This is a genomic window from Variovorax sp. WDL1 (genome assembly GCF_001541225.1).
Lineage (GTDB): Bacteria > Pseudomonadota > Gammaproteobacteria > Burkholderiales > Burkholderiaceae_C > Variovorax.
In genome coordinates this window covers 59,750-110,634 of sequence record NZ_LMTS01000026.1, presented here as the reverse complement: position 1 = coordinate 110,634, position 50,885 = coordinate 59,750, and the positions used below count along the sequence as shown (strand labels likewise).

At 62.7% G+C, this 50,885-nt stretch carries 58 protein-coding genes and 1 CRISPR repeat array (1 of these 59 cut by a window edge); of the genes, 19 read left to right on the top strand and 39 right to left on the bottom strand.

Going from position 1 to position 50,885, the window contains the following annotated elements; genetic code table 11:
• The coding region (locus tag APY03_RS42325; RefSeq protein WP_198161210.1) for an RNA-guided endonuclease InsQ/TnpB family protein at positions 1-509 on the top strand (509 nt) is incomplete at its 5' end.
• Here APY03_RS42325 and APY03_RS04165 read toward each other — a convergent pair.
• Complete coding sequence (locus APY03_RS04165) at positions 506-1,147, bottom strand: hypothetical protein (RefSeq protein WP_068674195.1); 642 nt, start codon at positions 1,145-1,147, stop codon at positions 506-508. The genes APY03_RS42325 and APY03_RS04165 overlap by 4 nt on opposite strands.
• Before the next feature lie 941 nt (positions 1,148-2,088).
• Here APY03_RS04165 and APY03_RS04160 point away from each other — a divergent pair.
• The gene (locus APY03_RS04160; protein WP_068674193.1) at positions 2,089-3,504 is read left to right on the top strand and encodes a DUF6035 family protein; all 1,416 of its coding nucleotides are present in this window, start codon (positions 2,089-2,091) and stop codon (positions 3,502-3,504) included.
• Between the two features lie 405 nt (positions 3,505-3,909).
• Here APY03_RS04160 and APY03_RS04150 read toward each other — a convergent pair whose 3' ends face one another.
• From APY03_RS04150 to APY03_RS04135, 5 genes are all read right to left on the bottom strand, one after another.
• Positions 3,910-4,320 carry a hypothetical protein gene (locus APY03_RS04150; RefSeq protein WP_068674188.1) on the bottom strand — a complete coding sequence of 137 codons (411 nt, stop codon included), beginning with the start codon at positions 4,318-4,320 and terminating at the stop codon, positions 3,910-3,912.
• Positions 4,321-4,411: 91 nt separating this feature from the next.
• The gene (locus APY03_RS04145; RefSeq protein WP_068674186.1) at positions 4,412-5,185 is read right to left on the bottom strand and encodes a hypothetical protein; all 774 of its coding nucleotides are present in this window, start codon (positions 5,183-5,185) and stop codon (positions 4,412-4,414) included.
• Positions 5,186-5,528: 343 nt separating this feature from the next.
• Positions 5,529-5,702: a hypothetical protein gene (locus APY03_RS41185; protein ID WP_157103371.1), complete on the bottom strand. Its 174-nt coding sequence runs from the start codon at positions 5,700-5,702 to the stop codon at positions 5,529-5,531.
• A 12-nt stretch (positions 5,703-5,714) separates the two neighbouring features.
• A complete protein-coding gene (locus APY03_RS04140; protein WP_146039543.1) occupies positions 5,715-6,602 on the bottom strand; it encodes a hypothetical protein in 888 nt (295 codons plus the stop codon).
• 171 nt (positions 6,603-6,773) lie between these two features.
• Positions 6,774-7,136, bottom strand: coding sequence for a hypothetical protein (locus APY03_RS04135; RefSeq protein WP_068674182.1), 363 nt, complete (start codon positions 7,134-7,136; stop codon positions 6,774-6,776).
• 216 nt (positions 7,137-7,352) lie between these two features.
• On the opposite strand from APY03_RS04135, the gene APY03_RS04130 reads away from it, so the two are divergent.
• Entirely contained in the window at positions 7,353-7,742 is a 390-nt protein-coding gene (locus tag APY03_RS04130) for a hypothetical protein (protein WP_068674180.1), read from the top strand.
• A 79-nt stretch (positions 7,743-7,821) separates the two neighbouring features.
• Here the strand turns inward: APY03_RS04130 and APY03_RS04125 are convergent, their stop codons facing one another.
• Complete coding sequence (locus tag APY03_RS04125; protein ID WP_068674178.1) at positions 7,822-8,127, bottom strand: hypothetical protein; 306 nt, start codon at positions 8,125-8,127, stop codon at positions 7,822-7,824.
• 75 nt (positions 8,128-8,202) lie between these two features.
• The gene (locus APY03_RS04120; RefSeq protein WP_146039544.1) at positions 8,203-8,754 is read right to left on the bottom strand and encodes a hypothetical protein; all 552 of its coding nucleotides are present in this window, start codon (positions 8,752-8,754) and stop codon (positions 8,203-8,205) included.
• 391 nt (positions 8,755-9,145) lie between these two features.
• Here APY03_RS04120 and APY03_RS04115 point away from each other — a divergent pair, with 391 nt between their 5' ends.
• Entirely contained in the window at positions 9,146-9,544 is a 399-nt protein-coding gene (locus APY03_RS04115; RefSeq protein WP_146039545.1) for a hypothetical protein, read from the top strand.
• A 239-nt stretch (positions 9,545-9,783) separates the two neighbouring features.
• On the opposite strand, the gene APY03_RS04110 is transcribed toward APY03_RS04115, so the two are convergent.
• Complete coding sequence (locus tag APY03_RS04110) at positions 9,784-10,167, bottom strand: hypothetical protein (protein ID WP_068674172.1); 384 nt, start codon at positions 10,165-10,167, stop codon at positions 9,784-9,786.
• 162 nt (positions 10,168-10,329) lie between these two features.
• Positions 10,330-10,542 carry a hypothetical protein gene (locus APY03_RS04105; protein ID WP_068674170.1) on the bottom strand — a complete coding sequence of 71 codons (213 nt, stop codon included), beginning with the start codon at positions 10,540-10,542 and terminating at the stop codon, positions 10,330-10,332.
• 150 nt (positions 10,543-10,692) lie between these two features.
• On the opposite strand from APY03_RS04105, the gene APY03_RS04100 reads away from it, so the two are divergent.
• Positions 10,693-11,415, top strand: a complete 723-nt coding sequence (locus APY03_RS04100; RefSeq protein ID WP_068674167.1) for an alpha/beta fold hydrolase — start codon at positions 10,693-10,695, stop codon at positions 11,413-11,415.
• A gap of 289 nt (positions 11,416-11,704) precedes the next feature.
• On the top strand, positions 11,705-12,547 hold the full coding sequence (locus APY03_RS04095) for a hypothetical protein (RefSeq protein WP_232324148.1): 843 nt from the start codon (positions 11,705-11,707) through the stop codon (positions 12,545-12,547).
• 110 nt (positions 12,548-12,657) lie between these two features.
• On the opposite strand, the gene APY03_RS04090 is transcribed toward APY03_RS04095, so the two are convergent.
• Both APY03_RS04090 and APY03_RS04085 read right to left on the bottom strand, forming a co-directional pair.
• A complete protein-coding gene (locus APY03_RS04090; RefSeq protein ID WP_068674163.1) occupies positions 12,658-12,990 on the bottom strand; it encodes a hypothetical protein in 333 nt (110 codons plus the stop codon).
• 282 nt (positions 12,991-13,272) lie between these two features.
• Entirely contained in the window at positions 13,273-13,644 is a 372-nt protein-coding gene (locus APY03_RS04085; RefSeq protein WP_068674161.1) for a hypothetical protein, read from the bottom strand.
• A 100-nt stretch (positions 13,645-13,744) separates the two neighbouring features.
• Between APY03_RS04085 and APY03_RS04080 the strand changes: the two genes are divergently transcribed.
• Entirely contained in the window at positions 13,745-13,948 is a 204-nt protein-coding gene (locus APY03_RS04080; protein ID WP_068674159.1) for a hypothetical protein, read from the top strand.
• A 98-nt stretch (positions 13,949-14,046) separates the two neighbouring features.
• On the opposite strand, the gene APY03_RS04075 is transcribed toward APY03_RS04080, so the two are convergent.
• From APY03_RS04075 to APY03_RS04055, 5 genes are all read right to left on the bottom strand, one after another.
• Positions 14,047-14,919 carry a hypothetical protein gene (locus APY03_RS04075; protein WP_068674157.1) on the bottom strand — a complete coding sequence of 291 codons (873 nt, stop codon included), beginning with the start codon at positions 14,917-14,919 and terminating at the stop codon, positions 14,047-14,049.
• Positions 14,920-15,124: 205 nt separating this feature from the next.
• Positions 15,125-15,739 (bottom strand): hypothetical protein, encoded by a 615-nt coding sequence (locus APY03_RS04070; RefSeq protein ID WP_068674155.1) that lies wholly within the window; start codon positions 15,737-15,739, stop codon positions 15,125-15,127.
• 199 nt (positions 15,740-15,938) lie between these two features.
• A complete protein-coding gene (locus tag APY03_RS04065) occupies positions 15,939-16,433 on the bottom strand; it encodes a hypothetical protein (RefSeq protein ID WP_068674153.1) in 495 nt (164 codons plus the stop codon).
• A 52-nt stretch (positions 16,434-16,485) separates the two neighbouring features.
• Positions 16,486-17,073, bottom strand: a complete 588-nt coding sequence (locus tag APY03_RS04060) for a hypothetical protein (RefSeq protein WP_146039547.1) — start codon at positions 17,071-17,073, stop codon at positions 16,486-16,488.
• A 190-nt stretch (positions 17,074-17,263) separates the two neighbouring features.
• Positions 17,264-17,908, bottom strand: coding sequence for a hypothetical protein (locus tag APY03_RS04055; RefSeq protein WP_068674149.1), 645 nt, complete (start codon positions 17,906-17,908; stop codon positions 17,264-17,266).
• 93 nt (positions 17,909-18,001) lie between these two features.
• Between APY03_RS04055 and APY03_RS04050 the strand changes: the two genes are divergently transcribed.
• Complete coding sequence (locus APY03_RS04050) at positions 18,002-18,454, top strand: hypothetical protein (protein ID WP_068674147.1); 453 nt, start codon at positions 18,002-18,004, stop codon at positions 18,452-18,454.
• A gap of 169 nt (positions 18,455-18,623) precedes the next feature.
• Complete coding sequence (locus APY03_RS04045) at positions 18,624-19,433, top strand: hypothetical protein (RefSeq protein ID WP_146039548.1); 810 nt, start codon at positions 18,624-18,626, stop codon at positions 19,431-19,433.
• Positions 19,434-19,754: 321 nt separating this feature from the next.
• On the opposite strand, the gene APY03_RS04040 is transcribed toward APY03_RS04045, so the two are convergent.
• Positions 19,755-21,203 (bottom strand): hypothetical protein, encoded by a 1,449-nt coding sequence (locus tag APY03_RS04040; RefSeq protein ID WP_068674143.1) that lies wholly within the window; start codon positions 21,201-21,203, stop codon positions 19,755-19,757.
• A gap of 879 nt (positions 21,204-22,082) precedes the next feature.
• Positions 22,083-22,508: a hypothetical protein gene (locus APY03_RS04025; protein ID WP_068674137.1), complete on the bottom strand. Its 426-nt coding sequence runs from the start codon at positions 22,506-22,508 to the stop codon at positions 22,083-22,085.
• 421 nt (positions 22,509-22,929) lie between these two features.
• Between APY03_RS04025 and APY03_RS04020 the strand changes: the two genes are divergently transcribed.
• The 4 genes from APY03_RS04020 (at position 22,930) to APY03_RS45580 (ending at position 26,083) form a co-directional block, all read left to right on the top strand.
• On the top strand, positions 22,930-23,508 hold the full coding sequence (locus tag APY03_RS04020; RefSeq protein ID WP_146039549.1) for a hypothetical protein: 579 nt from the start codon (positions 22,930-22,932) through the stop codon (positions 23,506-23,508).
• A 286-nt stretch (positions 23,509-23,794) separates the two neighbouring features.
• Complete coding sequence (locus APY03_RS04015; RefSeq protein WP_232324147.1) at positions 23,795-24,562, top strand: glycoside hydrolase family 75 protein; 768 nt, start codon at positions 23,795-23,797, stop codon at positions 24,560-24,562.
• 228 nt (positions 24,563-24,790) lie between these two features.
• On the top strand, positions 24,791-25,477 hold the full coding sequence (locus APY03_RS04010) for a glyoxalase superfamily protein (RefSeq protein ID WP_068674132.1): 687 nt from the start codon (positions 24,791-24,793) through the stop codon (positions 25,475-25,477).
• A gap of 333 nt (positions 25,478-25,810) precedes the next feature.
• Entirely contained in the window at positions 25,811-26,083 is a 273-nt protein-coding gene (locus APY03_RS45580) for an AbrB/MazE/SpoVT family DNA-binding domain-containing protein (protein WP_068674131.1), read from the top strand.
• Between the two features lie 17 nt (positions 26,084-26,100).
• Here the strand turns inward: APY03_RS45580 and APY03_RS04000 are convergent, their stop codons facing one another.
• Entirely contained in the window at positions 26,101-26,850 is a 750-nt protein-coding gene (locus APY03_RS04000) for an SOS response-associated peptidase family protein (protein WP_068674129.1), read from the bottom strand.
• Between the two features lie 255 nt (positions 26,851-27,105).
• On the opposite strand from APY03_RS04000, the gene APY03_RS03995 reads away from it, so the two are divergent.
• Positions 27,106-27,576 (top strand): hypothetical protein, encoded by a 471-nt coding sequence (locus APY03_RS03995; RefSeq protein ID WP_068674127.1) that lies wholly within the window; start codon positions 27,106-27,108, stop codon positions 27,574-27,576.
• Positions 27,577-27,670: 94 nt separating this feature from the next.
• Positions 27,671-28,390, top strand: coding sequence for a hypothetical protein (locus APY03_RS03990; protein WP_068674125.1), 720 nt, complete (start codon positions 27,671-27,673; stop codon positions 28,388-28,390).
• Positions 28,391-28,509: 119 nt separating this feature from the next.
• Here APY03_RS03990 and APY03_RS03985 read toward each other — a convergent pair whose 3' ends face one another.
• The 5 genes from APY03_RS03985 to APY03_RS03965 all read right to left on the bottom strand — a co-directional run bounded on the left by APY03_RS03985 (position 28,510) and on the right by APY03_RS03965 (position 30,875).
• Positions 28,510-28,848, bottom strand: coding sequence for a helix-turn-helix domain-containing protein (locus APY03_RS03985; RefSeq protein ID WP_068674123.1), 339 nt, complete (start codon positions 28,846-28,848; stop codon positions 28,510-28,512).
• Positions 28,849-28,986: 138 nt separating this feature from the next.
• On the bottom strand, positions 28,987-29,742 hold the full coding sequence (locus tag APY03_RS43205) for a hypothetical protein (protein WP_232324146.1): 756 nt from the start codon (positions 29,740-29,742) through the stop codon (positions 28,987-28,989).
• A gap of 46 nt (positions 29,743-29,788) precedes the next feature.
• A complete protein-coding gene (locus APY03_RS03975; RefSeq protein ID WP_068674118.1) occupies positions 29,789-30,016 on the bottom strand; it encodes a hypothetical protein in 228 nt (75 codons plus the stop codon).
• Between the two features lie 11 nt (positions 30,017-30,027).
• Complete coding sequence (locus APY03_RS43200; RefSeq protein ID WP_068674116.1) at positions 30,028-30,207, bottom strand: hypothetical protein; 180 nt, start codon at positions 30,205-30,207, stop codon at positions 30,028-30,030.
• 11 nt (positions 30,208-30,218) lie between these two features.
• Positions 30,219-30,875, bottom strand: a complete 657-nt coding sequence (locus tag APY03_RS03965) for a hypothetical protein (protein WP_068674114.1) — start codon at positions 30,873-30,875, stop codon at positions 30,219-30,221.
• Between the two features lie 633 nt (positions 30,876-31,508).
• Between APY03_RS03965 and APY03_RS03960 the strand changes: the two genes are divergently transcribed.
• Complete coding sequence (locus tag APY03_RS03960) at positions 31,509-32,726, top strand: dephospho-CoA kinase (protein ID WP_068674112.1); 1,218 nt, start codon at positions 31,509-31,511, stop codon at positions 32,724-32,726.
• Positions 32,723-33,241, top strand: coding sequence for a pantetheine-phosphate adenylyltransferase (gene coaD, locus APY03_RS03955; RefSeq protein WP_068674111.1), 519 nt, complete (start codon positions 32,723-32,725; stop codon positions 33,239-33,241). Before APY03_RS03960 ends, coaD begins: the two co-directional genes overlap by 4 nt.
• Positions 33,242-33,263: 22 nt before the next feature.
• On the opposite strand, the gene APY03_RS03950 is transcribed toward coaD, so the two are convergent.
• Complete coding sequence (locus APY03_RS03950; protein ID WP_232324145.1) at positions 33,264-33,512, bottom strand: hypothetical protein; 249 nt, start codon at positions 33,510-33,512, stop codon at positions 33,264-33,266.
• A 199-nt stretch (positions 33,513-33,711) separates the two neighbouring features.
• Between APY03_RS03950 and APY03_RS03945 the strand changes: the two genes are divergently transcribed.
• Positions 33,712-34,719, top strand: coding sequence for a hypothetical protein (locus APY03_RS03945; protein WP_068674107.1), 1,008 nt, complete (start codon positions 33,712-33,714; stop codon positions 34,717-34,719).
• A gap of 74 nt (positions 34,720-34,793) precedes the next feature.
• Here APY03_RS03945 and APY03_RS03940 read toward each other — a convergent pair whose 3' ends face one another.
• The 12 genes from APY03_RS03940 to APY03_RS03885 all read right to left on the bottom strand — a co-directional run bounded on the left by APY03_RS03940 (position 34,794) and on the right by APY03_RS03885 (position 49,426).
• On the bottom strand, positions 34,794-35,888 hold the full coding sequence (locus APY03_RS03940) for a hypothetical protein (protein ID WP_232324144.1): 1,095 nt from the start codon (positions 35,886-35,888) through the stop codon (positions 34,794-34,796).
• 65 nt (positions 35,889-35,953) lie between these two features.
• Entirely contained in the window at positions 35,954-36,574 is a 621-nt protein-coding gene (locus tag APY03_RS03935; protein WP_146039553.1) for a hypothetical protein, read from the bottom strand.
• Between the two features lie 160 nt (positions 36,575-36,734).
• Entirely contained in the window at positions 36,735-37,208 is a 474-nt protein-coding gene (locus APY03_RS03930) for a DUF6884 domain-containing protein (RefSeq protein WP_332105935.1), read from the bottom strand.
• On the bottom strand, positions 37,205-38,302 hold the full coding sequence (gene dbpB, locus APY03_RS03925) for a DGQHR domain-containing protein DpdB (RefSeq protein ID WP_162570915.1): 1,098 nt from the start codon (positions 38,300-38,302) through the stop codon (positions 37,205-37,207). Before dbpB ends, APY03_RS03930 begins: the two co-directional genes overlap by 4 nt.
• A gap of 551 nt (positions 38,303-38,853) precedes the next feature.
• Positions 38,854-39,507: a type I-E CRISPR-associated protein Cas6/Cse3/CasE gene (cas6e, locus tag APY03_RS03920; RefSeq protein WP_146039555.1), complete on the bottom strand. Its 654-nt coding sequence runs from the start codon at positions 39,505-39,507 to the stop codon at positions 38,854-38,856.
• Between the two features lie 5 nt (positions 39,508-39,512).
• A complete protein-coding gene (cas5e, locus tag APY03_RS03915) occupies positions 39,513-40,190 on the bottom strand; it encodes a type I-E CRISPR-associated protein Cas5/CasD (RefSeq protein ID WP_083944147.1) in 678 nt (225 codons plus the stop codon).
• Positions 40,191-40,199: 9 nt separating this feature from the next.
• On the bottom strand, positions 40,200-41,369 hold the full coding sequence (gene cas7e / locus APY03_RS03910) for a type I-E CRISPR-associated protein Cas7/Cse4/CasC (protein ID WP_068674097.1): 1,170 nt from the start codon (positions 41,367-41,369) through the stop codon (positions 40,200-40,202).
• A 54-nt stretch (positions 41,370-41,423) separates the two neighbouring features.
• On the bottom strand, positions 41,424-41,912 hold the full coding sequence (casB, locus tag APY03_RS03905) for a type I-E CRISPR-associated protein Cse2/CasB (RefSeq protein WP_068674095.1): 489 nt from the start codon (positions 41,910-41,912) through the stop codon (positions 41,424-41,426).
• Positions 41,909-43,480 (bottom strand): type I-E CRISPR-associated protein Cse1/CasA, encoded by a 1,572-nt coding sequence (gene casA / locus APY03_RS03900; protein WP_068674093.1) that lies wholly within the window; start codon positions 43,478-43,480, stop codon positions 41,909-41,911. Before casA ends, casB begins: the two co-directional genes overlap by 4 nt.
• A 260-nt stretch (positions 43,481-43,740) precedes the next feature.
• Positions 43,741-44,623: a CRISPR direct-repeat array (repeat unit 29 nt; unit sequence CGAGCTATCCCCGCTTGCGCGGGGGAGAC).
• 33 nt (positions 44,624-44,656) lie between these two features.
• Positions 44,657-45,019, bottom strand: coding sequence for a type I-E CRISPR-associated endoribonuclease Cas2e (cas2e, locus tag APY03_RS03895; RefSeq protein WP_083944166.1), 363 nt, complete (start codon positions 45,017-45,019; stop codon positions 44,657-44,659).
• A gap of 223 nt (positions 45,020-45,242) precedes the next feature.
• Positions 45,243-45,839 (bottom strand): CRISPR-associated endonuclease Cas1, encoded by a 597-nt coding sequence (locus APY03_RS03890; RefSeq protein WP_068674089.1) that lies wholly within the window; start codon positions 45,837-45,839, stop codon positions 45,243-45,245.
• Positions 45,840-46,852: 1,013 nt separating this feature from the next.
• Positions 46,853-49,426, bottom strand: coding sequence for a CRISPR-associated helicase/endonuclease Cas3 (locus APY03_RS03885; protein ID WP_083944146.1), 2,574 nt, complete (start codon positions 49,424-49,426; stop codon positions 46,853-46,855).
• Positions 49,427-49,581: 155 nt separating this feature from the next.
• Between APY03_RS03885 and APY03_RS45575 the strand changes: the two genes are divergently transcribed.
• Entirely contained in the window at positions 49,582-49,881 is a 300-nt protein-coding gene (locus tag APY03_RS45575) for a helix-turn-helix domain-containing protein (RefSeq protein ID WP_083944145.1), read from the top strand.
• 387 nt (positions 49,882-50,268) lie between these two features.
• On the opposite strand, the gene APY03_RS03880 is transcribed toward APY03_RS45575, so the two are convergent.
• A protein-coding gene (locus tag APY03_RS03880; RefSeq protein WP_068674084.1) for an error-prone DNA polymerase crosses the window boundary here: on the bottom strand, positions 50,269-50,885 show its final stretch. Its footprint extends 2,482 nt past the window's final position; only the last 617 of its 3,099 coding nucleotides appear in the window; its start codon lies off the right edge, out of view; it ends in the stop codon at positions 50,269-50,271.

The window sequence follows — 50,885 nt, the reverse complement described above, 5'->3', positions numbered from 1 at the left end:
CCAAGGTCGCCAATCGCAGGAAGGATTTCCTGCACAAGCTGTCCACCGTTCAGGCATACAGCCATGCGGCGGTCTTCGTCGGCAACGTCAATGCCGCTTCCCTCGCGAAGACCCGAATGGCGAAATCGGTGCTCGACGCGGGCTGGAGCAGCTACCGAACCATGCTCAAGTACAAGTGCGATGACGCAAGTGCTTGGTTCGCGGAGGTCGACGAATCCTTCTCCACTCAGGAGTGCAACGTCTGCGGCACGCGAGCCGGCCCCAAGGGTCGAGCTGGGCTCGCCGTACGGCAATGGACCTGTCCGTGTTGCGGCACGTCCCACGACCGCGATGTGAACGCGGCGCGCAACATCCTTGCGCGTGGGCTGGTGTGGTTGGAGAACACGTTTTCCGCTGCGGATTCGCGCTCGACGAAGAGTGCGGCCGCAGTGAATAAGGTACCAGGCCCTTCAGGGCTGGGTGCCGCGGCCGGGCATGGCCGTCCAGCAGTGGGAATCCCCGTCCTTTAGGGCGGGGAGGATGTCAATGAGCGGTGCCGGTGGCCTCGACAGTCGGGCTTGACAGGAAGTCCGGCAAGCACCTCTGCGCCACCCGCGGTTGGCGCTCGAACGCCCTTGCTCACATGGCGTGCGAGCAATTCTTCGATTTGCAGCAGTCGCATGAGCGGGCATTGGAGCTCCGACGACTGCCGGCTTGCGTACTCTCTCAATTCCCGCATTGCTGAGTAGAACGCGTCGTTCACCACGCACTCCAACTCGACCTGCCTAGCTTCGAAAATCTGCCTCTTTACTTCGGTCAAGTGTCCTAACTGGTTGTATCGGGGGTCCCCTTGGCTGTCCTTGACAATTGGGCTCCAGAGCATGAAGTGGTGCTCGTACTCCCCCAGGTACTTCCGAGCGTAAGCGATGTCGCGGGAGAACTTCTCAACGAGCTTGTTGACATTGTTTGGTCGCTTGTCCTTGACATACTGGAGGCCAGTCGTGAGGTGAACAGCAACCTCGCACACGTACACCTTTCGCTCCTTGAGATTGATGCCCACGACGTCAATCTCACCCTGCACGTCGACCGTGTACAAGTTCGTCTGGATGAAATCGCACTTTCTGATGTACCGAAGGTACGAGGAAACCAGCTGCTCGCCAACGTTCATGATGCCCCTCTTGTTTTGGTGATTATCCACACGGCGCCCGCAAAACCCATTCGGGGCGGGCCTCCGAGGGCCGTGCCGGGCGCATCGCCTTGCGCGCCGAAAGGTGCCGAATGACCAGGTCGTCAGCTGCGCTCTCCCGCGCGACCGGTCTCCGCTGCTGCACTACCAGGTAGCGGCGCAACAGCAGTGCGATGGCGGGGCTGAGGCCACGACGCCATCGGCGCCTGGCATGAAATCGCCAGCAAGCGGCCCATTCGGTCCCGATTCCATCGCGCTTGCCCGCCAGGAGGCGCAGGGTATACCTTGGGAATTCCCGAGGGACGTTGGAAATGTTTTTCAGGAAACGTGGTGGGGTGTTGTCGCTACACGTGGAAAGAACCACTTTCCCGAAGGACGCCAATGCACCGACCAAGGTTCGGCAGACATTTCACGGCCGACTGGCCGTATGACCCGCATGATGGAGTAGGGCTGGAGTTCGTCGGCGCTCCGACTGCCCGCAAGGCCTTCCTCGACGTGCTCCGCGCCGCCGGTTGCAGCTCACCCGCGGCATGCCGCATTCTCCAACTGCTCGAGGAGGGCGGCACAAAGCGCACAACTGTACGTTCGACGCTCAGATTCGACCGCATCGGCGACCGGCTCGCCGCCCTCGGCGTAGCGATGACAGTCATCCCGCCAGCCAAGCCGACAGACCCGCCTGTTGCAACGTGCCCCTGATTCCCACGCCCCGCCCTCGTCGAGCGGGGCTTTCTTTTGCCTATGGCATCCCCGCCCGCCGTGCCGGGAGGGCAGTGCTCGTTGCCCTCTACTACGACTCAAGACGAAGGCGCAAGTCCTCAGCTTGCCGCGCGCCGGCGCTCAAGCTCGCCTCGTAAGAAACACTCCGGTGGCCGCGGCCGCTCTGCGCGTAGACTTTTCCTGTCGCCAAAATTGGGAAGCAGCAGATGTCGTTCGCAGTTCGCAAGCCGAAGATTGCCGAGGTCCTGGACATGGTGTCGGGCCGCGTTCTCTCAGCCAATCAGGCGATTGGCGCTGACTACGACGCAGCCGTCGTTCTTCGCAGCACGCTCAAGGAGCGTCAGTTCGAAGGTCGCCCGCTGTACGCCTGCCCCCCCTGTGGGGTAGGGGTCCAGCTCAATTGCATGGACAAGCAGAAGCAGTTCTACTTTCGGCATGTGCACGAGCTTGGGGGCTGCCCCATCGACACCGGCGCTCACCTTACGCGTGACGAAATAGACGCCATCCGCTACAACGGTGCCAAGGAAAGTGAGCTGCATCACCAGATGAAGCAGTGGATAGCGCAGTGCACCGAAGTCGACCCGGCATTCACGAACACTGAGGTTGAGTCGTCCTGGAAGGGAAAGCTCACGGGGGAGATGCGTCGCCCTGACGTTCGAGCGGAGCACAAAGGCATGCGCGTTGCGTTTGAGGTCCAGTTGTCATCAACCTACCTGGACGTCATCGTCGGGCGCCGGTTGTTCTACCGTAAGGAAGGCGCGCTGCTTGTCTGGGTGTTCGCAAACTTCGACGAAGGCATCCGCAAGATGACCCAAGACGACATCTACTTCAACAACAATCAGAACGCCCTAGTCGTTACTGCCGAAACAGTCGAAGCGTCTAAAAAGCATGGCAAGTTCATGCTCGATTGCGTCTGGCGGTATCCGCTTTCCGCGACCGACAGCTCCGCCGTCTCCGACCTCCAGCGCAAGCTCGTGAGCTTCGACGAGTTGACGCTCGACCTCGCCTCGCAGACGGCCTTCTACTTCGACTTCGAGGGCGCGCGGGAGAAGCTGCGCGCGGCCGAGCGTGCAGCAGGGCCCAACCCCTATTTCGCACCGGTCGAACAACCGTGGTGGTACGACACCGATGAGGCTGAGGCCCTTCGTGAGCGCTTCCGAGACACGTGGCTGCGCGCTATAGGGGACGGAAAAGTGCCAGGCGAGGAGTGGGAAGAACTCGGGTTTCGCTTCGAGGAGGCGGACCTGAAACTGCCGGCGTACCCGCATCTGCTGCCAGAGACCGTCCTCAAGGTTCTCTACTCCTTCCAGGCGGGGCGTCCGGTCGGCTACAAGTTCAGCAGCCTCATCCAGGTCCTGCACGAGACGCTCCCTCGCAGTGACCGCACGCGTGTCATGCCGTACCTCGAGTACGTGGGGAAGGCGCTACGCGTCTACGGCCTGGTGCCTCAACTGCGCAAAGCTCGGAACTACGCCGCCTGGGAAACCAAGGCCGCTGAACACCGCGCCCGCGAGGCAGAGCGCATCGTGGACCCCAAGCCAGAGCTGGCCACGGTCCGGCTCATCGAGTTCCTGTTCCCAAGGCTCGCCGGCGCAACCGCCAAGCTTGCCGCGTCGCTCTAGGCCACGGGCCTGAAGGAGGCCGAGGGGTCGCTCAGACCATCGAGCTCGTCTTCCTTGACCGCAAGTCCGTCCGCAGCCAGCTTTTCCAAGGCCCTGCCGGCCTGGAGCGGGCTCACCCTTGCGGCCTTGGCGATGCCGTAGCCGTCTATTGGCCCAGCCGCCCTACGCAGAGCCTCCAAAACGGCTTCCCGCGTGCTCTCACCATCACGAACCCCTGGTTTTGCTGCCAAATGCGCCCCTCCGGCTTAGCTGTCGGTCGCGTCAGCTTAGCGGCGTCCGGCGCGCTTGAACACCAACCAAAGGGCGCGTTGTGGGCCTCGACCAACGCACCTGGGCTCATTTTCGGAGGCGGCTGCCCACTCCGACTACTTTCGTACTCAGGCGCAAACGGATGAACCAACGAACCTAGGCCGCAGCGAGCGCAGCAGTCTCGGACTCTGCCTCCAGGAACTCGTCGAAGCTGACGGTCGGCGGCTCTTTGAGGCCGCGGTACTCGGCCAACGCGCGCAGCTCCTCTTCGATGAGAGGAGGGAAGGGAATCCGGAAAGCCCGCTGCGGGTTGAGCAATGCCTTGAAGCATTCGCGAATCAGCTTTTCACTGTTCCAGCGCAGGGACAACGTGTTCGCGATGCGCGGGAACCGCACTTGGATGTGGCGCGGTCGTACGCCGAATGGCAAGCTTTGAAGCCAAGCCTGGGCGGCCAGGTTGAGCGCGTTGTCCTCGGGGGCCGGGACGCCGCCAGCAGGGTTCCGGTCAATTTTTGAAACTATGGGCTGACGGTCTAGGCGGCCTGTTTCAGGGCCTTTGGCGTTCATCGCAAATCCTTCTAGGCGCGCGGTAGGGGAGGGCACGATTTTAGCCGGGGCATACGCGCCGGAGCCTGCTGCCGGAGCCAAACAAAGCCGTTCAGGCGTCGACTTCTGCACGCTCCGCGCCGGCAAGGCGCAGGCCCAGCACATCCAGCGCAAGGGCCGCCTCTTGCGGCGAGTAGGCCGCTCCGGGTGTTGCCTTGGCCTTGTGCCAGGCCCACATCCGGTTGGCCTGGGAGAAGGTCGGCTCGAACACGAAGTGCAGCACGTAGTGGGCCGGGTAGCTGTTGGCCCTCGAGAAGCATTGCACCCGGGGCTCGCCACCGCCTTGCGGGTGGAAGTGGACGCGCGGGTTGCGCTTCAGCACTTCCAGGTCGAGCTCCAGGTCAAAGAACTCGGTTGTCATCATGGAGGCGGGGTCACCGAACCTGACGCCCGTCTGGATGACCTCGCCGGCGAGCGTGAAGAGCATTTTGGCGTCCGGGTCGACCACGCACAGGTGGTCCGCGTCGCACTCACCCTGCGTGACGCTCGTGAACGGCGTGAGTGCACGATGCAGCTCGCAGTCACCCAGGGCTTCGAACCCTTCGCGACCTGCTGCAGCCTGCTTGTCGGCATCCAGGAAGAACACGTTCTCCATGGCTACAAGGGCTGCGCCATGTTCCAGGTGAGCGCGGATGTCCTCTAGCCGTGCGACGCCTTCGGCAGCGCTCTTGGCAGGGATGTGCGGGGCCAGCCCCGCAGACAACTGAGGCACGCCGGCGCAGTTGAACTCGTCGCGGAACGCGAAGAAGCCGGGGGCCACCCGGCAGTATTGCAGCGTGCGATGGGAGTCGAGCGTTTGGACTTGCGTCAGGGTTTGGATTTCCATGGTGGCCTCAAGGGGAGTCGGCCACCGTCTATCGACCCTCTTTAGCCACGCCTCGCCCTAAAGCACTTCGCTTCCCAACCATGCGCAAAAGAGGGGAGGTCACCGGTGGGGAGGGCGCCGCCGGGAATTACTCAAGATTATCTGAAATCTGATAATTGGCCGAAGCCCCCTGGTGCGCCGTCCAGGATGCGAAGCACCTCGTCGAGGGAGCGGCCCACGTTCAGGTCGCGGAACGCCCAGCATGTCCTCGGCGGACACTCCCATATTTTCTGGGTTCCGGCCTGAGAAATGAAAGACCGCACCGAGCGTGAGCTGGTGCGGTCTTGGAATGACGCTGCGACGGCTAGCGTCGCGCTTGTCGAGCGAACTTCGCTTCGTTCTTCAACGCTTTTGCAAGGCGACGGTTGGTGGTCTTGTCGAGCACTCCGCCTTCATCTCGCCTAGCGGTCACTACTTCCGCGATGAAGCGACGGCGCCCTGCACCTCGAATTGCCTTGTCCCGTGCGGTCAAGCTCATCGCTGCAGTTCCTCAGTCGTATACGCCGGCGTACGTGTCGAATCGCGCCGCTCCTGCCTTGCGCAGTCCGAGCAGGTCAAGGACAAAGATTGCCTCGTGCTCTTCGCCGGCCGCGCGCTTCGTGTCGCGCGCGAGGTGCCAGTCCCGAATCCGCACCGCCTCTTCGACCGTCGGCTCGAAGATGAACTCCAAGCATTGCGTCCGGCCGTCTTCAGCGTTGTACGACGGAATGTTCTGAAGCTTGCGACCGGACCGGTCGGTCTCGAAGTGCACCCGAGGATTGGCCTCAAGCAGGTGCAGCGCGAGCTCGAGGTCGTAGGACCGGTTGTCCATCATGCCAACGATGTAGTCGAAGTGAATCCCCATCGGTCGCGGGAGACCGTCCATTGTGAACACCTGGTGGCTCCCCATTTCGATGCGCACGAGGTGCCTGGAGTTGGCGTCGCCCGACACAAAGCACGAGTAGGGCTTCGTGAGCCGCGCCGTCTTCTGCAGTGCTTCCAGCATGCCGGAGAAGCCCTTCACCGCGCCTGCTCGCAGGACTTCATCGTCCACAAAGCAGGCTGAAGAAAAATCCTTGAGCGGTGCACCGGTGTTGAGATGGTCAAGCAGGTTCGCCTCGCGCGCGAAGCCTTCCGTAGTGGTGTTGAACTCAAAGCCTGCCTTGAACGACGGGTCCGCCGGCGGCTGGGCCGCGCAGATGCGATGGTCCTTGTAGACCACGATGCCGTGGGCAACATCGCGGTAGTTCACCTCGCGACGGGCCTGAAGCACCTGGGTCTTGAAAACCGTTTGGGTTTGAGTAGCCATTTGTTCCTCTGAGGGTTGTTGTCCTGCGTTGTCTAGGGAAACGACAACGGCCAGGCCGCTGCCAAATGCCGGCCGCGGGTTAACAGGCATTTCTATGCCCCTTATCCCGCCTTTTAACCGCTAGCAGCCACTCTTGTGCCGGTTAAGGCCGGCCCGCACCGGCTGGCGCCGGGCGCCAGGCCGAGCCCGTCGGCATCGAGAGGGGCGCTGCGGCCCGACCAAGAAAAAAGCGCCAGATGAGCTGGCGCTTTTCGGGAATGGTCAAAACTTATAAGGTTCGTCCGTTCGCAGGACATCGGAGAAGTCGTCCTTTGCTCGGGCGGCATCGTTCGTGTGGGTCCAGTAGCGCTGGTAGGCCTCATCCAACAACTCGCGGCGTTCCTCGTCGAGAACGTTAAACGGGAACACGTCCGAAGGGCTGTACCTGCCTGCGAGCACTAAGCGGTGACCGAACTCGGTCGGCTTGGCAGTCTCGAGGCCCGAGTAGATGTCGTTGATGCTCTCCAAAGCTTTCGGGTTGTAGTAGAAGAACGGCTTCGGCGAAAACAGCTCCGAACAGCCGATGGCGTCCTCTGCGGGAGAGAGCGTGAAGCCGGCGTCGATGAGTTGCTGAACAGTCCGCATGGCGGTTTCCTTTGGTGGTTGTCCTTTGGGTAAATCTTGTAGTCACCGCGTCCGGACCAGGTGACCGACGCTAGTGCCTAGCTGTTCGACTCCACGCGAGAAAGTCACCTGTTGTGCGCGGCGCGCACAGGCATCGGGAATCACTGGTTTTTGCGTGATACAAGAGCATCTGGACATTTTTCCAAGCGCCGCCCTGCTTACAAGGACTTTGGACGTATGAAAAGAATGATGGCCTATCGGGCCGTGGCCGTCGCCGTGCTCGGTGCAGCGCTTTCGATATCCGCAACCGCAGAGGTCTTGGCTAGCGAGTACCAGGCGGCGATGCAATCGGCTCGAGACAAGCCAGCGATGCTGCTCTACATATCTGGTGTTGGAACCGGCTTTGGCTGGGCAAACGAGACAAACACCTACAACAAGGTGCGACCGCTGTACTGCCAGCCAGAGACGCTATCGATGAACGCACAGAATTTCACGCAAATTCTCGACGCGCGCTTGGCAAAGGTTACAGCGGAGAATCGCGCAATCGGCAAATCGACGGATATGACGAAATTGCACGCCGAGTTTGAGCTACTCCGCGGTCTTGAACAAACGTTTCCATGCCAATAGCGCAGTCCCGGCAGCCAGCGCAAAGAGAAGCCCCCAAAGAACAGGTTCTTTAGGGGCGAGAATCAGCTCGGGCTAAGGGCTAGAGCATGTCGTGCAGGCGGCGCGCGTCGCGCAGCTGACGGATGAGCTCGAGCACGACCTGCGGCTGTGCAGCGGCGATGTAAGCGACGTCGGCATCCCGGGTCGAGTACTGCGTCTCGTCCTCACCGAGCACCTCGATGTCGTAGCCGTGACGCGGGTTCTCGCGCGGTGCCGAGACAAAGCTCAGAAGTCCCGGGGAGCTGCGGACCTTCCAGGGCCCTTTGGTGGCAGCGTTGGCTAGGTTCTCGAGAGCTTCGAGGTCGAGTGGGGCGCCGGCGCCGCGGCAGGGGTTGGTATCAGGCATGGTGTTTCCTTCGTTAAGCGAGTGCTGCGCGGAGCAGCGGCCTGCCTTCTGTAGCAACCGGACCGGCCACGCTGCTTAACGCGCCTTCTGGAGAGGGATGGGCCGCCCGGCCTGGTCGAACCGCTCCGGGAACAGCACCTGCAGCTTGTAGCCAGGCTTCACGACCTGGAACCGGTCATCGAGCTCCAGGAAGAATTCCTTGACGTCACGGCGCGAGACGTGGCCATCCGTCGGACCGGCGAAGCACAGCTGCGCTGCCGACAAATCCGAGCCCGGGCGCCACATGATGCGAAAGGCGTCCAGAAGCATCTGCTTGGGAACAAGGAAGCAGTCGAAGCGCAGCACGCAACCGACGCGGGCCTGATGCGCGGCCTCGAGCCAGGCCGCTGCGGCGTCTCGATGAGCCGCCTCATCTCCGGCATCGTGCAGTCGTCGGGCCTCACGAAGTAGTTTTTCGAGCCCTTCAGGGCTGGTATCGGGCGCCCGCTCGTTCAAGGCTTCCACCTGGCTGCGCAGCTCCGCTTTAAGGGCAGCTGGCGCGATGCCGGCCGCATGGTAGCGGCGCACGAGCGCCTCGAGTTCCCGGGAGATTCGGCTTTGAGCTTCTTCGGATAGGGCGGGGGACACGGTTGTCTTTCGGAGGCTGAAACCCCCGTGTAGCAACGGCCGTATAAAAGGTTGCGTCCAGCGTAACCAGGGGTCCGCTTGGTCGCAGCCTCGGCGGAGCTGTGTGGTTTTCTCGCCAGAACTACACGTGGCATTGCTCCGACTTTCCGAGGGGACCATGCCATACCTTGTCGACATTGATTGCTCCTATCAGCGCCGAGACCCCTGGGAGGGGTTCCGGACGGCACACGATTTCGCCCTGCTCGACGCCTTCCGAAAAGGCGCAACGCTGCATTTGGCGCTGCATGAATCCCCATGGCGCTGGTTTCTCCGGCCTGAGCAGGGGGATGAGGTCCTGGTGTGGAGCGGAGCACCTCAGGGCCCAAAGGGGCAGCCCGAACTCCGTCCCACCATGCCTCTACTGTTGAAGGAGCTCGCCCAGCCGGTGGCGGCATCGGAGGGAGAGCTGGTTGGTATCGAGCTCGGAGGCTGGCGCTTTGATGCTGAGGGATTTGCCCGGCGCGAGCGGGAGTGGTCGGAGGTGGTCGCCTGGCGCGAGGCGCGCAGGCAGAACCCCACGCTGTACAACCCTGAGCTCGGGCGCCTGAGTGCGGCCGCGTTGGCGACGCTGCGGCTGCTGAAGACTGGTCAGGTCGTGTACCCGTACCCCGAACTGGAAGCGCCGCTCCTGGAGCTGGATGCGCAGGGGCTGCTGAACATGCCCAGCGGCGCAGCGTTCAGCCTGGTTCCGCCGGCGCGCCGTCTGCAGGTGCCCCGCGGACCGACGCTCAAGCTCAACTTCGCGGGCTGACGCGACCGCGCCAAGAGATGGCGGGAGCCGCCGGCTTCGCGACCCCTAGGCCCTGGCTAGCAGCAGCCGTCTCCTCGGTGCCTATACGAGAAGAAAAACTTCCCTTCGAGCGCGCTGTTCAGTTGGCGCTGCGCCCAGGGCGAAAAGACCGTCCCGAGGCGGTCTTTTCTTATCCGTTCGGCCAGCACATGTGCGGTGATTGGTGGGGCGGGCCCGAGCCCGCGAGTAGGGAGCGGCCGCTAGCCGCTGGTCGAAAGTAACGCGCGCGCCTTGGCCAAGCGCGCCGGCAATTCGCGGTACCAGGGACTCTGCCGGACGTCAGCTTGCTCCAAAGAAGAAGTTTCTTGGTAGTACTGCTCAATCGCGCCTGCGTACCGCTCGCACATCTCGACCTCTTCTTTGTAGCGCTTGGCTTTGCGCAAGAGAATCGCCACCCGCTCGAAGTAGAACGGGGCGGCGACCACGCCATGGTCTGCCATGTTGCGCAGTTCAGCTTCGCAACATTGCAGCATCAGCGGGAGGTTCTGCGCACTGTCGCGTGCCAGGGTCCAGGTGGGTTTGCCGCCAACCGTGGCGGTGCTGGGTGCCCATGTCGTAGAAGGCTTGTCGGACGCCCGGCTCATCACACGGGCCTATCGCCGCCGCGGCAGCATGTTGGAAGCGCCAGAAGTTTCATGTCCGCATTTTCGCGCATGACGGTCACCGGAGCTGCCGCCAAGCTGGACCGTAGAGCACGGACGCGCCCCGAACGACTGTTGCGCCGGTAACCGGCGGTCAGCGACCCGCTACTTTTTGGGGGCCATCACGCCCATGGCCAGCTGTGTATTCAGGGAGGCTATTTGCTGCACAAGCCCCCATTGCCGCGTCATCAGCTCCAAAAACTCAGGGTTGGGCGGCATCGCCTTGGCCGAAAGCGCGAGCTGCGACATCGCTTGGGCGATGTCCTGCTGCTCCGCATAGATTTTCTTCGCGGCTTCCGAGTATTCGTCCAGCGTCATGCCATATCTCCTGGTCGTGGTGCGAAATCTTAGCGTTCCTGGGAGGCGAGGTCGAGCGCCACCGGAGCCGAGCGGGGGCACTCGCTACAGGAAGAAGACCTCTTGTTCAACCTCAGGCGCCAGCACCCGCAGGCGCATCCAAGGACTCCCATGACCCACACCCTCCAGTGCAGGTTCGCGCACACAGCGCTTGCCAAAGGTGCGACCACGCTTTCCGACACGCTTCTCGTCTTCCTGCCGGGCGCGTTCCTCCCGCCGGAGGAGTTCGAACGCCAAGGCATCATCGCTGCTGTCAAGGAGCGGAACCTCGCGGTCGATGCCCTCCTGGTGGACGCCAACGTCGCGTTCTACTACGACCAGAGCTTCGTCGAGAGGCTGCATCTGGACGTCATCCGGCCGCAGCGCGAGGCAGGCTACAAGTCCATCTGGCTCGTCGGTGTCTCCATCGGAGGCTTTGGCGCGCTGATTCATGAACTGGCCTACCCGGGCGCGGTCGACGGCATCGTCACGATTGCCCCGTACCTCGGCCGGCGCCCTATCGCCGCGGCAATCCAAGCCGCCGGTGGCCTGCGGAGCTGGCAAGTGCCCGAAGGGCCTCCACCTGACCAGGAAGTCGACCGCAAGCTGTGGCCATTGCTCAAGCGGTACACCCAAGCAGACGCTTCCAGCGGCCTGCCTCCGGTGTATCTCGGCTACGGCTTGGACGACCGCTTTGCAAGCAACCATCGGGTGCTCGCGGACGCGCTGCCGGAAGGCCGTGTGTTCACGACACCAGGGGGCCATGCCTGGCCGCAATGGTCGCAGCTCTGGCGCGAGGTGCTCGAGGTGCTGCCCCTGCCCATGGCTGAAAAGGCTGCGGCCGCTACGGTTTAGGCCTTACTCTCAAGCTTGTCCTCATTTGATTGGCCCCCGGAAACGGTGGGCCAATTTTTTGTATGCGGACAATCGGCGGAGTACGTGTCGCGGCGCTGAACGGGGAGCTACTGCCTTGCAACCGCCGAGTTCTCGGCTCAAAATTACTCGTTACACGCGTCGCAATCGACGGAGGTGTGCCATGGATTCATGCCGAAGCAGAGGGCCACTGGCGTGCACGCTCGTTTTGGCACTTCTGCCCCTCCCGTCTCTCGCAGACGTTGGTGGCCGTTCCGAGGCTGATGACACGGTGAAGCTCTACCGTGTTATCGAGCGCACGGCTATGCCGCAGGGGCCCATTCGCAGCTTTCATTCACAGTCCGTGTGCGAGTACGCGGGTCAACCTTTGCCCGGACCCAACCAAGCGCTTAGAGCGACCACGATAGCGGCGGTCGGGGATGACGAAGAGTACTTGTCCGTCGAAAGCTATGCGAAGTGCGCGCTGAAGGACCAACAGCCCTACTGCTTCTCCGTAATCCATCCGGGCGTTTGGACCTGGACCGAAGTTAGCATCTTGGACATCGCAGAGCGGCGCGAAGTGGTCCGCAGTGCCAGGTTTCCTGAGAATGTCTTCGAGCCTGTGCTAACCGCCCTGGAGGCATTAGTGCTCGAGAACATCGAGCGCCGCCTGCAGCAGCAACCAACGTTGCATACCGATGCGGGCCTGACAATACTGTATACGAGTGACGACCGCCGATTTGCGCGGAGGCAATGGCTGGCGCTCGAGAGGACTTTTGCTTTGCGCTGGGCGGGGCATCTAAATTCGCTTCCTCCCGGAGAGCAACGCGAGCTTCCTATCTATGCATTTCATTACGGCTGCCTAGCTGCGGGGGGTTCAGATTACCAGGTTACCTCGGACCCGCCGGGCGCAAGCATTCGCCTCATCAGTGACTTTGATTGGCAGGTCTGCAGGGCGCGGAACGCCGACCCTTGGAACCCTGACAAATGTGCAGGCTGGAGTATCCTCGTCCAGCCTTCCGCGCTATTGATAGGCACATACCGCTATCACGCTACTTGGCCCAGTGGAAAGGAGTCTCGGAACGTCTTCAAAGTGGAGTACATGAAGCACGAGGCCGGCATCACCCTTCGTTAGCTAATGCAGGGTGCTGGGTTGGCCTCTAAGAAAATCAGATGCAGAAGGGGCCGACCGGCGCAAGTGCGCGGGTCGGCCCCTGGCTGCGGTGCGAGCTATGCCGCTGCCGATTACTTCGACGCGATGTTCGTATGGTTGAAGGTCGAGACGACCTTACTGTTCACACGCGAGCTGGGCTTCACATTCTGGTCCGGAGCGTGAGCGGCGGCCACGGCCTGGGCGCGCACGGCTTCCTTGCTGGCAACCGATGCGACGGTCAGCACGCCGCGGCCGGGCTCGGCAGCCAGGTCGATGGACTTGGCTTCAACGACGGCTTCGATGTTCACTTCAGCGCGGTTCTTGCTCGAGGCGGACACATGCACGCCGTCGTAGGTTTCGGCGTGGACGCCCAGCGAAAGACCGAAGGCGGCGATAGCGGCGAGGGCGAGGAGAGACTTCTTCATGAGGGATTCCGGTAGGTGGATAGGTTTTAGGAAAGGTCCGTTTGTATAGGTCTGCAAATCTTATAGGTACTTACCCGGGGATTTAGTAGCCCTATAATCGAAACAGTGCGTCTCCGTGGTAGCTACAATGCACCTGACGGCGCCGTTGCCTACGGGTTTTCCATTATAACACAACCGCTCTCTGTGGGTCTATAGAGCAACCGGAGAGGTTGCGTTATAGGTTGATTGCCACCAAGGAAAAGCGAGACCCGAGGGGTCTCGCTGAATGATGGCAGACGCCGGCTATGCGCGCTTTCTGACGTGTCCGGGTGCTGGTGCGAACTGGCGCTCCGCCCAGACGTTGAGCCTGAACAGGTCTTCCAGGGGCATGTCGCCGAAGTCGAGCGTTGAAAGGCCTCCGTTGGCGCAGTCGACAATCACGCCGCCCTGCACGAAGCCCATGAACTCCTTGACGACAAAGCCGCCGCGGAGGACGAATGTCTGGAAGCTCGCCAAGCCAGGCGAGCCTTTGCCGCGCGGAACCCAGGCCTTCACCGGCTTGCTGCGGCCGATGGGGCCTTCCCGGAACCCGGTCTCGATGAGGTGGGCGCGCAGCAGGCGGTTGAGGGAGGCCGAAAGCCGGCGACGTTCGTTGCGATATTCCGTTGGGGTCATGAAGAGCTCCTTTTGTATTTCCTGCTTTCGTATAGCTGGCGCACGTCGGGGCCCTAGGCATTGGCTACACGGAAGCAGGACCACACTGGAGAGACTTCAAATGAATATCCTGCGCGCGGAAGCCTACCTGGCCCGCTTTGCCAATTCGGAACGCCTGTCCGACATCTACGACGACGACGGCATGCTGCAGGCAGCGCTCGCCGTGCTGTTCCCAGGCTTCGAATACCCCGACTTCTCCCATCTCACGATGGCTGAGATTCGCAAACGCTATGCAGCCAACCCGCAGAATCTGCTGCCGACATAGCCTGCTTGCCTCATTCCAAGACCTCTCCGGAGGTCTTTTTCACGTCCGTGGGGACGAAAAAAGGCGCCAGCCGGTGAGGGCTGGCGCAGGGAATAACTTCAGTCGAAGATACAGGTGGGCGCAGGGCCCGAGCGAGTGTCCTTGAGGTTCACGGCGTGCTTTGAGGCCAGGAACATCCAACAATAGTGGTGACCGTCACGGCGCATCTCCTTGACGCCAATCTCCCGTGCGGCGGTGACCGCCTCTTCAGGGCCCTCGGCGAGATTCCAGGGTTCACCGAAGCCCACACCTCCATGGATGAAGCGCCAAGCCCATGAGCTCTTGCGCTCGTACACCTGAGGGTCCGGACGGTATTCGGTGGCTTCCGGCAGCTTGAACTCCATGGAGAGCAAACCCCCGCCGGTTTTGGCCAGCGTCACCGTCTCGAAGGCCCCGCGTCCATCCGGGCGGCGAGGACCGCATCCCCAGACGACTAACTCATCGAAGCGGACCTGGAGCTCCCAGCCTCCGCAACCATCCTTCGGCGCCGGGCCGCGATAGACTTCTGCCAGCAGCTTGGGCATGACCATCGAATAGCGCTCGCCCGGGTACTTTGCCTGCAGCTCGAGGATTTGCGCAGATGAGAAGCGGCCGGCCTCGTCGACGTCCACCGTCGCGGTCTCGCCATCCGCCTTGAGCCATGCGCTCTGAGGGATGTGCCAGACAACCGCCATGTGCGCATCCTCGTCGACCCGCTCGACCTTGCCGGAGCCCATAACGCTGGACCAGCCCATTGCGGCACCTTTCGGCCCCGCCGGGTTGCACCAGTGAGGGTTCTGCTCCCGCATGGCCACCCAGAGTGCCTCCTCGAAGGCGGCCAAGTTGTCATCATCGTAGGGGATGTCCGTTTGCAGCAGCACGTCGGAGGACTGCTTCAGTGGGGGCCGAAAGCCCCAGTTTGTTCGTTCGAAGGTGGCGCGATACAGCGGCATGTTCTCTTTCGTTCAGGTTAGTGTCCTGAGGCGTCTAGAGACGTCACGCCGCCACGCTTGCGGATTTTTCCCCCACGCAGACCGGCGCAAGATGGTGGGTAAGGGCCTTTAGCGAAGTTGGCTGAGGCCGTGCCGCCGCCGCAGGGGCCCACGCGGCGGTACAGAGCTCGCCGTAGGCCCGGCCCAAGGCCATTTGGTTACTTGGCTACCTGTTCGGACTGGCGAGGAGCTTGTCTTTGGCGGCGTTGTACTGGTCGAGGGTGACGTGGCCATCGTCCTTTAGCTTGCTCCACTTGATGAGCTCGTCGGCGACAGAGTAGGACGGCGACAGCCCTCCCCCATGAACGATATTCACGTCGGCCTGCTTGGCAGCTGGCACGGCGGCCTTCGACTTCGAAGTGAAGATGCCGTTGGCCTCAATCCACCTCTCATGGCCTCGCATCGGATTCAGGAAGAGCACCTTTACGAGGGTGAAGTAGCCGAACGCTATAGACGCGGCGACCCCCCAGGCAAAGGCCGATTCAACGGCGTAGCTGCGGTCCCATTTGTCCAGATTGCCTTCCCATACCCTGAGCACATTTCCCGCCGCGAACAGCGCGCAGCCGGCGAACACGATAAACCAGTAGCCCCGGAAATTTCGAACCGCAGTCTCCATGTGAGAGAAGTCCGCGTTCTTTTTTAGCATCCAGACTCCGAAGGCGAGGAAGAGAACCGGGATGATGCCGACAAAAAACAAGCTAGGCACCAGCAGCAGACCGAAGATGAAAATCTTGCTCTGGTCCGAGCTCGTTAAAGGTTGGCTGTATGTTGAAGAGGACATTGGGCTCATTGAATGTGCCGAGGCATTGTAAGCATTTATTGCTAATGAGGTTGGCCTGGCTGGTACAAGTGCCGACCCTGCCTATAGATTTGTGCATTTCTCCCTCGGTACCGTCCGCCCTTTTACCCTTTCGGCTGGCGGTACCCAGGCAAGAAAAAGCCCGTCGCAAGGACGGGCTCGTGAAGTGACGGGAGGAGGCCTATTGATGGAGAAGCGGCTCCGCCCGGTCGATGTCGTCAGCTGAGATGTGCGGTATCGCAAGCACCAGCTCCTGAAGTTGGGCAAATCCTTCGTCCTCTGGGTCTTCGGGCCAGCGAGTCGGGACGCTCAGAACTTCCTTGGATACGCCGGCCGCGGTGTCCACGGCGACGCTCCCACCGAGCTGAGCGACAACCGCCAGCGCCAGCGCAAGCCAACGTGCGTCGAACGGAAGCAGCATGCCGCGTTCCCCCTTCTTGCCGAACTCGAAGTGGTACGACGCCGCGAGGATGTCGCCGGTGCCAGTACGCAGCTCCACGTGTGCCATCCCGACGCAGTCCGGACGGACGCTGACGCGAAGGCTCGGCACGCGGGGGTAGCGCGCGCCCGCAGCTTCGCTGAGGTGAAAAGGCGAGCCTGCCGATATCGCGAATGCCGCCCCGATGGCATCGATACGCGCTTCGGGCGGGAATGTGACGGTGATGCTTGCAGCCATGGTTTCCTTTTGGTGTTTCCTGCCCCGTATAGCTTCGCCCCCGCACGACCCTTCAAGGGCCAAGCTGCGCTTCCGCCCGTGTGGCGAGGTCCTCAGCCATCGCAAACAGCACCATCTCGGCCCGCGCGAGAGCAAGCGGCCCCTTAAGCCCCGCAGCCGCATGTTGCAGCAGGGCAAGATAGGTCGGGAACACTTGGCTTTCCGCAAGCGGGCTCCACCCGCCTGCCAACCCGTGCTCCTTGAGCTGAGGGCCGGTCCGCTTGATGACGCCGTTTTGGCTGGCAAGAACCGGGAACGCCAAACCTCTTGCCGGGCCGGCGAGCACCTGGAGAGCGTTCAGCGAGACCGCCACCCGCGCGTCGAATATGGCGGCCGCTTCGGGGTCGGCGGCGGCTGCAACCTTGGACCACGATGCGATGCCCTTGAAGTCCGGCACCTTCCCCTTTGCGATGGTCTGGACGTACGCGGGAACGGTGCCTGGAAGGTTTCGCTTGATGCCGCCCCACACCCGCACGTAGTAGTCGCCGATGGCGTCATGCTGTCCCGGGTTGGCCTTCCATTCACGGGTCAGCTGGCTTTTCAGGTCAAGATTCCGCGTATACGCGTTGCTTCCGGCGACCCGAAGACCCAGGTGCTTCAACAGCGTGTCGTCTCGAAACTGCCACGTGTAAGTGACAGGTAGCCTCGGCTCCTCCTGTGCTACGTACTGGGACACGACGGATACGAGAGCGTGTGGAAGAGCTATCGAAGAGCGCATTGTGTAGAGGCTAGGGTTGTGAGCGGGACCGAAAGGGATACGCGGCTTGAATCTGGCGGCATGCGGGGCGATGCTACGCGGCGAGTGACGCGAGCCGCTTCGTTGCCCTCCGGAGGAGGCTCACCCGCTCGGTCGGCACTTCGGCCTTGGTGTCTCCAAGAGCGACGATTTCGAACGAGGATTTGCTGGCAAGCTTGCGCGTGAGCGCGTCCCGCGGTCCCAGGCCGCGGAATTCGCCGTGCGACAGTACGTGAACCTGCAACTGGCGCGAGATGGCCTTCACGACTTTCTGCAAGGCCGCGGCCAGCGCGGCCTGGTCGGGTGCGACTTTGCCGTGAACAATCAAGAGCTCGAGGGTGCCGGCCGCGCCGGCCTCACCCAGGATGAAAGCACGAAGAACCGACTCTTTGAACTTCGAGCGCAGCATCGCACGAAGGGGCTCGGCTGCAGCGAATGACTTCAGCGCGATGGTGCGCAGCTCTTGGTAAAACACGAACGAGACGTTGGCCGTGACTTGCTCGGCCTGGCCCTCCGCTGGCTTGCACTTCGTCAGCACGCCGCTGCTAAGCAAGTGGCCGAGCGTGCCCTCCAGCTCGTCGGTGTCGAGCTTGCAGGTCTTGGCGAGTTCAAGAGGGGAGAACTGTTGGCCCGGATGGGCGTAAAGGACGGTCAGGAGCTTCTGAACTCCAGGGGACAGCAGGAAATCGGCGGCGCTCATCAGAGGGGGCGGGGCTCAGAACAAAGGTCCGCATTATGAAGAACGCCCGGGCGCCCGTCGCTACACATTGGTTTGGACACCTTAGGAAATCGCATGACCAATCGGGACGCCCCCATCGTCGTTGAGCTGGACAATGCCAGCGCGGCCGCCTCCGTCGCCTCCCGGTGCTTCCTGCACCTGAAGGACCAGGCAGCACCGCTGGACACCCAAATCGTCGAACACGCTACGCAGGCCCTCGCGTCGCAGGAGCGCGGTGAAATCCGTGTTTTGGTCGTCGGCGACCTTCACGACTCAACGCACGTCGAGCGGATTCGACGGGCACTCGAGGCCAGCTCCGTAGACGGGGCGCACATCTCCGTCCTTGCCGGCGCCCCGCGCACGCGCTGCCGCACCCTTGTGGTCGACGACGCCTTTCTGGTTCAACGCCAATTGGCAGAGGCCATCAAAGCCATCGAAGTGCCGCGCCTGGAACTCTACGCCCCCGAAGCCGAGAACAAGCCCTGGTACCGGCAGCACGCACAGCGCGGTCGCCGCCGCGCCTACTGAAACCATCTTCCCCGGTCCCTGAGCTTCGCAGTTCAGGGACTTTTCCTTTTAGCGCGCTGGGGGCAAGGAACCTTGCTGTACCTACAGGATGCAGGAAATTTAACAAGGATAGCCCGTGAAAATCAAGATTGAGTTCAACGAAGCGCAGGTACACCTGACGATTCCTCCCGTGGCGAAGTTCTCGCCATTGCACAACGCCTTGAACGGCGGCTACCCGGTCATGGTGCTGGAAGACCCCTGGCTCCTGATTTCGGAGACCGAGGCGACGACGTTCGAGATTCCGTTCACCAGCTGGCGCCACTTCCTGCGTGGCGTTCAGCATACTTTCGACTACTTCGCGAAGGTCGAGGCAAAGGAAGGCGAGCCGGACAAGCTGGTGTTCGAGGTCGCAGGCGTCGAGTACGACCGCCCCCGCTCCATTCCCCTCCAAGACGAGTTCGTGCGCGATGTTGGGGGCTTCATGCTCTCCGACACACGGATGCATGTGAGCGACCCCTGCTACAAGAAAGCGTCTGACGGCACCTCCCTTGGTGCCGTGGATGGAGCCTGGAAGGCGCGCGTCGTGTTTCGAGACGGCTTCAACGGCTTCTGCTGCGCTGAAATCACCGTGATGCACGAAGACTTCGAGGCGCAGGCTGCCGACAAAGCGCTCTTTCATCAGTGCGCAGCCATCGGCGTCGACAGCGGACAGGTCGGATTCTTTGACGGAGCCCGCTACCCTACGGCACCCGAAGAGTTCGCGTACGAGGAAGGCACCTTTTACAGCCGCTGTACCGACGCGACGGAGTGCCTGGCGGATTCTTGGGAGCACAAGAACCCTTACCCCATGGGCCAGGTTCCTGGCGCCATCGGATTTGTCACGCGCACGTTCGACGGCGACGGCACTTACCCCCTGTCGGTCGTCACTGAGCCGCAACTCGGCAAGGTCGTCGCTGCGCGTGTGGTCTTTGCAGACCGCATGTCGAAGATGTTCGGCTGATAGCTGTCACAGCTGACCGCGCGACCTGATTGAACGCACCCCACTAGCTACGGCTGGCGGGGTGCTTTTTCGTCCGGTCGCGGTGCTCGCGCTTGGCATTTGCGCCGCTCGCAGAAGTCCGGGAAGGGTTGCGCCTGCGGGCGCTTTCCTTTCTTGGGCGTACGGTCGGCCTGGCAGCCGCCTCGCGCTAGAAAGGAAGTGCCTGGGCAGGCCGCCCGTACGCCCCTCAAGGAATGGACGAGGTCCGGAAGCATTCCGAGTGCGTACCCCGTCCCACGGCGGCTCAGGATGGACCTCTCGACGACCTCAGCTTCACGTGCATCAGTGCGCCGGCAGCGCCCTCTGGCTCACGGCGATTTCCGCGGCCACCCGGGTTGCCACGGCAGCGAATGTCTTGGCGAGGACGGGGAGAGGAGGGCGGTTCTCCCACTCAATCCACTCGCGCGCTTCAGGCTGCTCGGGGTCCACGGAGATGACGCCGCCTGTCTTGTGCTCAAGCGCTTTCCGTACCGCGGTCTCCGTACGGGTCCAGTCGTAGCAGAGCGCCGCCTCGACGAGCTGCACGCGCCGCGCACCTTGCCTGCCGGACAGCTGCTCGACGAGGCCCACCAGGTCCTTGGTCATCCCGACCTTGGCGACGTTGGGAGCCTCAGGGCGCACGATGAGGTAGATGAAGCGCGCCTTGTCCGCCGCCTCGGACCCCATTGTTTCCACCATGCGCTCCTTCTGAGCCTCCAGGAAAGGGAAGGTCTCCAGCAGTACGGAGAGGGCACTGATAGCGGGTGCCACCAGAGCGTCGTAGGCCGGCCGGTCGTCGCGGTGCACGTTCCTGGCCATCTCGAAGACTGAGCGCGCCTCTTCGCTGGTCCCAAAGGTTGCTGTGACCAAAGCGAGCTCCGGAGGTTTGGACAGCCCACGGGCGAGCTCGAGCTCACGCTTCGCCCGCAAGGAGAGCGCCCGAGCACCAATTTTCTGGTCCCTTGCCTTCGCACGGCAGGCCATCTCGCAGCACAGCTGAAAAAAGAGAGCCAGCTCCTCTCGCAGGAGCGGGTTCAAGAGGGTCTCCTTCAGGGTGACCAAGCGCCGCTGCTGGAGAACGCCCTCAGCGGTCGGGGTCCATTTCTCGAGCGCGGCCATCACACTGCCGGGCAGAGCGCCGGTGCGACCGGGCAGCCCCAGGAACCCCGCAAGCAGCCCTCGCGGCGCGCCAGTGACTGGAAGGCCGGGAAGACCGTAAGGGGCTACGCTGGCCGAGGCCAGAGCCGATTTGGGGATGCCCATCAGGCCCTTGAAGCCGCCCCGCCGCGCCCGGCCCTGCTGCGCCTCGAAGTCGGCCTCCGAATTGGCAACAGATTTGGCCAATGCGCGAAGCCCCGCGCGGAGCCAGTTGCGGGTTCGCTCAATGCCGTGGCTCGGGCCTGGGAGCATGGACGAATCCACCCCGTTTGCCGCACTCCACCGGGGCAGCTCTGCTTTTGCGCGTGCCGCTCCCCCCGTGTACCAGACACACGCTTCCTCCTGACTGGTTCCGCGATGTTTGTCGTCATGGCCGTTGTGCATGAAGTACGGCGCGCCGTTCGCCCGCTTTGCAAGGACGACGCGACTCGAACAGCGGCCGCATTGCGGGTTGCGCTGTTCACTCTGAAGCGCATACAGCCCCAGCGCGCGCTGGTAGTCAGCGTGCTCCGATGCCGGCGCTTCCGGCGCAGGCTTGGTGAGCTCCTTCGCGGAGACTTCGAGCTCACCAAAAAAGACGTACTCGATGGTCATCGCTCATTTTCCTGTGTGTCCTTCAAGGCGCTAGCAAGTGGTTAGTGGTTGCTAGACGGATTGTCGGACTAGCTATCTGGCACTGACCCGCAGTGCCAGATTCACATCTGGCATGAGGGCTTTCTTAAACGTTTAGGAGAGTTTCTTTGAATATAGACCACGCACAAAGCGCGCTCGCGCGCCTCAACATCTACCTGCCGACGCTCAACAGTCGTGCGCTGGAGGACGTTGTGTACGGCCGGGGGACACCTTCCCAGTCCCTTGTCACCATGCACACCGCTGCCATGGCGCTTCTGAGGAGCAAGCTGCGAAGCAAGGCTCGACAGCTGGCGGTGGAAGCTTGCGGCGCTCTGCGTCTCAAGTCTCTCCAAGGGGATGTCATTGCGCGGTCGTACCTCGCAGAGCTCTCCTCCCGGAACCCAAAATCAGTTCACTGATTCCAAGGCCCACCCTAAGCGGTGGGCCTTTTTTCGTGTTCCGCTCCGATAGCCTATTGGGCCGACTCATCCGAAGCCTTCTCCGTACGCGGGCTGGGCCAATCGGCGCGCCCTGTGTTCATCGCGACGTCGCCCCCGCAACGCCGGCACAGGCCGCCTTCCTTGGCGCAGGGGATGCAGAGCACCGAAGTGGCGCGGCTGCCGTACACCTGGTCCATCTGGCAACACATGCACGCTTGGACCGTCATAGCGGCCCCCGCAAGCCGAGTTCGGTAGAAGCACGCCCGGCACTCCTGCCGCGCAAGTCGCTCGGCTTGCTGCGAATCGAGCTCGATGTCCCGCGCCGCTCGAAGCAAGTCGTCCACGCGTTGCCTGGCGTGCCGGGTGGCGCGTGCCATTTCGGCCGGCGTCATGTCAGCAGGCGGCTGGTTCATCAACTGTTCTAGGGTTGGGAGGCGACGCGGCGGGCGCTGAACAACTCGACAACGTTGCTCGGAACGGCCTCTATTTTGTTGGCAATCTTCGCCAGGCCCGTCGCGAACGACTCGAAGTCTCCCTCGATGTAGTGGCTCCAAACGGCCTTCTCCTCGGGGGAGAGGTCGCCGCTCGCGATAAGCGCCAGCAAGCGGTCTGCGCGCAGGAGCCCGCTTTCGCGATTGATGAACATGACGGTCTTCACGAAGCCCTCGGCGTCGCTGTCGTCAAGGCGAAAGCCGAAGCGCTTGAACCAGCGCTCGTAGTAGGCACGTCCCTCCGGGGTGAGCTCCATCGTGCCCTCGGCGTCGTCGAACGCCACGTAGGCATCGACGAACTCGATTTGTGTGTCATCTGCGAGAGCTTCGCGACGGGGAAGGGGGATGGCGGTCATGCTGTTGTACTCGATGGACGAGATAGATTATAGCATAGTGCGCCTAAAATTACTCATTCGTTTTAGGTCCGGGTCCGACAGGAATGCGCGCAGCGATGGCGAGCGAGCCGAGCCTGCCTGCTAAAATGGCGTAAGGAAACCGTTTAAGGAGTATCGAGGAATGCGGACAATATATCGGGCAACTGCTCTCTGGTTCGCTGCCCTGGCGGGCAGCGCGTCGGCCCAGTCGAGTGGCGGCGGCCAGTTCCGACCACTCATGCAGCTTGAGGGACGAATAGTCTTCGCGCGTGTGCTTGAGGGTGGTCTCCAAGGGGGGCGCTACGTCGGTGTTCAATCGATATCACAAGACACCGGCAGGGGTGCAAGCGGCCTGAATACGCAGAGCTACACAACCTTTTTTGACTGCAACCAGCCTCGGCGCATGAGCCTGGTTGCTGTAGGCATGAACAAGGAACCGGACGTCAACGCACCTCCCAAGTGGGAGTGGATGCAGGTCGAGGGGTCGGAGATGGAATTCAAGCCGCAGCAGCTGACATACGAATCGATTGCCGACCACGAGCGCGCAGCGCAGGCAGACCTCGCCGCGAAAGGTCTCGGTGGCAGAAAGGTCCCGAGCTCATATCAGGCTCAAGCCTCCTTCGGCTGCGAGGTAGCCCGCGAGCCCGCGAAGGAAGAGCAGGTTGCGAAGCGCTTGATGCGGACCGCGGACGTCCCAGCACTAACCGAGCTTGACTGCGAGGGCAAGCGGCGCAGCGGGGAAGACTACCCTGTTGGCGTGCGATTCTCACAGCGTGAGGGGGTTGTGCAGATGAATGACCGTTGGATAGGAAACTCGCAGGTGACTGAGGAGGACGTTCGTGCCCAGACCTCTACCTACCGGGTGGTGGTGAACCGGAAGACGGGCAAGTTCGAGCTGCGGGCGATGCACGGCACGGAGCCGGGGAACGTTCTGGCCACCGGCAGCTGCGAGGTCGCGACGGCACAGAAGAACAAGTTCTGACGCCGGCGGCCGCGGTGACGCCCGCCCAAGTTTGCCGGGCCAGCCGTCCTGGGGTTCCACTTCAGCCGCCGTCGTCGTAGCATGCGCTCCTCTAACAGGGCTGGAGGCGGAGATGACGGCAGAGAACGACGTTTTCATGAACTCGGCCGGCGCGGTGGCGCTAGCGCTCACCTTGGGGCTATCGCCCGCTTTCGGCGCCGATTGCGAGGGGTCGCAGCGAACAGACCTGGGCAACGTCCCGCGCTCCTGGGTGCTGACGGATGGCGGCATCGCAGCCTTTGCCAAAATGAACATCAACATCGACGGGTACGCGAGGGCCTACCATCCAAAGAACGCCGCTGCGGGTGCGCTTATTCACCTCTGCAATGCCGGACGGCCCTACCTCCCAGACGGCACGTCGTACAACGCCTCTGAGGACAATCAAACCTGCACCGGGCGGTTCATGCAGGACTTCGAGCGCATCGGCGCTGCCGGCTGGAAGTCCCCGTCTGTCGGTGCCATCAACTGGTTCGGCATCCTCGGAACCGGCTCAGTCAAGGTCGGCAAGAACGCCGTGTCCGCGGTCGTGCCGGTCAAGCAGAAAGACGGCTCAGGCTTCTACGTGTCGCCGACGGCGCTTGCGGACGAAACCATCGCGGACAAGACCGAACAGTCTCGATATGTGAACCCGCTGCGCGTTCCTGCAGGTGTCGTGCCAAAGACCGTTATCGCCGAGGGCGTGAAGATGGGCAGCTTCGGTGTGGCCTACAACGTGAACCGGCGCATTGCCGTGCCCTTTGTCGTCGGGGACGCCGGCCCACGAATCGGCGAGGCCAGCGTCGCGCTGGCGCGGCTCGCAGCAGGACTCCCCCTGAAGGACGACATCAAGCGCAGCGAACGTTACGCCGGCCAGGTCGACACCCGGGACGTGCTGTGGGTGTACTTCAAGGACGCGTCTGTGGCCTATGACCACAAGAACGAGGCCGCCACGGTCGAGAAGGCCAAGGCTGCCTACCAAGCATGGGGCGGGGACGAGCGCTTGGCACTCTGCGTCCAGCGCGTGCCGCGGAACTAGCGCGAGTTCCCGCCGGGCGCCAGCCCAGGCGGGCGCGCCAAGGGCGCGGTGCTAGACTGAATTAGAGGCCCCGACCCTCTTGCCGCTCTCACCCTCACGGGCACGGCTCAAGCTCGGCTAGCAGGACATCAGTCCAGACCCACTTTTGCTTTTCGCGAAGGCGCCGGTCGGTAACGAGAGCAACCCCACCACATCCTGCGCGCCTTTGCGCAGACAAAAGGACAACTCATGGTTAGAAAACCGCAACCGAAGGACGCGGCGCGCAAGCTCGCCTCGTTTCTGACGAACGAAGGCGTCACGCTCGACAACCGCAAGCTGCTCGACATGGTCGCTATCGTCGAGGGCCACAAGGACTGGCAGACGATGTCAGCCAGTCTCAAGGGCACAGAAAATGCGCCGACGAGCAAGGCGGCCGGCCGCCAGACTCCCCGCGTTCGCGACTACACGAGGGCCTGGGCGCAAGTCGAGGCCCAGTGCCGCAGCACCTTGATGGAGCTCCGAGATATGCTCGAGCGCGCACTAGGTGACAGTTCATACAGCATTTCGGTGCCGCAACCCGATACCAACTCTGATGACTTCAGCGTTGGAATCACCGTGCTCGAAAATCCCATGCAACCTGGTCCGGTCGAGGACCGCATCCAGGTCACCTTGGAGCTCCGCCAGGCCGAGGACGACGAACAACCGACCGAGGACCTCGCTAACATAGCACCGAGTCGGTGTCTGAAGTTCGGGCATGGAATGCTGTTGAATGTTGTCGACGCGCGGCTTGGAGACACCGTGGCCACTCAGGTTCCGCTCAACTACAGCTCCGAGGTCTGGACCTGGGATATTGAAGAGTTGCGCGGCCGCGCTTCGTCCGACGTTATGGACCTTGCCGGCGTCGTCTCCTCCATCGTCGCTCGATTGGACGTCTGATTTCGAGAGCCCGCATCTGCGGGCTCTTTTCTTTGCCCCTGGCAGCAATCGTGGCTGTCTCGCACCCCTAACCAGGCATGAAGAAGCCTTCTCGCTCAACACAGGCCCCAGCTGCGGGAAAGTTGCTGTGCCAATTCCCCGTGCGCAGCGCGCAGTCGCCGACAGCGGCCCTCAGCGCGCCAACAGCCGGTCCTAGCACTGAACGTGGGCAGGTGGCGCGGCATCTGAAGGTGTAACCCCCACCCCGGCAGGCAAGGCCGAATCGTGGATAAACAAAGGTTTGACCCCATCTGTGCAGTGACGGCAATCTGTTCCGGCGACTGAGGAGGCCCAATGCAGCACACAGTTACAGTTCAGACTCGCGGCCGCGTGACCATTCCGACCGCGATTCGCGACGCTCTCCATCTGCGCCAGGGGGATGAGCTGCTGTTCGTCGAGGAGGCCCCCGGCAAGTTCGAGCTCAAGGTCGAGCCGAAACGAGCTGCTTTGCTCGGTAGGAGACGCTCGAGTAGGATTTCAATGACACCTCCTACGCGGTCGCCGCAACTCGAGCTCAACCTCGGAGCCGTCGAAGGGTCCCGCCCAATCCGGCCACGCAGCGCCTAGTCAATCCTCCGGGTACCTCAGAACAGCGACCCCGTATCGGCCGGCGGCGTGACTTGCTTCTGCCTAGAACTTGTTTTCCGAGGCGGCGCCGGGAGCGCCCTCGCTGCCAAGTCTTCGGCCGGCTGGACTTGCAGCACGGCCAGGGCCTCCTCGTTGGTGCCAAACAGCCAGGTCTTCCACGCGCTCTTCGGCAGGGCGACCACCGCGCGCTTGTCCTGCTTGTCCAGGGGACGCCTAGGGTCAGGTCGGTGGAAGCGTGCCAGCAGGGGGTGCCCGTCGACGTTGACGGTTGGCATCGTGAAGTTGGGAACAAGTTCTCCCGACTCGGGGTCCGTCCACTCTGACCACAGGCCGGCAAGCGCCAGGGGCTCGGTCTCCTTGGGGTTGCTGACCTGCCACCACTGGTTCTGCCCCGACTCCCAGTTTGGCTCGTCGTACCCCCAAACAGGGATGAGGCAGCGCTGCCCGTTTTTCCATGCATCTCGGAAGGTTGGGAGCCGCGCCATGGTCTCACTGCGGGCGTTGTTGGTCATTGAGGGGCGACCGTCCTCTGCCAGTTCGAAGCGGGTAGCGGAGCCGGGGCGAATCATTCCCCACTGCCCCTCCACTTCGACGACAGCATCCGAACCTGGGCCTGGGCGCAGGAATCGACCTTGCCCTCGCGGTCCGATGGTCACGCGGACCGGCTCGAGCAGGTCGGAGGAGACTGCAAGCATGGTCGCAAAAGCATGGTGGCGGCCTGTGGCCGGCGTGTAGCGGTTGCACATGTCGGTAAGTTACCGCATTGCGGCACGGGCAAGGTCGCCGAGGGCTTTCCCCGGAAGTCGGGACGCATAGCCGCGATGGCATGATGAGGCATGACCCTCGCCAATGCCCGACCCTCCGTAGAGGAGCACCCTGAAATCCCTCATGCGAAGCGGTACGAGTGCCGCTGGCGCGACGACCCTGCGAGGCCAGGCCGCCAGGTCCATTATTGGGTGGATAACGCCCCTACTCAACCGCACTGGCCGGAGAGTGCGGTCATGCGCTGGGACTTGCGGCAAAGCGATTGGCACCTGATATGGCCCGAGCTCATCGACCATCCCTGCGCCAAGCTGTTCGCTCCAACCCATCCTGACCGGAAGGGCCCTAGGCGGTTCCGCGACTGGGTCGAGTCCTGGCCCGAGGGATTTGCTTGGCGCTCGGAACTTCCTGGCCACCTTCATCCGGCCATCGAGAAGGCCCTGAAAGAGCTTTCCGAGGGATTGGCGCCGGAGGGCGACCCGGTCGGTGCCACGCCTGCCCTACAGGGCCCTCAATCTTCGGGCGATGCCGCCGCCGCATTGCGACCTGCTGGCCTTGACGTGCCCGGCTTGGTGGAGAGCCTGGCCGTCGCGCTGCACGAGGTGAACGATGGGGACCGCCCGGCAATCGCGCAAGCGCTTTCAACCCTGGCAATGGCTCCCGACAGCGGGCGCACGCTCGAGGCGTTGAAGAATCTCTTGAGGCCGTGAGTGCACGAATTGCGAGCAACCGAGAAATTGGCCACAGACAAAAGCGAGGCCCCGCCCCTAAGCTCAAAGACCCTAATCCCCCTGGCGGCGTCCCATGCACCTGAGAACACGTTTCCTGCTTCCGCTCGCCCTGGTGGCATTCCTTGCCGCCTGTTCACAGCCGAAGGACGCCATCATCCCAGCGGATTCCGCGACCTGGGAGAAGGACCTGCTGCCAAAGATTCAGAAGCTTTCAGACGATGACCGCGCGGCCCTAGCGGCCTATCTGGTGCGCGCCAAGATGGGCGAGGCATTCGGCGGCAAGACGATGCCCCTCGGCACCACGGTCGGCCAGGCCATCGACCAGCAAAAGGCTTTTGCGGCTCAGCAGGCGGTAAAGGCGGCTGAGGAGCAGGCGCTCAAGGAGAAGCTGCGCAAGGAACAGGAAGAGGCTGCGGCTGCGCTCAACAGGATTGTCACGGTGACGCTTCTCGAAAAGAAAGAGCTCGCACCAAACTACGAGCAGCGCCGATACAGCCAGGAGCAAGTCTTCAAGATTGGCATTCGCAATGGCGGCGACAAGCCAATCAGAGGCGTGAAGGGCGTGCTCGAGTTTGTTGACATCTTCGGCAAGCGTGTTGGCTCCGTCGCCTTCGCTGTGGCCGAGAACATTGCGCCCAGCCAGGCGCTCGTATGGGAGGGCAGCCGCGACTACAACCAGTTCCTCGATGAACACAAGGCGGTCTGGAACCTGGAGGAGGGGAAATTCACGACCCGCTTCGTACCGGAGCAGGTAGTTTTTGCCGATGGCACCAAGCTGGGTGCTAGCCAATAGCGCAGCGATGGCTCACGGCTTTGTAAAACAAATCGCCGCTCCGAAAGGTACGGAGCGGCGATTCGGGCGAAATTGATTCTGCCCTTTCGGCCGATGGCCGCCATCAGGCGGCGTGACGGTCATACCGGGTGGAGTAGCTTCGCCGGCACATCCCAGAAACCCTGGCGCGTCGCGGCGCGTACCACGTTGGCGCGCTTGCGGAACTGCGGGTCGATGGCAATCAGCTCGGCGCGCGGCACACTCAGCACATTGGCCATGCGTTCGAGGCAATGCGCATCCACGTTGGGCATCGCTGCACGCTCCACGCGGCTGATTTTACAATGTGAAATTTTGTAATCGAATGCGGCCTGTGCGACCTGCAGTTGGGTCACTCGCGCGCGGATGCGGGCGTTGCGGAACAGCCGCGCGAACTTCTTCAGTTGCGGCTTGGTGAACTTGAGCTTCTTGACGATTGCCATGGCATTTCCTGTGAGGTTGACGGGTGGTTTTTGCCGGGCGGACCCCAGACATGCCTCTGTGAAGCAACCACGTTTATCCGCCCGCATCACCTAAAAGGAACCCGCCGACAGCGTGCGCTGCAGGCGGGTTTCAGGAAATCAGGTCGGAGACCTCAGCCACGGGCGCAGGCCCAGGGGCTCGAAATACTCGAAGGCGGCATTGCGCACGCCCGCGAGCTCGCTGTATTGCCAGGCTGTGCCCAGCTGCATGATGGTCGCGTAGCGGGCGTCGAAGGGGTCCGGGTAGACGTGCAGCTGGCGCTTGTCACCAGTAAGAAGCACGCCGCGCGTCGGGCCGTTGACCACCTTGGCTGGCTTGGTGAGGCTCGCGCCGAGGCACGGGATGAGCCTGCCCGAGCGCAAGCCGTCGAGGAAAGTCAAAGCGCGGCCCTCGAATTCGGTGGTCGCCTGCTGGTACCCAGGGTGGCCGCCTTGAGCGTGAACCTGAACCTGTTCTGCGAGCAAGTCCTTGCCGACAACGCCGAAGGCAGCCATCGCGACCAGGACGTCAAGAAGTTGTGCATACGGCATCTTCTCGAAGTAGAGGTAGTCGCCGACGGTGGCTTGCACCATCAGGTTTGCGCAGGGGAGCGCCTTGACTGCATTCAGCAGGTCGTCATCACGGCAAGTGAACGAGCCACTCAGCACTCCAGAGATTTTTTGGGCCGTGGTTGCGTACAGATGCGCATCCTTACCATTGACGGTGGTGCCTCCGACCTTGACGAGGGCGAAACTGTGACCGAAAACGGCCGCGGGATTGAAGATTCGAGAGCTCATTGTCCTTGCAAGGTGGGTTTGTCCTATTTCGTATAGGCGATGCGTCCCGGCTATAGAAAACCCCTTCGGTGCGCGCACAGAAGGGGCTGGAGGAATGAAGGCCCGAGGCTATGACGGCAGACCGTCAGTCCATCCGGATGGCTTCCCAGTCGATGGCGCCCGGCTCGGCGGTTGTGGGCGCGACGCCCGGTACGGCACCGACCCACTCGGGGGCAGAACCCTCGGGCAGCTCGAAGTGCTGCGTCCAGAACGCCACGGCCTGCGCCTTGTCCGGGGCGACGACCAGCAGGTCCAGGTTCTCGCCGTCGGGGTTGTTGTCGCGGATGTAAAAAAGGTGATTTCCTTGGGGCATCGTTGATTCCTTTAGCCTTGACGGCCGCAATTGATAAAGTCCGTCCGGTCGAGTCCTTGCGACTCGAGGTAGGCGGTTTTGCTGGCAACGGCGCGTTCGAACTCCTCGGGGTCACCCGCGGTGCATTCGATGACGAAGTCGAGCTGGCGAAGCCGCTCGGTCTGTTGCGACGTCAGTACTCGGTGAGACAAGGCGCTCGTCCTCAGTTGGGCGTCATGCGATGGCCTTGCATGAAGGCAATCCACTTGTCGGCCTTGGCGTCGGACTTGAAGCTGGCTTGCAGCTCACCGTCGACGCTGACCGATGCGGCGTAGCCAGGCTCCTTCGAGGCGTGGCGCACCAAGTTCGGAACCCGATAGGCTGGGTGCCGGTACAGCTCCTGCTTGCTTGCAACGTCGATGATGCGGACGATGCATGCCGTCAGGATGGCGCCTCCGCCGTGGGAATTCCGCCGGCTAATCAGCAGTGGCGCCCGGATGGGGCCCATGGACCGGCCGACCGTTCCGATAACGTCGTGCTCCTCGAGCCAGTCTCGTCCTGTCAACGCGTCGCCCATGAACAGCCGCAGGCGGCCGCCATGCTGCCGGTACGCCTCCAGCACCGCCTGGACCTTCACCGGGGTGTCCGGGTCGAACAGGGTTGTGGTTGGCTTGGTGGCAATGTAGGCGCTTTGAGCGGCCTCGTACAGCTGGTACTGTGCGAGGGTGCCGATGTCGGCCTCGTTCGGGGAGGCCAGGCCAAGCAGGCTGGCGAACTGGCGCAAGCGCTTGAACGTGACGTCGAACCCGAGGCAACTGAAGCCGCGGCCGCTTGGCAACACGAAGAGTCGCTGGGAAGCGTTGATGGTGATGGTGCTCATGGCAGATGTCCTCTGTGGAAAGAAATGGTTCTTTCCGGTATAGGACCCGGGCGCACAGGGCCGCCTCCGGCCCCCGGCCTCTAAACACCGCCAAGCCGGTCATGCCCAGGTACCTCAGAACCTCACACGAAAAACCCGCCGAGCGAAAGCTGCGGCGGGTGCGGATTCGAATCAGAGGAGTTCGTAGACGGAAGAGCGAGTTTCCACTCGAGAACCATCGATAGTGAGGATGTTGGTGGTGGCCACCTCGGTACCTGGCGGGTGAATCGGGTGTTCAAAGACTTCGCGAGTTTGCCTTGCCGCCAAAGCCCCGAAGGTCACATCGTCCGAACGCGATTCGTTCGCTGCCTCGTCCGTGTGGCGCGTGACATCCGTGTAGTCGATGTCCAGGTCGACATGGCCGGTGCGCTTCTTCAGGTGCGCGGGTCGTAAAGCCCGCCTTCACCATCCCGGGGTAGCTGCTGCTTCTCGCGAGGTAGATGTGTCCTTCGGCCACGTGTGCTCCAAACACGCGTCTAGCCGAACTATTTAGCCCGCGCTGCCTGCGGCTCTAAACAGCAATTACATCGAAATCTAAATTGCAGTGGGCGCGCTTCGTGCTAAAATGCTTCTTACAAGAGGACCCTCCAAGACATGCACGTCATCATCACCGGCACCATCGGCTCAGGGAAGTCGACGGTTGCCGCGCAGCTTTGCAAGGCGCTGCCCCAATACAAGCTGCTGGATTTCGACAAGGAAGTTGACGGGCTCTACCGGGACGACCACTTTCTTGCGTTCCTGGACAAGGAATTCGGCACGACCGACCGCAAGCAAGTCTCCGACATCGTTTTCGCCCAGCCCGAGCTTCGCCGGCAGCTCGAGGCCCGGTCCATCCCCGCCCTACAGGAACGGCTCACCGATGCCCTGCAGGCGCACCCGAACCTTCTTATCGAGTTCCCCCTCTACTTCGAGGCAGCGTGGCCACTGGGGCACGTCGACCTCTGCGTCACGGTGCACTGTGACCAGGAGACCCAGGTTAAGCGCGTAGCTGCCCGGGATAAGGCCTCAGCCGGCAAGATTGCTGCCATCCGGGCCGCCCAGCTGAGCACTGCCGCCAAGGTTGCCCTGGCCGACCAGGCCGTCGATACGGGGCGCGACGACGTACCCGAACAACTGGCGCGCCTCGTCGAGGCCATCCGCATCGGTGACCTCCGGGACCGCGCGCTTTGCGACCTGGGCGTAGCCGATGCCTGGCCGGAGCTGGTCGCAGCCTACTCTCAGCCCCATCGCCGCTATCACACCCTGGCGCATCTGCATGCCATGTTCGAACGCCTGGACCAGGTTGGCTCCAATGTGTCCCATCCCAAGGCGCTCGCGCTCGCCATCTGGTTCCACGACTACGTGTACGAGGTCGACGACCGGTATGGCGACAACGAGGCCCGTAGCGTGAAGGCCATGAGCGACGTGCTTCGGCGCAGCGGCAGCCCGCTCCTCTACGAGCACGAGCAGCGGTCGAGCGTGGTCGCCCTCGCCGCCGAGTTCATCCTCGCCACCAAAGGCCATCAGCCCGCTTCGGGCTACCTCCAGTCGCGTCCAGCCGCATTGGCCGACGCGCAGCTCTTCCTGGACATCGACCTAACCATCCTGGGCAAAGGCCCGGCCGCAGCCGAGCAGTTCGACCAGGCCATCCGACATGAGTTCTCGCGATACGGCGACCAGGAGTTCGCCCGTGGCCGCGTTCAAGCGCTGACGACCTTCCTGGAGCGGGACCAGGTCTACTTCACCCCCACGTTCGCGCATCTTGAAGAAGCTGCGCGCGCAAACCTCAACTCTCTCATCTGCCGCTGGAAATCAGTGGCTCCCGCCCAATGACTCGCATCGCTGTTTACGCCGGTACCTTCGACCCCCTGACCAAGGGGCACCTGTGGGTGATTCGGGAGGCCCTTCGGCTGACCGACAAGCTCTATGTCGCCATCGGCGTGAATCCGGACAAGAAAACTTATTTCTCGCTCACCGAGCGCCTCGAGCTCATCCGGGCTGTGCTGTCGTCAAAGCTCACGCCGGCCGACTACGCCCGCATCGAGGTGGTTTCGTATGAAAGCGAGCTGCTGGTGAACTTTGCCGGCAGGGTAGGGGCGACCCACATCATCCGCGGCATCCGGAACAGCAACGACTTTCACTACGAATTCGGTATCAACCAATTTAATCGAACGATTGACCCGAGAATCGAGACCATATTCCTCATCACGCCTGACCGCCTGGCGCAGACGAGCTCGTCGTTCGTCAAGGGTCTGGTGGGCGTCGGAGACTGGGAAACCTTGCTGACAAGGATGGCCCACCCGGCGGTCATCGCTGCCTTCAAGGCCAAGAGGGCCGCGACCGCCTGAGCCGGCGGGCCCGCAGCGCCGTCTAGCCCTTGAGCCAGCCCGCCAAGGCAACAAGGGCTGCGCCGAGACTCGCCCCCAGGCCAACGACCGCCCAGGGGAACCAAGGCCGCTGGTCGATTGCATTGCGGGAACGTTGGTGTTCGCAGAAGACCCGCCAGCTTTCCGCGCGGTAGGCTTCCATCTGCTCCTCGAAGGACGGCATCGGTGGAATCGGGTCTTTACGTCGCATGCGCATATCGTAGCGAAGCTTCGGCGAATTGGAAGGAGCCATCTCGAGGCCCGACCCGCGGGCCGGTGCGGGTCCAGCCAAGGTGTTGGCCAGCTTAGCGGATGCGCGTGGGCTGCTAGTCATAGCTTACAACTGGGCTGACGGCGGCGAAATTGCAAGCCAAAGCTGACATTTTTGAGAGGGCGTCCAGCCCTCGTGCTCTCGCTAGACGGTTGCAGGACAACCTCACAGGAGAAGTTTTTTGAACGCAAACGACACCGCCGCGGAAGCCCCCTATCGGCTCGACGAAATCGAGGGCATCCTGCGGGAGGCAGGCCTTCCGTACAGCCGAATCGGCAACCACCTGCGCGCCGAGCTCTATGCCTTGGACGCCTTCTACGGCATCGCGTACATTGTGGCTGCCGAGGAGGTGTTTTCCTTTGCTGGCAGCCAGGGGGAGGTCGAATACGCACGCAGCCAGCTCTGGGAGCACGTGTGCGGCAAGGACCATTTCGAGTACAGCCCGAAGAAGAACCTGTACCTGTTCGTCGTCGGGCCGTCGGAACTCATCGACCAACCGGAGTACCTGGTGGCGCGGGCCCACATCGTCAACGACGACCGGAACTACGCCATGAAGCGGGTGGTCACGCCTGCGCAGGCACAGCTTTTGCTGCAAAACCCCTTTCAGCCCTTGGTCGGCGCCGCCCGTGCGGCAGAACGGCCGGAATTGCACCTGGTGCGGGAGCCGTACGAACAGCTGGGGACGACGCCCGAACAGCTCGAGGCGTCGGCCGGCCTCACGGTTGGGCCCATCCTAGATTACCGCGAGGCGGAGCGTCGGTACGACAGCCCGGCCCTCGTGTCCCGAGGCGACGAGTTCACGGACGAGGTCTGGGACCACGTGGAGGTCATCTTCCGGCGCCTTATGGGCCTGGATTACGGGCTGAGGCGCACGGTGCTGGGACTCTGCGTCACCCATCGTGGCAACCCGCACGGCGCGTTCATGTGGCAAGCGAGCAGGGGAGAGCGCATGGCGTTCGCCTTCGCCCAATTCCTGGCTGAAGCCGCAAAGGACGTGAAGCCTGGTCTTTGCCTGGGCGTGCACGACGTTCTCGCGGCGTTCGATACATTGCGGCAGCTCGTCGCGCTCGACTTGCTGCGTGACTTTGCCGTCGCTACTGGCGCCAGCATCCAGCTCAGGTCCGCCAAACAGGACTTCAAGCGCCTCGCCGAGGCAAAGTTCAACTTGCTCAAGGCCCTGCCGGCCTGACCGAATGATTTACCGCCCGCTTCCTCTCGAGGAGGCGGGCTTTTTCGATTCGGGAAGGACGGCCCGCAAGCTGGTCAGGGCGGTGGCTTTTTCGCGAACGCGTCGTACGCAAGCACGGCACGGCGCATGTACGGCCATCGCTCGACCATTCGTTCCTTGCCGTCCTTGGGGCAAATTTCGTCGTCAGCGTAGGCCTCGAGTTCCTTTTGGATGCGAGCGGCGGTACCCGTCGCCCCTTTTGCGTGGCCGAAGGCGCACCTGGCGCCCCTTGGGCTGGAATTCCAGATGCGTGCGAGGATGAACGCCTCCCGCACGTCGTGTTTGCCGTCGGTCACCACCAGCCGATAGGCCGAGGCCCATTCGTTGTTTGCAAAATCCCGCATGATGCGGAACTGCACGTCCTCGCGACGCAGTGCCTCGCGCATGCCGTGCCGAAACACCTGCCAGTCCTTTGGACTCAACGTGCTCCGGAAATAGTCCCTGCAGTACTTCTTGCCGGCAAATCTTGGGTGTTCATCGTGCTGGAACGCTGCACCCGCGAGGTCCGTCTTGACTTCGGTGAGGGGCGACGTGCAGTGGCCGCCGCTGGCATAGAGCCTGTCGAAGTTGACGCCCTTGAGCTTGAAGAATTCATTCTTGTTCGCAGCCGGCACGACGTCCGGATGGTTTTTCTCAAGGTACCCCATGAGCTTTTCCAAGCCGCCCGAGTCCTGGTGCATGACGCCAATGCCGCCCTTGGAATAGCTCATGAGGTGCTTGCCGTCCCCGGTGCTCTCGACCGCCTCCCAGTTTCTCCGCGCTGGGTCTTTCGGGAGGCCTGTCGTCGGCGAAACGCCCCATTCGGCGACCGCCAGGGCGAGGGGAATGAGCGACAGATTGGCGATTGCGGTCGCGTCTGTCGGATTCGTCTCGTAGGCCTCGACCAGCGTCTTGATGAAGTCGGCCTGCAGCAACTCCCCGCTGATGTTGTCATCAGCCGTGGTGCTCCATTTGCCCTGGGCAAGGAAGGCGCGCATAGCCTCCTCCGAGGGACCGCGGGGCGCCGTCGGTGCCGGCTGGGCCGTCGCAAGAGCTGCGGACGCCACAAGCGCTAGGCATCCGGCGGCCCGATGAAATGGCATCACGGTTCCGAACAAATGCATCGAGCTTCTCCTCGCTGTGGCGGGCACCCTCCTGCCCCGAGGTTCCAGCGTAAGGGATTCAGCCCGCGATTGGAAGGCCGCTTGTGTGGTCCTTAAGCGGGCTCAGCGACTTGGGCCGGCGGGACGGAAGTGGAGTCCAGCCAAACACCGCGGCTGCGAAGTACCGGCCCCCATTCGTCCCAGGGAAAATACGCGCTGGGGTGGCGGACGAAAAAGAGCTCCAGCTCCCGTCCCCCGTGCACGAGCCGCATGTGCAGCGGGCGGGTGTCGACAATCGCAGGTAGGCGCTCCTGCACGAGTATCTGCACGTCAGGCATTGCGCGAAGCGCGGCAATCTTCTTTGGCTCTGTGCCATAGACGATGCAACGCTCAGCCTCTAGCGCGGCCGCCACTGGAAAAAACTGGTTCCAGCCGGCCACGAAGTCCTCGTCCTTCGGCCGATGCGTGCGGGAATTCAGCAGCCGTGGCACCAAGTTGAGGTAGGCGACCTCGGACCACAGCCTCTGCCGCTCCGCGGCGGAGGGCCGTGTCTTCAGGAACACGGCTCGCTCGAAATTCGCGAGGAATGCGCGCTTGCGGCTGCCCTTTGGAAAGCTGTCCGACAGGCCCATCCTCAGGTGCCGCCAGCGCATGCTGTCAACGACCGAAATTTTCTCGCGGTTCCTCTCGTACTCCTCAGCCGAGCCCCAGACATAGAGGCTTTCGCCCAGCACGATGGTCCTTTTGGCGGACGTTCGGAAGGCCGAGCCTACCCAAGGCAGCAAAGGAAGGCGCAACGCCTCGAAGGCCGTGTCGAACGACCTGTCCAAAAATCCCCTGTACTTGTCTTCGCCTTCTTCCATGGTGCCTCTGTTCAACGTTCTGTCGAAGTTATCACGCTGCTTGCGCGAACCCGGCCGCCTGCTGCGCCAGGCGCCGCTTCAGCCATGCCTTCTGCGACAAAATGCCGAGCCCGGCGAGCGGGACGTGCACGTCGCCAAACCTCGTGGACAGGAATCTCATCAAGTCATCTCGGTAGGCCCGCCCCGCGAGGACGACGCAGGCCTCTCCTCGGAGGCTGGCCGATTGCATCTGGCGTTCCACTTCCCGGGCCCACGCCTTGCGACCAGCCGCACTGAGGTCGTTCAAAGACTGGTCGTAGGGCGATAGAAGCTCGTCCGGGTGCACGAGCCCATGCTTTGCGGACAGGATGTACCAGCTCCCGGTCTGCCGCTCAGTCCAGGCGCGCGCCTTCCTGAACAGGTCCGAGCAGTACAAGTCCCTCGCCGGTGCAGCCGATTTCAACTTTTGCGAGCAGCAGGCAACGAAGACGGTGGGCGAGTGCAGCCCCGTGGTCCTTGCTGTCAAGCCAAGGCCGACTGGATGCCCACACGCGCCGCGCGCCGGCGTGGACGCCCGGTCTCCTTAAGGCTGCGCACCAGGTGGTTGGCCAAGATGGATACGTCGCGACCCGCGTTCTGGACTTGGTTCCAAGGGCGAACGTCGTCCACCGAAAACCGCCAGGAGCCGTGCGTCCAGGCGCATTCGTTGGCGATGCGCTCCAGCCCGGCCCTGAACTGTTGCCTGGTTCGGGCGCCCTCGACGCCGTGCAAGTAGTCCATGGCGAAGCCGAGCGCCATGATGCCGGCGCTGTGGACCAGCCGGGAGGTCCGAGGGGTCTGCTCGTCCCAGGCGCAGGGCCAGGTGTCCCGGACGGCCCAGAAGAAGTCGCTGACCAGGTCAGCCGAGCGCGCGACCGCGGTCTCCGCCGGCGCTTCCCGAAGCGCGCCGTCAGAGCGGGAGCACATGACGAGCTTCTGAAGCGCCGTGTCCCGCACAACGCCTTTGGGATTGGTGTGCTGGCTCACCGCGCGGCGCAACGACGAGTCGGCGCGATAGTTGAGCTGCTCGACAACCTGGGAGCCGAACGACCGGGAGCTCATGCGCTTGGGCAACGACGACACTGTTGGCAAAAGCTCGTAGACCAGCTGCTTGGGTAGAGGCCGAGTGTTGTTGATGAGCACGAACTGCCGCCGCAGCTCGGCGTAGTCCTCGCAGATGAGGACCGAGCAGAAGACCTCGAAGTCTGTTCGACCGCTCGCCACGAGCGCCTCGAGACGCTGCTGGCCGTCGACCACGAAGCCGGGCCCGTCGCCGTCACGGAGCGTGACCACCAGCTCATGGAGCTTGCCGGCAACTTGCTCAACCCGCGCGCCCTTGACGAAGGCAATCACGACCGGGTTTGGCAGGATGGCATGCCCTTCCTGAAGGTACTCACTGATTTCTCGGATGTGCTTGGCAACAAGGTGACGCTGGAAACCCCGCAGCTTCCCGTCCTCTTCACGACCCACGCGTTCGACCCGGGCTATGGCACGCAGTTGGCCGGGCAGCGCCGTCACGCTCAGCACCTTGTGCCGCCGGGACTGTTGGGCGAGCAAACCTTGCAGACGAATCTCTTGCACTAGCGTCCTTCGATTTATACGGGACACATACTTTACTCTATAAAGCTATAACCTTCAATTGCGTTTAAGGGCCGGACTTTGTAGAACGTAGTGTATGCCGAGCGAGGTTTAGCAACCATCTCGCGTAAACCCACCGTCTTCAGGCCGGGGATATTAGGCGGACGCCATGGTCGCACGATAGGAGCCCGCAGCTCTTGCCAGGCGCCCGAGCACCCAACTTGCGCGGCTGATACGACCACCACGCTGGACAGGTGCACGCTCAGCGCCTGGCCTAAAACGTAGGAATCCCCCCGCCTTGGCGGGGGGAGGAATGTCACCCTGAGCTGGCCTCGCAACGAACAATGCGCCGCCAGGTCGAGCAGGACTGAAGGGGCATCGAGAAATTAACGCCAGACAGACTACGCGCCGCGCCATTGCTGCGGCGAACGGTCTCGCTGCGTCACTTGAAATCCCGCGAGCTTGTCCTCAACAGCCCTAGCAGTGGCGTCAAGTCCTTCAGCCGTTCTGCGACCAGGCTCCGCGGCTCCCCGTCGGCTCTGCCCGCGCAAGGGTTACTTCGGTGCGGAAAGCAGCATCAAGCCACAGCCGGCGAACTTCGCCTTACCGTATCCCGTGGCTAGCTTCGTGAGGAAACGAGCGGGGTCTTGCACCTCGAGGGTACCGGTGATGTCCAGGTAGGAAAGCTTGGTCATGTGCTGGCCCCGCTTCGTCACGTCGAAGCGTCGGTAGTTTCCCGCAGAGCAGTCCACGACCCGAAAACCCGAGCTTTCCTCGCGGCGTTCGAGCCAATCGGCCGCTACCCCCTGCGCGATAGTCTGAACGTCGACCTCGCCGCCAGCGGCCTGATATCGGTCCATCACCATGTCGACCCGCTTGCTGCGAGCATTGAGCCCCTGGGCTTTATCCTCCGTCGGACTGACCCGAAGTGAGAAGCCCACCAGTTGGCCAGCCCGTACCTTGGGCGCGTATTCGCGCGTTCGGGCGCGCCATGGACCCTCGGGCGAGAGCGCTTTCGGCGACAAAACGTAGACCTCGAGACCGTCATCCGTGATTTCAGTGCGGTAGAGGAACTCCCGGGAGGCATCCGGTCGAGCCTGGAGCATGGACCAGAGCGCCTGGTGCTCCACGTATTTGTTCGCAACCAGGCGGGAATAGGCGGCGACCGATTCGCGGGTACGGGGGAGGGTGAGGTGGGTGAGCTGCATGAAAATCAAAGGGTCAAATGACCCTCCCGCTCAACGCGGGAGGAAAAACTGTTTCTCGAGAGCGCAGTACGTCGGTCGTTTCGCCGATGGACGACAAGCGGCTCGACCGCCGTTGGCAGGTCGGCTTCCCAGAAGAACTCGCGCTCACACGGATGGCCGGTGCCTCCGACACGACGGCTCCACTCGCGCATTGCGTCCTCCGCCGTCTCGGCGGCAAACACGAGTGGTGCGGTAAAGGCTGACAGCGCACAACTCTTGCGGCCGAGGTAAAGCGGGAACGCGGGCGCGCACAGTGCATCGGCAATGGTGCGCAGAACGGATTCCTCCCCTCCAAGGACCACTAACCAGTGGCCGCTTTGCAGGTACTCACGACGGGTCACCATCGAATTCGGCTCGCCGGTGGCCAGCTGCTCTCTGCGGGTGCGACCGATTTGCTTTGCAGGTGCCTGCACGGTATGGAAGTCGACCAGCACAGTTGGCGTGCGAAGTACCACATACCCTAGCGACAGCGCGTTGGACAGGGCGAGAAAGCGGCTGTCTTCCGAACGTTGAATGCCTAGCGCAGCCGCGAGCAAGCCCACCACCGCGGCGCGGCGAGGCCGACCATCAGTGCCTCGTTGCTCGCCCGACGTGCTCCCGAAGGAGGCTAACGGCGCCTTCAGTTGCAGAACAAGGTAGTGCACGGTCTGCCCTTAAGCCGCCACTGCCTCTGCCACCAGGGCCTGCACTTCAGGAAGGGAGCCTTGACGGGCAGCGACGAACATTTCGCGATACTCGGTACGCTGCGAGGGGAAGCATTGAAAGGCTGCTTCACGGTTCGCACGCAGCGCTGCAACGGCGCCGCCCGTAATGTCGTCGCCCTTCACCGGAGCGGCGAAGGCATCCGCATAGGAGCGAGGCTGTGCATTCCCGACCTCGACCGCCAGGTAGAAAGCGTACGAGCGCGCCGCGAACGTATTCTGTTTGCCACCGGGCGCCACGGTCGCGACGGCCTCAATGAAGGCTTCGATTGCTCGTGCCGCCAGCGCCTTGTCACCGTTAAGATTCTTCAGCAGTACGTCGACGTCCACGTTGAAGTAGGAGTAGTACACCCCTGCGCCAAAACCGTTCGAACCCATGTGGCCCGAGCCCTCGTCTGGCGAAATGTCGTCGACAGCGGTGAAGAAGTCATCGTCAGCAGTCGCTTTGTGAACAGTGAACGCGTGAGCGGCCTGCACCCCGCCTTCGACGGAGAGGGGCTTGTTGCCGGCAACCATGCGACCGAACATCGCCACGTCGACGCTCATGAGCAGGTCCAGAATCTGGCCCTCGACCACCTTCTGCTCGATAGGAGCGCCCTTGGTGGAGCCGCTGGGGTTGAGCGAGTCGGCCAGTACGGTCTTGATGAACTCGACCTCCGATTTGCTGGCGTAAAACAGGTTCCCCTTGAGCTCCGCCAAGGTAGCGGGGAGGGGCGCAGCGCCCTTCTTCTTCTTGCCGCCCTTGCCCTTCTTCGCCTCGGACGGCGGCGTTTCAGAATCCGCGTCGTCCGTCCCGGATTCTTCGTCCTTAGGAGCGGCGCTCTTGCTACCCTCGAACGCGTCGCGAACAGGCACGATGTGCGCGATTACGGCCGCTTCAGGGTGACCAAGGGCGACTTGCTCCGAGGCAAGCGTGAACCACAGGTCGCGGCTGCGCGTGCCGGTCATGATGTCGGCCATAACTTCGCTCGTGCGGTAAGCCCGTTTCAAGCACTGCGAGGACAGGCGAAGACGAGGAACTCCGCAGAACACTTCGCTCTTCGGACGCGACAACTCGTCGCGGTTGAGGTTGTTGGCGCCGTACGCGGTCAGTGCGTGGATTTGAATGAACTTCTTGGTCATAAGAGATGCCGATTGGATTGGATGAAAACGGAGACGGAGTGGGTGCGACGCGGCTCAGGCGGCTGTGAGCTTCACGGAGTGATAGTCCGCAACGAGCCGCTTGCGCAGGACGTCCGCGTAACCCTCAGTCCAGTTCAGCGCGAGGTCGGCGATGCTGAAGGGCGACACTTGGCCCTCAACGAAGCGGATGGCACGATGAACATGCGTAAACAGCTCTTCCGGGCCCTCGGCGGTAACGAGCTGCTGGAAACGGAGCGCGGAGTAGGGGTGCTTCTTGTCCCCAAGAGCCTGCCCCAGGCTCGCCTTGCCTTGCCCGACGTGCGGAAGCAGAAGCAGCGCGCATGCAAGGTTCTCGTCACGCACGCGGTGACCCGCAGCGGAGAGTGCCTGCCGTGTCTGGGGGAAAGTGGGTTCGAACATTGCGTGGAGCGCTTCGCTGCCTCGGCGCAACCTGAAGTACTCCGGATTCCGGGAAGCCTTCAGGGCGAAGATGGCGCTGACCACAATGTTGGCGGCGGACAGGGAAGGGTTTGGCGGAGTCATGCGGCGATAGCGTCCTGGTTGGAGGCCGGCTTGGCCTTGGGGTAAATCAGTGAGTACGTTTTGGCGCTCAGCAGAACGAGCTTGTGGCTCAAGGTCTCATTCGCGAAGTCGATGACTAGCGCTCTGTTGAACAGCGATACTGCCGCCTTGCGCAACTGACTGCAAAATTGCTCGTAGTCATCCTGCGTGAGGCTGCCGCCGGCTCCGTCGACTTTCGCCAGTGCACGGCTGATGAGTGAGCGTGCGCGGCCGGCAAGTTCGGATTCGAGTTGCCCGGGACTGCTGGAAAGCGGCACCGCAAGGGGTCGCTTCTTGCTACCGAGGTTCTTCCGGGCGGCCGTCCGGACGATGACGAGGACCCGCTGCGCTTCGGCAACCAGCTTCTCGGCCTCTGCTCGCAATTGACGAAGGTGCTCCGCGTCAGCTGCGGCCAATAGTGGCCCCGCCTCGTCGAACCAGGTCAGGAACGTGGCGGTGGCGTAGCGCGGACCGAAGACGCGAAGGGTAGCGCGCGCGGCCTCTGCGCGGGACAGGTGTGCCATCGCGGGCAGGCCGGCCAAGATTCGGCGGGTCGGGGTTTGTGCGCCCAGCGTCAGCGCGAGCCAGTCCCCGAGCATGTAGCCTTCCGACGGAACCATGACCGCGGCCTCAACGTCCACCTTGGTCTTGACGCCGTCTATCTCCTTCTCGTTCTTGAGCATGCACCACGCCGTGTGAGGGTGGCGGAGCCCCTCAGGCGGACGGGCGGCCGTCTTGTCACGGCTCGCGGTTCGAATATGCGTGGGGTGAACTTCTCCGCAGGTGGAGCATGAGGTGCCGTCCGCGTTCGCGCTTTCATGGAGTCGCAGGGCACGGGGCATCCACCAGAGCGCCGCGTGCGCACCCAGCTCCCTTGGCCCGATTGCCTCCTTGCTGAAGACCTTCAGGCCCGTCGTCCAGGGGAAATCCTCTTCCGCTCCACCCTCGAGGCAGTAGCGGTCGGTGTACGTGTCGCGGTCCAGTAGATTGAGGCAGATGGTCTCCCACAAGGTGGGTGCCTCGATGAGCGCGGCCAGGGCGCTTCCCCCGCGCAGGGCAACCTTGTAGCCGGAACCTCCTTGGCCCGCATGCGCCTGGTTGCCAAAGAGGGCCGCCGGGGCGCAATGTGGGCACATTGAGTCGAGTGCCGAGCGGTGAACGAAAAGGTCGGTGTTTTTGGCAACAGCGTTCGCACCGGGCCCCTCTGGTACCAGGCCACGCACAGGGATTTCTCCGCCAATAGCTTCTGGCGACTGCAGGAATCGTGCACCGTCACCAAAGATTTCAAACGCAGGCGCGGCAGTTCGAAACGCCTTGTCCAGCAATGCAAGGTCGGGGGCCCGCACCAGAGCTCGTCGCGCAATCCTGTCGTGCGGCGCCGCAAGGGTCTGGTAAACGCACACCGCCAGCTCAGTGATGAGCGCTGAGTAGTCGGCTCGGGCATGCTCCACACGAAGCGCACCGGAGGTAGGGATGTCCACCATGCGCTGCTTGGCCACAGTACCGTCTGGCAGCAGGAGGGGGACCCAAGGGTCTAAGAGTACGTTCATGCGCACAGCGAAATAGTGAAATTATGCCGCCTTGCTTGATGACGTAGGCGACGAATGCTAAAGCGTCACTCATTGTATCACAAAGGACACTGATAGCGCAATGCGCTCGAGTATAGGTTACAGCCTTAAAAGCTGAGGCCAGGCTCCACGCCGCAGCACAAGAGCCTGGCACGGGCTGTCCGTTGGCGGTCGACCGAGACTTCCAATCCCCGCGCAAGCGGGGGTGACGTGCTCATTGGCGTGAACTTGGCCATCAAGGGCGAGCTATCCCCGCTTGGGCGGGGGAGACCTCAGCAAATGCTCATCGCCCGCAGCCCGTACCGAGCTATCCCCGCTTGCGCGGGGGAGACACGCGTGAGCAAATCGAGGACGACCAATTTCACGAGCTATCCCCGCTTGCGCGGGGGAGACGTGTCCACCGGCATCGACCACTTCGAAGAGGGCGAGCTATCCCCGCTTGCGCGGGGGAGACTCAATGCAGCGCGCTTGCCAGGTGATAGCGCACGAGCTATCCCCGCTTGCGCGGGGGAGACCCCTCGGCGTCCTCGAGGCCAATCACCAGCCGCGAGCTATCCCCGCTTGCGCGGGGGAGACGTCTACGGATGTCTGGGTGGCTTCCTCGTCGGCGAGCTATCCCCGCTTGCGCGGGGGAGACGGCTCCTGGATGGCGATGCTCTCGATGGTCGACGAGCTATCCCCGCTTGCGCGGGGGAGACGAAGCCCCCTTCTTTGCATGCAACAAGCCTCGCGAGCTATCCCCGCTTGCGCGGGGGAGACAGGGGCACGATGTCGAACGCGGTGGACGCCGGCGAGCTATCCCCGCTTGCGCGGGGGAGACTACTCGACGTCTCGAGATGGAAGCAAAGACTGCGAGCTATCCCCGCTTGCGCGGGGGAGACAGCAGCTGCGCGGTACGCGCGCCCCAGCACGGCGAGCTATCCCCGCTTGCGCGGGGGAGACGCGTGCGGCTCACCTTGGTGCGAACGGATTTACGAGCTATCCCCGCTTGCGCGGGGGAGACGACGTTGCAGCGGCCGTCAGCGCCCCACAAGACGAGCTATCCCCGCTTGCGCGGGGGAGACGCGCACGCAGCACGCCAAAGCCTGACGCTGCGCGAGCTATCCCCGCTTGCGCGGGGGAGACTCTTCCCCTAACCCGTTGATTTAGCGAAACATTTTAGTTGTCACACTGTCCACCGGGGAAAACCACCTCCGCTAGACCTGCTAAATCCATAATGGACTCAGGGACCTCGTCTGTGCTCAACCGAGGGAAATCCACCAGCTGCAGCCCATCGACTTCGACCGCCCGGCGCCGATTCACGCCTACCGTCCGGAACGAGACGCCGCAAACCTCAGTTTGGTCTGGCCACACAATCAGGGCGTCGCCATCCTCGATGTTGCCGCAAGTCAACGCCCATAGTTCTTCACGCAGTTTCTGTGTCGCGTGCCCGGTATAGACGCCAGCCCGCACCTCAAGCAGTATCGTTGATAGCCGGCCTCTTAAGCGAGGTGGCGCACCAGTCAGGACGAGGACGAGCATCATGCGGTCGACTCTTCGAACAGGCCTTTGAGGTCATCCACGACCCGCGCAACAAATCGCGTTTGCTTAAAGTGGTCACGCAGGTGCCGCCTTACTTGAGTCTCCACCGCGAATGCCGAGCTCCCCGCGGCAGCCCTGAACGCAAGAGGTGCGCAAATCTCCAACTTATAGAGGTCTGCAATGTCGTATACAAAACTTTTGGCCCCTCCGTCGTGGACAAACCCTATCGTGGGCTGTATCCGCAGGCGAGAATAACAGCCACCGCATTCGCTGCGGACAGGGCCCGGTTGACGCTATCGGCAGCGTCCCACTCTCCTTGCTCGTAGGTTCGGCCTTTCCAGTCCACTCCGAACTGTCGAGCCAGCAATTTGTAGGACTCGCGGACCCGCACCCCCTCGATGCCTCGAAGTTGCTCAATACTGCGTCGGGCCGGAATCGCCTCGCCGAACCTAATCTCGAACATCTTGCGGGCCACCTGAAGCCTCCGGGCTTCGTCGGCATATGCCAAGACCTGCACTTTAAGGTTGGTAGGGTTTCCGTCGGAAGGGCGCCCGACAGAGTATGTACGGCACGCTTGCTCGCCAACGAAGCAAATGAGAGTGTGACACTGGGCCGCGAGCTGGAAGGCAGCGTGGGTCACGCTCGTCCCGGGCTCAAGAAACAAGACATTGAAAGCAGCCACTGGCATCTGCACGCGAGTTCCATTCGCATCCTCCAGTACAAATGCGCCGTCCTTGACGTCAAGGCGGCCGTAGCTCAGGAAAATGAAGGGTATCCGTTCCTTCTGAAGGCGATAGATAGGCTTTAGCGGGGCGTTCATACCCAGGTGTAGCGCTGCGTTACCACCAGGTCTTCTGCTGACGCGGAGAGCAAATATCCCGCCGAATGAGGGCGCCTTGACGTGACCCGGCGATTCCCGCTTGCGAGCACGACGGCAATCGTTTCGAGTGTCCCCGCTTGCGCCGGGGGGACATGCCCCATCCAGAACATTTCCTGTGGGCGAGCGAGCTGTCCCCGCTTGCGGGGGAGACCCATGGTTCTCGCCACTGCACGAGCAATCGCACGAACTACCCCCGCTCGCGCGGGAGAGACTCTGATGCGCGGCCGGACGTTCTGGTGGGGGGGCGAGCTATCCCCGCTCGCGCGGGGCCGACGACGCAAATGAGAGCGACTACTTGCTGCTTCCCGAGATATCCCCGCTTGCGCGGGGGAGACGAGGGCGGCGGCGTGCACGACGTCCTACAGAACGAGCTATGCCCGCTTGCGCGGAGGGGACGCAGGAGACAAGCAAATGGCAGCCCTCAAGTCCGAGATATCCCCGCTTGCGCAGGGAGACGCCTGATACTGCTCGCGCTCGCGGTTCCAGCCTGAGCTATCCCCGCGTGCGCGGGGAAGTCTCAACGCCACCGCAAGTGATGATGCGACAACCCGAGCTATCCCCGCGTAGGCGGGGGAGACCGGTCACCCCGAAAGAGGACGGCATCGCAGACCGAGCTATCCCCGCTAGCGCGGGGGGGGGGAGCCGTTCGGTGCGATATCAGTGAACGAGACCGGCCGAGCTATCCCCGCTTGCGCTGGTGGGGGGGGAGCCGGCTTGCGGCCTCCGTATCCGGTGCGCATCATCCCGCTTGTGCGGGATAAACGATGGCGACGGTTGGCATCGGTCCGATGCTCCTGAGCTATCCCCGCTTGCGCGGGGAGAGACGCACGCGTCGTTCGACACCCGAAACTACGGCGAGCTATCCCCGCTTGCGCGGTCAACGTCTTTCGCACCTGCATTTTTTAGCCACCGGCTTTATCCGTTCATTGGCGCACGTACGTGCGCCGCGGCTCTCATCTCCGCCGCTGTGGTGGGCCCACCGAAAACCCACGGGTCCGACTGTAGCGGACCAATCGCTCCTTGCTCGCATGGTCGACCGCCAACATCTCCCACTCACCCGAGCCGGCTGCGCCCATCCTCAACTTTGCGTGCCCGGTGTCGTCGACCTCGAGAGCAAGTAGGCTTGCTCGTAGGCTTAGGCGGGACAACTCCATGCTGCCAAACAAGGGGGCGCCGCCTTGGTCGCAAAGCACTACCCGGACCGACTTCTCCCCCAGCCGGGTCACTGCTTGCTCAGGCGCCACGTCTGCAATCAACTGGGAGTAGCCCACGGTCAGATTCAGTCGAACGTTTTTAGCCGCTCGCTTGGCTGCTTCAATCTTCCCTTCTGACCGCTCTTCCGCAAACGCCAGAAATGCTGGCGCCTCGGCCTCTTCGTCGTACGCGAACTCGACGGCTTCCCGAACGCCTGCGGGAATCTGCAAGCCACCGCGCTCCTCAACCAACTGTGCCGTGCGAAAGAGCACCACAGGAAGGGGATAGACGAACATCGTGTTCGCAGGGAGCTCCGCAAGGAAGTCGACATTGCCGTGAGTCTCGGGCGCGACTACGTACACCAGGCCTTCCCCGCGCGCATCGTCGCCTGCCATCGCCATCTTCCCGTCGGCGTCCCGAACGTGCCGGCGCCAGCGGCCGATACGCTGCAGCAAGGCGTCGATTGGGGCCAAGTCGGTGATGAGCTCGTCGAAGTCCACGTCGAGTGACTGCTCCGCCACCTGGGTAGCGATGACCAGCTGTCCTTTGCGAGTAGCGGATGTCGAGCGCTTGCCGAACTGCTCCAGCAGGTTGCGGTCATTTTCCGAGCGATGCTTGCCGACAAACTTCGCGTGCGCCAGCTGCACCTGGCCTGGCAACAGGGCGAAGAACGTGTCGAAGTCCGCCTGGGCACGGCCGACTGTGTTGCGCAGCAAGAGAACACACTTGCCTGCTGCAAGTAGCCTCAGGACGAGGGCTTCGGTTGCGCTATCCCCGATTCGCTGAATGCGGGTGAACCTGCTCACACGTCGTGCGGCAATCGGCGTCTCAACCATGCCGCCCGAAGAGGCGACAGTGGCAAGAGGGTAGTCGGTGGAGACAGGGACGGCCTGCGCGCCAGTCCAACGGGCGCCCTTCCGAAAGGCAGCGACAAGGGCGGCCTTGTGCTTCCGCGGTAGCGTTGCCGACAGCAGGATGGCGCTACCGCCGCGCATGGCATGTGCCTCGAGCGCTGTTTCAAGAAGCTTGAGCATGTAGGCGTCGCATGCGTGAGCCTCGTCAACAACCAGGACCTTTTGCCCGATGCCCAGTTGCCGTAAGCAAAAGTGCTTCACCGGCAGGATAGACAGCGCGACCTGGTCGATGGTGCACACCCCGACGTCCGAAAGCAGGGCAGTCTTGCTGCTGTCCTGGGCCCAGCTGTCGAGGTCGGCACAAATCGACCCAGCTTCGAGATGCTCCGAGCGCAGCCGCGCCAGCGACAGAGACGCACTTCCGTGTGCCAGCGAGAACGACGGAACTCCGCCTTCTGCCTCAAAAAACATGTTGGCCAAAGGCAGCAGCCGCCCGCAAAGAGCATCGGCGGTGGCCTGTGTCGGTAGGCTGACGAGCACCCCGGTGCCTCTTCCGGCCTGAAGCAGCCGCGAAGCAAGGGTCAGCGCGGCCTCGGTCTTGCCGGCACCGGTCTCATCCTCCAGGATGAACAGGGAAGGGCCGGCGCGGTCCAACTCGACGCTATCAGCAAATCGCTGTAGCGGTGTGGCACTCGCCGTGAACGCAGGGAATAGGTGCGAGAGCCCGGCTTTGGCGCTTGGGCGCTTTTCCGCCAGGCTGAGCTCAACCAGCGCGGTACGCGCTTGGTCTTGTGCCTCGACGAAATAGCACTTCAAGGACATCGTCGGTGCTCGATAGGGAAAGAACCTCTGCATGGAGCCGACCCAGTCGCAGAGGGTCAGCACGCCGGCGAGCAAGGATGACGCCTGGCGGTAGCCGCCTCCGTCCCAAAGGTCGACGAAACTGTCGAGCCCCAATACGTCGGCAACGGCATCAAGGTAGGCGTGGGCTGCCGCAGTCGTGCGCTTCCCCACCCCTGTCGAGTTTGAGAGGTCAACTGGCCTGCCGTGGTGCCCGCAAGAAGCGTTCAGAAGGGGCTCTAGCGCTAATTCCGCGTCTTCGAGGGAATCGGGGTACCACCGGGCCGACACCCAGTCGAGTAAGGTGGAAATGCCGGCCTGGGAGTGGTGCTGTGCAGCTTGAGAGGGAACCGGTTGGTCCGGCTGCAGCTGAGCAAACAGCTCCTCGACCTTCGCTTGAAACGGGCCGAACTTGCCAACATCATGGCTGCCTGCCAGGAACATGGCCACCTTGATTGCAGCGTCCTCGGCCATCCCCAGGAGTCGAGCCAGCGTCGAGCTGAGCGAAGGATTGACCCGCAGGTACTCGCCAACGACCGCAGCGACGTCCAAGCTGTGATACGCAAGGGGGTGCCAAGCGACAGTTGTGCCGGGCAATGGGTGCGCCTTGCCCCAATAGGTTAGAAAATCTGCAGTCAAACGAAGCTCCTGGTGGAGCTCCGTCTAGAGTGAGTATTTAGCGGTCTAAACTGATTGCGCGCCCAGGTGCGGCTTGGGCCGTCCTAAAACGCCGGAACGGCGACAAACGTCGTTCGCTGGCGCGGCCGAGCCAACACTTCGAATACAGTTTGGAGATGGACAACCTCCCGAAAAGAATCATCACTAGTCGCGAGAGGCTCGGAATGACGCAGAAGGAGCTAGCTGCCCTCGTGGGCGTCACGCTGCAGGCCGTGCGCAAGATGGAGTCAGACGCCGGCGGGGTATCAGCAGTCAATGCATTTGCAGTGGCAGACGCCCTTCAGGTGAGTGCGCGCTGGCTCGTTACTGGCGTTGACGCAGCAGGAGAGCCTCCTAAAGTCCCCCCAAGCTCGAGCGCATCGCGATGCACCTGGCCGCACTGCCAGAGAATCGCTTGGACGCCTTGGCGACGGTGATAGGCATCAAGCTATAAGCCCGAACGTCCCGGAACCCGACACCCAGGGGCGTTGAGTTGGGCGGGCTATGCCCAAGCACATCCCCGCTCTCGCGGGGCAGACAAGCTCATCGTAGAGCTGCAGGACGAGCACTACGAGCTATCCCTGCTTACGCTGGAGGAACGTTGCGGCTATGAACTCCGTTGGGTGATGGCACGAGGTATCCCCGCCGACGCGGGAGGTGCCCTCAATACGCCGAGCTGCGGTGCCTCTCGAACGAGCTATCCCCGCTTACGCGGGGCTTCTCCGAATGCGTTCCCCAACATCGCGGATTGCGCTCGAGCTATTCCCGCGGGTGCGGATGTCCCTATCGATATAGCTCAGCGGTTTAGCCGTGGCATTGAGAAATCAATGGAAGTCCCTGGAAGTGGTTCGCAGTCGACCAAGTAATGGTGTCAGGTCCTTCAACCGCTCTGCGACTAGGCTCCGGAGCTCACCTTCGCGCTGCCAAGTGCCCTTGACGGCAAGTAGTCGGGCGTTCAGCAGCTCCTGCCTCTGCGCCTCCTTGATGCTGCGCCAGGCAATCACCTGCACCACGCCGGTCTCATCCACGAGCGATACGAAGATGACGCCGTTCGCCGTCTCAGGCTGCTGCCGCAGAGTGACCAGTCCGCAATAGCGCACCTCCGCCCCGTTCTCAACGTCCTGCAGGTCGGCGGCCGTGGCCAGCCCCCGTTTTGCGAGCAACGGTCGAAGCAGCGCGAGTGGATGGCTGCGCAACGTCAAGCCCGTCGCAGCGTAGTCGAACATCACCTCTTCACCCTCGGGCGCCGGCGCCAGCTCCAGGACGTCTTCGTCGACGCGCGCCTCCTGCAGGAGCTCGGGCACAGAGCGGAGAGCCGCGGCGTCCCAGACCGCGACCCGCCGGTGGCCGCTCAGCGACATCAAGGCATCTGCGCTTGCGAGCAACTTCATCTCAGCCAGCTCGAGCCGCGCCCTCCTGGCAAGGTCCTCAGCATTGTCGA

Coding starts and splice junctions, on each gene's coding strand:
- cas2e (WP_083944166.1), bottom strand. CDS start 45,019: ATGCTCGTCCTCGTCCTGACTGGTGCGCCACCTCGCTTAAGAGGCCGG.
- APY03_RS04085 (WP_068674161.1), bottom strand. CDS start 13,644: ATGACCCCAACGGAATATCGCAACGAACGTCGCCGGCTTTCGGCCTCC.
- APY03_RS03965 (WP_068674114.1), bottom strand. CDS start 30,875: ATGAGCACCATCACCATCAACGCTTCCCAGCGACTCTTCGTGTTGCCA.
- cas6e (WP_146039555.1), bottom strand. CDS start 39,507: ATGCAGCTCACCCACCTCACCCTCCCCCGTACCCGCGAATCGGTCGCC.
- APY03_RS03995 (WP_068674127.1), top strand. CDS start 27,106: ATGCGCTGGGACTTGCGGCAAAGCGATTGGCACCTGATATGGCCCGAG.
- APY03_RS04025 (WP_068674137.1), bottom strand. CDS start 22,508: ATGACCGCCATCCCCCTTCCCCGTCGCGAAGCTCTCGCAGATGACACA.
- APY03_RS04050 (WP_068674147.1), top strand. CDS start 18,002: ATGACCAATCGGGACGCCCCCATCGTCGTTGAGCTGGACAATGCCAGC.
- APY03_RS41185 (WP_157103371.1), bottom strand. CDS start 5,702: ATGAGCTTGACCGCACGGGACAAGGCAATTCGAGGTGCAGGGCGCCGT.
- APY03_RS03890 (WP_068674089.1), bottom strand. CDS start 45,839: ATGAACGCCCCGCTAAAGCCTATCTATCGCCTTCAGAAGGAACGGATA.
- APY03_RS04020 (WP_146039549.1), top strand. CDS start 22,930: ATGAGCCTGGTTGCTGTAGGCATGAACAAGGAACCGGACGTCAACGCA.
- APY03_RS03950 (WP_232324145.1), bottom strand. CDS start 33,512: ATGGCTCCTTCCAATTCGCCGAAGCTTCGCTACGATATGCGCATGCGA.
- APY03_RS03975 (WP_068674118.1), bottom strand. CDS start 30,016: ATGCCCCAAGGAAATCACCTTTTTTACATCCGCGACAACAACCCCGAC.
- APY03_RS04140 (WP_146039543.1), bottom strand. CDS start 6,602: ATGCCTGTTAACCCGCGGCCGGCATTTGGCAGCGGCCTGGCCGTTGTC.
- APY03_RS04150 (WP_068674188.1), bottom strand. CDS start 4,320: ATGAACGCCAAAGGCCCTGAAACAGGCCGCCTAGACCGTCAGCCCATA.
- APY03_RS03990 (WP_068674125.1), top strand. CDS start 27,671: ATGCACCTGAGAACACGTTTCCTGCTTCCGCTCGCCCTGGTGGCATTC.
- APY03_RS45580 (WP_068674131.1), top strand. CDS start 25,811: ATGCAGCACACAGTTACAGTTCAGACTCGCGGCCGCGTGACCATTCCG.
- APY03_RS04070 (WP_068674155.1), bottom strand. CDS start 15,739: ATGTCCTCTTCAACATACAGCCAACCTTTAACGAGCTCGGACCAGAGC.
- APY03_RS04040 (WP_068674143.1), bottom strand. CDS start 21,203: ATGACCATCGAGTACGTCTTTTTTGGTGAGCTCGAAGTCTCCGCGAAG.
- APY03_RS04105 (WP_068674170.1), bottom strand. CDS start 10,542: ATGACGCTGGACGAATACTCGGAAGCCGCGAAGAAAATCTATGCGGAG.
- APY03_RS03960 (WP_068674112.1), top strand. CDS start 31,509: ATGCACGTCATCATCACCGGCACCATCGGCTCAGGGAAGTCGACGGTT.
- APY03_RS04165 (WP_068674195.1), bottom strand. CDS start 1,147: ATGAACGTTGGCGAGCAGCTGGTTTCCTCGTACCTTCGGTACATCAGA.
- APY03_RS04090 (WP_068674163.1), bottom strand. CDS start 12,990: ATGAAGAAGTCTCTCCTCGCCCTCGCCGCTATCGCCGCCTTCGGTCTT.
- APY03_RS04000 (WP_068674129.1), bottom strand. CDS start 26,850: ATGTGCAACCGCTACACGCCGGCCACAGGCCGCCACCATGCTTTTGCG.
- APY03_RS03985 (WP_068674123.1), bottom strand. CDS start 28,848: ATGGCAATCGTCAAGAAGCTCAAGTTCACCAAGCCGCAACTGAAGAAG.
- APY03_RS04125 (WP_068674178.1), bottom strand. CDS start 8,127: ATGCCTGATACCAACCCCTGCCGCGGCGCCGGCGCCCCACTCGACCTC.
- APY03_RS04010 (WP_068674132.1), top strand. CDS start 24,791: ATGGTTAGAAAACCGCAACCGAAGGACGCGGCGCGCAAGCTCGCCTCG.
- coaD (WP_068674111.1), top strand. CDS start 32,723: ATGACTCGCATCGCTGTTTACGCCGGTACCTTCGACCCCCTGACCAAG.
- APY03_RS04145 (WP_068674186.1), bottom strand. CDS start 5,185: ATGGAAATCCAAACCCTGACGCAAGTCCAAACGCTCGACTCCCATCGC.
- casB (WP_068674095.1), bottom strand. CDS start 41,912: ATGACTCCGCCAAACCCTTCCCTGTCCGCCGCCAACATTGTGGTCAGC.
- casA (WP_068674093.1), bottom strand. CDS start 43,480: ATGAACGTACTCTTAGACCCTTGGGTCCCCCTCCTGCTGCCAGACGGT.
- APY03_RS45575 (WP_083944145.1), top strand. CDS start 49,582: ATGGACAACCTCCCGAAAAGAATCATCACTAGTCGCGAGAGGCTCGGA.
- APY03_RS04055 (WP_068674149.1), bottom strand. CDS start 17,908: ATGAGCGCCGCCGATTTCCTGCTGTCCCCTGGAGTTCAGAAGCTCCTG.
- APY03_RS04135 (WP_068674182.1), bottom strand. CDS start 7,136: ATGCGGACTGTTCAGCAACTCATCGACGCCGGCTTCACGCTCTCTCCC.
- APY03_RS04065 (WP_068674153.1), bottom strand. CDS start 16,433: ATGGCTGCAAGCATCACCGTCACATTCCCGCCCGAAGCGCGTATCGAT.
- APY03_RS04160 (WP_068674193.1), top strand. CDS start 2,089: ATGTCGTTCGCAGTTCGCAAGCCGAAGATTGCCGAGGTCCTGGACATG.
- APY03_RS04130 (WP_068674180.1), top strand. CDS start 7,353: ATGAAAAGAATGATGGCCTATCGGGCCGTGGCCGTCGCCGTGCTCGGT.
- APY03_RS04100 (WP_068674167.1), top strand. CDS start 10,693: ATGACCCACACCCTCCAGTGCAGGTTCGCGCACACAGCGCTTGCCAAA.
- APY03_RS04080 (WP_068674159.1), top strand. CDS start 13,745: ATGAATATCCTGCGCGCGGAAGCCTACCTGGCCCGCTTTGCCAATTCG.
- APY03_RS04110 (WP_068674172.1), bottom strand. CDS start 10,167: ATGAGCCGGGCGTCCGACAAGCCTTCTACGACATGGGCACCCAGCACC.
- APY03_RS04075 (WP_068674157.1), bottom strand. CDS start 14,919: ATGCCGCTGTATCGCGCCACCTTCGAACGAACAAACTGGGGCTTTCGG.
- APY03_RS04015 (WP_232324147.1), top strand. CDS start 23,795: ATGAACATCAACATCGACGGGTACGCGAGGGCCTACCATCCAAAGAAC.
- cas7e (WP_068674097.1), bottom strand. CDS start 41,369: ATGACCAAGAAGTTCATTCAAATCCACGCACTGACCGCGTACGGCGCC.
- APY03_RS04115 (WP_146039545.1), top strand. CDS start 9,146: ATGCCTCTACTGTTGAAGGAGCTCGCCCAGCCGGTGGCGGCATCGGAG.